This is a genomic window from Kitasatospora sp. MAP5-34, from assembly GCF_029894335.1.
Taxonomy (GTDB): domain Bacteria; phylum Actinomycetota; class Actinomycetes; order Streptomycetales; family Streptomycetaceae; genus Kitasatospora.
The window spans coordinates 57,672-100,256 of the sequence record NZ_JARXZC010000029.1; the positions used below are offsets into that span (position 1 = coordinate 57,672).

At 69.5% G+C, this 42,585-nt stretch carries 30 protein-coding genes and 3 tRNA genes (1 of these 33 cut by a window edge); 17 read left to right on the forward strand and 16 right to left on the reverse strand.

Going from position 1 to position 42,585, the window contains the following annotated elements; translation table 11 throughout:
- The 3 genes from P3T29_RS22415 to P3T29_RS22425 all read right to left on the reverse strand — a co-directional run.
- Positions 1-948: the 5' portion of a helix-turn-helix transcriptional regulator gene (locus tag P3T29_RS22415; RefSeq protein WP_280718360.1), read on the reverse strand. It extends 42 nt beyond the left edge of the window; only the first 948 of its 990 coding nucleotides appear in the window; the start codon lies at positions 946-948; its stop codon lies beyond the left edge, outside the window.
- A 130-nt stretch (positions 949-1,078) separates the two neighbouring features.
- Positions 1,079-2,740: a glucose-6-phosphate isomerase gene (gene pgi / locus P3T29_RS22420; protein ID WP_280718361.1), complete on the reverse strand. Its 1,662-nt coding sequence runs from the start codon at positions 2,738-2,740 to the stop codon at positions 1,079-1,081.
- 28 nt (positions 2,741-2,768) lie between these two features.
- Positions 2,769-3,308: a hypothetical protein gene (locus tag P3T29_RS22425; protein WP_280718362.1), complete on the reverse strand. Its 540-nt coding sequence runs from the start codon at positions 3,306-3,308 to the stop codon at positions 2,769-2,771.
- Positions 3,309-3,475: 167 nt separating this feature from the next.
- Here P3T29_RS22425 and P3T29_RS22430 point away from each other — a divergent pair.
- The 3 genes from P3T29_RS22430 to P3T29_RS22440 all read left to right on the forward strand — a co-directional run bounded on the left by P3T29_RS22430 (position 3,476) and on the right by P3T29_RS22440 (position 7,185).
- Positions 3,476-3,549 (forward strand) — tRNA-Lys (locus P3T29_RS22430).
- A gap of 120 nt (positions 3,550-3,669) precedes the next feature.
- Positions 3,670-6,879, forward strand: a complete 3,210-nt coding sequence (locus P3T29_RS22435; protein ID WP_280718363.1) for a S41 family peptidase — start codon at positions 3,670-3,672, stop codon at positions 6,877-6,879.
- Positions 6,880-6,978: 99 nt separating this feature from the next.
- The gene (locus P3T29_RS22440) at positions 6,979-7,185 is read left to right on the forward strand and encodes a hypothetical protein (protein WP_280718364.1); all 207 of its coding nucleotides are present in this window, start codon (positions 6,979-6,981) and stop codon (positions 7,183-7,185) included.
- 73 nt (positions 7,186-7,258) lie between these two features.
- Here P3T29_RS22440 and P3T29_RS22445 read toward each other — a convergent pair whose 3' ends face one another.
- The 4 genes from P3T29_RS22445 to P3T29_RS22460 all read right to left on the reverse strand — a co-directional run bounded on the left by P3T29_RS22445 (position 7,259) and on the right by P3T29_RS22460 (position 12,487).
- The gene (locus P3T29_RS22445; protein WP_280718365.1) at positions 7,259-9,328 is read right to left on the reverse strand and encodes a phospholipase C, phosphocholine-specific; all 2,070 of its coding nucleotides are present in this window, start codon (positions 9,326-9,328) and stop codon (positions 7,259-7,261) included.
- A gap of 178 nt (positions 9,329-9,506) precedes the next feature.
- Positions 9,507-10,157, reverse strand: coding sequence for a pentapeptide repeat-containing protein (locus P3T29_RS22450; RefSeq protein WP_280718366.1), 651 nt, complete (start codon positions 10,155-10,157; stop codon positions 9,507-9,509).
- A gap of 36 nt (positions 10,158-10,193) precedes the next feature.
- Complete coding sequence (locus P3T29_RS22455; RefSeq protein WP_280718367.1) at positions 10,194-10,436, reverse strand: hypothetical protein; 243 nt, start codon at positions 10,434-10,436, stop codon at positions 10,194-10,196.
- Positions 10,437-10,786: 350 nt separating this feature from the next.
- Entirely contained in the window at positions 10,787-12,487 is a 1,701-nt protein-coding gene (locus P3T29_RS22460; protein ID WP_280718368.1) for an ABC transporter family substrate-binding protein, read from the reverse strand.
- Between the two features lie 369 nt (positions 12,488-12,856).
- Here P3T29_RS22460 and P3T29_RS22465 point away from each other — a divergent pair, with 369 nt between their 5' ends.
- From P3T29_RS22465 to P3T29_RS22490, 6 genes are all read left to right on the forward strand, one after another.
- Complete coding sequence (locus tag P3T29_RS22465; RefSeq protein ID WP_280718369.1) at positions 12,857-13,840, forward strand: ABC transporter permease; 984 nt, start codon at positions 12,857-12,859, stop codon at positions 13,838-13,840.
- A 12-nt stretch (positions 13,841-13,852) separates the two neighbouring features.
- Positions 13,853-14,782: an ABC transporter permease gene (locus tag P3T29_RS22470; protein ID WP_280718370.1), complete on the forward strand. Its 930-nt coding sequence runs from the start codon at positions 13,853-13,855 to the stop codon at positions 14,780-14,782.
- An 11-nt stretch (positions 14,783-14,793) separates the two neighbouring features.
- Positions 14,794-16,830, forward strand: a complete 2,037-nt coding sequence (locus P3T29_RS22475) for an ABC transporter ATP-binding protein (RefSeq protein WP_348532855.1) — start codon at positions 14,794-14,796, stop codon at positions 16,828-16,830.
- A gap of 84 nt (positions 16,831-16,914) precedes the next feature.
- Positions 16,915-16,988, forward strand: a tRNA-Lys gene (locus tag P3T29_RS22480).
- A gap of 321 nt (positions 16,989-17,309) precedes the next feature.
- Complete coding sequence (locus P3T29_RS22485; protein WP_280718372.1) at positions 17,310-18,179, forward strand: methyltransferase domain-containing protein; 870 nt, start codon at positions 17,310-17,312, stop codon at positions 18,177-18,179.
- Position 18,180: 1 nt separating this feature from the next.
- Positions 18,181-19,290: a hypothetical protein gene (locus P3T29_RS22490; protein WP_280718373.1), complete on the forward strand. Its 1,110-nt coding sequence runs from the start codon at positions 18,181-18,183 to the stop codon at positions 19,288-19,290.
- A 47-nt stretch (positions 19,291-19,337) separates the two neighbouring features.
- On the opposite strand, the gene P3T29_RS22495 is transcribed toward P3T29_RS22490, so the two are convergent.
- The 8 genes from P3T29_RS22495 to P3T29_RS22530 form a co-directional block, all read right to left on the reverse strand.
- Positions 19,338-20,789 (reverse strand): cytochrome P450, encoded by a 1,452-nt coding sequence (locus P3T29_RS22495; RefSeq protein WP_280718374.1) that lies wholly within the window; start codon positions 20,787-20,789, stop codon positions 19,338-19,340.
- 13 nt (positions 20,790-20,802) lie between these two features.
- On the reverse strand, positions 20,803-21,417 hold the full coding sequence (locus P3T29_RS22500) for an ATP/GTP-binding protein (protein ID WP_280718375.1): 615 nt from the start codon (positions 21,415-21,417) through the stop codon (positions 20,803-20,805).
- Entirely contained in the window at positions 21,398-21,757 is a 360-nt protein-coding gene (locus tag P3T29_RS22505) for a DUF742 domain-containing protein (RefSeq protein ID WP_280718376.1), read from the reverse strand. The genes P3T29_RS22500 and P3T29_RS22505 overlap by 20 nt, the downstream gene beginning before the upstream one ends.
- Complete coding sequence (locus tag P3T29_RS22510; RefSeq protein ID WP_280718377.1) at positions 21,754-22,161, reverse strand: roadblock/LC7 domain-containing protein; 408 nt, start codon at positions 22,159-22,161, stop codon at positions 21,754-21,756. The genes P3T29_RS22505 and P3T29_RS22510 overlap by 4 nt, the downstream gene beginning before the upstream one ends.
- Positions 22,158-23,816: an ATP-binding protein gene (locus P3T29_RS22515; RefSeq protein ID WP_280718378.1), complete on the reverse strand. Its 1,659-nt coding sequence runs from the start codon at positions 23,814-23,816 to the stop codon at positions 22,158-22,160. The genes P3T29_RS22510 and P3T29_RS22515 overlap by 4 nt, the downstream gene beginning before the upstream one ends.
- A gap of 299 nt (positions 23,817-24,115) precedes the next feature.
- Entirely contained in the window at positions 24,116-25,531 is a 1,416-nt protein-coding gene (locus P3T29_RS22520) for an FAD-dependent monooxygenase (RefSeq protein ID WP_280718380.1), read from the reverse strand.
- A gap of 136 nt (positions 25,532-25,667) precedes the next feature.
- Positions 25,668-26,414, reverse strand: coding sequence for a DedA family protein (locus P3T29_RS22525; RefSeq protein WP_280718381.1), 747 nt, complete (start codon positions 26,412-26,414; stop codon positions 25,668-25,670).
- 83 nt (positions 26,415-26,497) lie between these two features.
- Positions 26,498-27,358 (reverse strand): alpha/beta hydrolase, encoded by an 861-nt coding sequence (locus tag P3T29_RS22530; RefSeq protein ID WP_280718383.1) that lies wholly within the window; start codon positions 27,356-27,358, stop codon positions 26,498-26,500.
- A 119-nt stretch (positions 27,359-27,477) separates the two neighbouring features.
- Here P3T29_RS22530 and P3T29_RS22535 point away from each other — a divergent pair.
- Positions 27,478-27,551, forward strand: a tRNA-Lys gene (locus P3T29_RS22535).
- A gap of 130 nt (positions 27,552-27,681) precedes the next feature.
- Here the strand turns inward: P3T29_RS22535 and rmuC are convergent.
- Complete coding sequence (rmuC, locus tag P3T29_RS22540; RefSeq protein WP_280718384.1) at positions 27,682-29,388, reverse strand: DNA recombination protein RmuC; 1,707 nt, start codon at positions 29,386-29,388, stop codon at positions 27,682-27,684.
- Between the two features lie 248 nt (positions 29,389-29,636).
- Between rmuC and P3T29_RS22545 the strand changes: the two genes are divergently transcribed.
- The 7 genes from P3T29_RS22545 to P3T29_RS22575 all read left to right on the forward strand — a co-directional run bounded on the left by P3T29_RS22545 (position 29,637) and on the right by P3T29_RS22575 (position 42,499).
- Complete coding sequence (locus P3T29_RS22545) at positions 29,637-31,778, forward strand: hypothetical protein (protein ID WP_280718385.1); 2,142 nt, start codon at positions 29,637-29,639, stop codon at positions 31,776-31,778.
- A gap of 50 nt (positions 31,779-31,828) precedes the next feature.
- A complete protein-coding gene (locus P3T29_RS22550; protein WP_280718386.1) occupies positions 31,829-33,457 on the forward strand; it encodes a class I SAM-dependent DNA methyltransferase in 1,629 nt (542 codons plus the stop codon).
- The gene (locus tag P3T29_RS22555; protein ID WP_280718387.1) at positions 33,450-34,718 is read left to right on the forward strand and encodes a restriction endonuclease subunit S; all 1,269 of its coding nucleotides are present in this window, start codon (positions 33,450-33,452) and stop codon (positions 34,716-34,718) included. The genes P3T29_RS22550 and P3T29_RS22555 overlap by 8 nt, the downstream gene beginning before the upstream one ends.
- Positions 34,715-37,918, forward strand: coding sequence for a type I restriction endonuclease subunit R (locus P3T29_RS22560; protein WP_280718388.1), 3,204 nt, complete (start codon positions 34,715-34,717; stop codon positions 37,916-37,918). Before P3T29_RS22555 ends, P3T29_RS22560 begins: the two co-directional genes overlap by 4 nt.
- Before the next feature lie 262 nt (positions 37,919-38,180).
- A complete protein-coding gene (locus P3T29_RS22565) occupies positions 38,181-40,589 on the forward strand; it encodes an AAA family ATPase (RefSeq protein WP_280718389.1) in 2,409 nt (802 codons plus the stop codon).
- Complete coding sequence (locus tag P3T29_RS22570; protein ID WP_280718390.1) at positions 40,586-41,005, forward strand: hypothetical protein; 420 nt, start codon at positions 40,586-40,588, stop codon at positions 41,003-41,005. The genes P3T29_RS22565 and P3T29_RS22570 overlap by 4 nt, the downstream gene beginning before the upstream one ends.
- Before the next feature lie 120 nt (positions 41,006-41,125).
- Complete coding sequence (locus P3T29_RS22575) at positions 41,126-42,499, forward strand: DUF262 domain-containing protein (RefSeq protein WP_348532854.1); 1,374 nt, start codon at positions 41,126-41,128, stop codon at positions 42,497-42,499.
- Positions 42,500-42,585 lie beyond the last annotated feature (86 nt).

The window sequence follows — 42,585 nt, forward strand, 5'->3', positions numbered from 1 at the left end:
ACCCGCCTCGAACCGGCTCCCGGCGCCGAGCACGACCATCAGGTTGGCGACGATGCGCCTGGCGGTGCGGTGGGAGATACCGAGCCGCCGGGCGATCGCGTCGTCGGTGTAACCACAGCCGAGCAGGCGCAAGGTCTCGAGCTCCTGATTGGTGAGGCCGACCTCCGTGCGCGGCTGCCGGGGAGTCCACGGCGTGGCCCGGTTCCAGATCTCGTCGAACAGCGCGTAGAGGGCGGTGATGGTGCTGGTGTCCTGGACCAGCTTCGCCCCCTTCGCGGCGTCACTGGTGTCCGTGGGGAGAACAGCGATCTTCCGATCGAAAATGATCATGCGGATCGGCAGTGACGCCACCGTGCCGACCTTCGCGCCATGGTCCGCCAGCCACTGCACGTGGTTCACGGTGGGCTGGTCGTTGCGAACGCTGTCCTGGTAGACCGTCATCACCTGCACGCCGCGCTCCAGCAGCAGGGCGTTGGGCTCCCGGCTGGCCAGCAGGTCCGCCTCCTTGTGAGCGCCCCCGGGAGCCAGCGTCACGATCTCGTACTCGGCCCGGGCGCTCAACTCGGAGAGCCTGGACCGGATCGCCGCTATCCCGGTCAGTTCCTCCCAGTCCGCCTCGGCGTCACGGCACACCTCGGCGTACTGGGTGAGCAGGAGGGTGGCTGCGGCCTGGGACTCCTCGACCCGCTGACGGAGCATCGCCAGCTCACTCTGCTGATGCGCCAGCAGCACCCCGACACTGCGGATGGGGCTCTGCGCCCAGTACTCACCAGCGTCGGGAGAGCAGTCGACCAGTGCCAGTGCGGTCAGCCGCTCCAGGGACGCCCGCAGCTGATCGTCGTCGATGCCCAGGCGTTCGGCGAGTTGGCCGAGATCGTCCTGCGGATGCGCCAGCATCTCGCGGTAGACGGTCTCCGAGACGCCGTCCAAGCCGATCGCCGACAACATACAGCCTCCTGGGATGTGCGCCGTCCCCATCCTCACGGAGAAGCAGCAGCAGTGTAATCCACCGGGTGACCAGGGCAAACGGGAATTCGACGGGGCGCGGGGCAGGGCCCCGCGCCCTTGTCGGCCGGCGTCAGCGACCGCGCAGCTCGCGGTAGCCGGCCACCAGCGCGGCGGTGGAACTGTCCAGGTGGTCGGCGCCCTCGCCCGTGAGCAGGACCGGCTCGATGCGCTTGGCCAGCACCTTGCCGAGCTCGACGCCCCACTGGTCGAAGGAGTCGATGTTCCAGACCGCACCCTGGACGAACACCTTGTGCTCGTACAGCGCGATCAGCTGGCCCAGCACCGACGGGGTGAGCTCGGCGGCCAGGATGGTGGTGGTCGGGTGGTTGCCCTTGAAGGTCTTGTGCGCGACCAGGCGGGCCGGCACGCCCTCCGCCGCGACCTCCTCCGGGGTCTTGCCGAAGGCGAGCGCCTGGGTCTGGGCGAAGAAGTTGGCCATCAGCAGGTCGTGCTGGGCGACCAGGCCGGGCAGCAGGTCGGCGACCGGCTCGGCGAAGCCGATGAAATCGGCCGGGATCATCTTGGTGCCCTGGTGCAGCAGTTGGTAGTACGCGTGCTGGCCGTTGGTGCCGGGGGTGCCCCAGACGACCGGGCCGGTCTGCCACTGGACGGCGTTGCCGTCCCGGTCCACCGACTTGCCGTTGGACTCCATGTCCAGCTGCTGCAGGTAGGCGGTGAACTTCGAGAGGTAGTGCGAGTACGGCAGCACCGCGTGCGCCTGCGCGTCGAAGAACGCGCCGTACCAGACCCCGAGCAGGCCCAGCAGCAGCGGCACGTTCTGCTCGGCCGGCGCGGTGCGGAAGTGCTCGTCGACCAGGTGGAAGCCGTCCAGCATCTGCCGGAAGTTGTCCGGCCCGATCGCGATCATCAGCGACAGGCCGATCGCCGAGTCGTACGAGTAGCGGCCGCCGACCCAGTCCCAGAACTCGAACATGTTCGCCACGTCGATGCCGAAGTCGGCGACGCCCCCGGCGTTGGTGGAGAGCGCGACGAAGTGCTTGGCCACCGCGCTGGTGTCGGCGCGCAGCTCGGTGAGCAGCCAGTCCCGGGCCGAGGTCGCGTTGGTGATGGTCTCGATGGTGGTGAAGGTCTTCGACGCGACGATGAACAGCGTCTCGGCGGCGTCCAGGTCGCGGACCGCCTCGTGCAGGTCGGCGCCGTCCACGTTGGAGACGAAGCGGACGGCGATGCCCCGGTCGCTGTAGGAGCGGAGCACCTCGTACGCCATCGCCGGGCCGAGGTCCGATCCGCCGATGCCGATGTTGACCACCGTCCTGATCCGCTGGCCGGTGTGCCCGGTCCACTCGCCGCTGCGCACGCGGTCGGCGAAGGCGGCCATCTTGTCCAGCACCGCGTGCACGGCGGGGACGACGTTCTCGCCGTCCAGCTCGATCACCGCGTCGCGCGGGGCGCGCAGCGCGGTGTGCAGGACGGCGCGGTCCTCGGTGATGTTGATCTTCTCGCCACGGAACATCGCGTCCCGCAGCCCGGCCACACCGGTCGCCGTCGCCAGCTCGCGCAGCAGGGCGAGGGTCTCGTCCGTCACCAGCTGCTTCGAGTAGTCGACCAGCAGGTCGCCGACCCGCAGCGCGTAGCGGCTGCCACGCTCCGGGTCCGCCGCGAACAGCTCGCGCAGGTGCTGCTCACCGAACTCCTCGCGGTGCTTGGCCAGCGCCTCCCACTGCGGCAGCCGGTTCAGCGGGGTACGGCCGCCGGTGGCGTGGTCCGACATCGGTTTCTCCTTGTGAGTCATCCGTCAGTCATCCGCGAGTCGTTCGTGACTCGTCCGGATCAGGGGTTACCGGCAGGGCCCGGCGGGAGGGTTTCGCGAGGTCCGGCGGTACGGGGGAGGGTGGGCCGACTCCGTTGACGGCCTGCCCCGGCCAGCCTACGCGCCCTGGCGACGCGTCACGGGTGCGCCGAACGGTGTTCAACCGACCGTCACCGGCGGGTCGGAGCGGCCGGAGGCGAGCCGAGCCGGAACGAAGGTCCGGACCGCGCATCACCTCGTCCGCGATCTCCGGGTCGGCCCCGGTCTCCCCACGGGCCGTCAGGACTTCGCGCCGGGAGGCGGCGATCATCTCGGACGAGCGCCGGGCCACCGCGAAGATCAGCGGTGGCAGCACCAGCGGGAGGATCAGCTCCGGGTCGATCGTCACGTTCGGGATCTGCGGCACGACCGCCATCACCAGCCCGAGCACCGTCATCAGCACGGGCTGCGGCACGCCGGTCCGCCGGGCCGGCGGCATCGTGACGACCGAGGCGAGCAGCACCAGGAAGGGCAGCGACAGCTGGGCCACGAACCGCCGGTTCCTCTCCGACTGCCCCCTTTCCCCCGGAGCAGCGTAAATGTGACAAACCAGCCGTCCGGCGCGGCTCGCCGGACCTTCGCCGGCGCCCTGGGTCGGCGACCGGCCCCGATTGTGAGTTTCGGCCGCTGACCAGGTAATGTTCTCTTCGTCAGCAGGCGCCGCTAGCTCAGTTGGTTAGAGCAGCTGACTCTTAATCAGCGGGTCCGGGGTTCGAGTCCCTGGCGGCGCACAGACGGACTGCAGGGCCTTCTCGCGACGGCGAGGAGGCCCTGCAGTCGTTTCCGGCCCCTCGCGCTGATGCTCCGTGAGCCCGGTTGCGGGCCGCCCGCCCGGACCGAACCATGGAGACGTGACCGCGCCCGGCTATCTGAGGTACCCCCACCTGCGTGGCGGCCTGCTCACCTGCACCGCCGAGGACGACGTCTGGGCGGCCCCGCTGCACGCCGACGGCACGGTCGGCCGCGCCTGGCGGGTCAGCTGCGACCGGACCAGGGCCAGCCACCCACGCCTGTCCCCCGACGGCGCCACCATCGCCTGGACCAGCTGGCAGGCCCTCACTCCCGAGGTCTGGACAGCACCCTCGGCGGGCGGCGAGGCCGTCCGGCTGACGTACTGGGGCAGCCAGGACACCCGGGTGCGCGGCTGGCTGCCGAACGGCGAGGTGCTCGCCGTCACCTCGTACCACGAGCCGTTCGCGCACTACACCTGGGCGTACGCGCTGCCGCCGGACGGCTCGCCCGGCCGCCGGATGCCCTGGGGGCCGGTCGACGACGCCCAGGTCGGCGCCGAGCACACGGTGCTGCTCACCGCCGCCGCCCCGCACGAACCCGCCGCCTGGAAGCGCTACCGGGGCGGTGCCACCGGCCGGCTCTGGCTGGACGCCGACGAGCTGCTGCCCGGCCACCCCGGCCACCTGTCCTCGCCGATGCCCGTCGGCGGCCGGATCGCCTTCCTCTCCGACCACCAGGGCGTCGGCAACCTTTACTCCTGCCGCCCGGACGGCACCGACCTGCGCCGGCACACCGACCACGCCTCCTACTACGCCCGCGAGGCCGCCACCGACGGGACGCGGATCGTCTACCAGCACGCGGGCGACCTCTGGCTGCTGGACAGCCTGGACGCGCCCGCCCCCCGCCGCCTGCACGTCCCGCTCGGCGGCGCGCGGGCCGGGCGCCGCCCGTACCAAGTCACGGCCGCCACCCAGGTCAAGGACCTGATCTGCGACTACACCGGCCGGGCGAGCGCGATCACGGTACGCGGCAGCCTGTACTGGCTCACCCACCGGGACGGCCCGGCCCGGGTGCTCGCCGACACCCCGGGGGTGCGGACCAGGCTGCCCGTACTGCTCGGCCACACCGGCAGCCTCGCCTGGGTCACCGACGCCGAGGGCGAGGACGCGATCGAGCTGGCCCCGCTGCCCGCCCGCGACGGCCCCGACACCCCGACCCGGCGGATCGCCGCCGGGCAGCTGGGCCGGGTGATCGAGATCGCGGCCACCCCGGACGGCCGCACCCTGGCCGTCACCACCTCGGACGGCCGGCTGCTGCTGGTCGACACCGCCGACGGAACGGTCCGCGAGGTCGCCGCCTCCCCGTACGGTCCGGCCACCAGCCCGGGGTTCTCGCCGGACTCGCGCTGGCTGACCTGGTCGCAGCCCGTGGCCGGGCGGTCGCTGCGCAGCATCAAGCTGGCCCGGGTGGACGCGCCCGAACTGCAGATCGACGTGACCGGCGGGCGGTTCGAGGACGAGCACCCGGTCTTCAGCCGGGACGGCCGGTTCCTGGCCTTCCTCTCCTGGCGCGGCTTCGACCCGGTGCACGACGTGCACACCGGCGACCTGTCCTTCCCGCTCGGCTGCCGCCCCTACCTGGTGCCGCTCTCCGCCGACACGCCGTCCCCGTTCGCCTCACCGGCCGAGGGACGGCCGCCGGTCGGCCTGGACCCGCACGAGGCGGGCGGCGACGGCAGCGTCACCGTCGATCCGCAGGGCCTCTCCAGCCGCCTGGTGCCCTTCCCGGTGATCGCCTCCAAGTACTCGGCGACGGCCGCCGTGCGCGGCGGGCTGCTCTGGCTGCGCTGGCCGATCTCCGGCGCGCTGGGCCAGACCTTCGCCAACCCCGCCGACACCTCGGGCCACCCGTCGCTCGAGTACTTCGACCTGGCGCGCGGCACCCGCACCACCTTGGTGGACCGGCTGGACGGCTTCTCGGTCTCCGGCGACGGCAGCGCGGTGGCGGTCTTCTCGGCCGGGGTGCTCAAGCTGTACCAGCTCTCCTCCCCCGGCTCCCCGCTCGCCATCGACCTGCGCCGGATCACCCACACCGTGCACCCGGCCGACGAGTGGCGCCAGTCGTACCGTGAGGCGGCCCGGATCGTCCGGGACCAGTTCTGGGACGCCGGGATGTGCGGCCTGGACTGGCCCGCACTGGTCGAGCAGTACGAGCCGCTGCTGATGCGCATCGCCGGGCCGGACGACTTCGCCGACCTGCTGCGCGAACTCCTCGGCGAGCTGGGCACCTCGCACGCGTACGTCACCCCGGCCCGGCGCGGCGAGGGCCCGGCGGCCGTGCAGCAGCCGTTCGGGCTGCTCGGCGCCAACGTCCACCGGGCCCCGGACGGACGGTGGTTGGTGGACCGCATCCTGCCCGGCGAGTCCTCCGACCCCCGGGCCCGCGCCCCGCTCGCCGGGTACGGGCTGCGCGACGGCGACGAGCTGGTCGCCATCTCCGGCCGCCCGCCCGACCCGGTGCGCGGCCCGTACCCGCTGCTCGCGGGCACCGGCGGCACCACCGTCGAACTCGCCCTCCGCCGTGGGCCGGACGGCCCGGTACGGCGGATCGCGGTGACCCCGCTGACCGACGAACGGCCGATCCGGTACCAGGACTGGGTGGTCAAACGGCGGCGCCTGGTACGGGAGTTCAGCGACGGGCAGTGCGGCTACCTGCACATCCCGGATCTCGGCGGCTCCGGCTGGGCCCAGTTCAACCGCGACCTGCGGCGCGAACTCGACCGCGCCGCACTGGTGTTGGACGTACGCGGGAACGCGGGCGGGAACGTCTCGGAACTGGTGCTGGAGAAGCTCACCCGCCGTGTGCTGGCCTGGGACTTCAGCCGGGGGCGGCGTCCCGTCCGCTACCCGAGGGACGCCCCGCGCGGCCCGGTGGTCGCGCTCGCCGACCACGCCACCAGCTCGGACGGCGACGTGATCATCACCGCCATCAAGCTGCTCGGGCTCGGCCCGGTGGTCGGCACCCGCACCTGGGGCGGCGTGGTCGGCATGACCGGGCGGCACACGCTCGGGGACGGGACGCAGATCTCGGTGCCGAAGAACGCCTCCTGGTTCACCGGCGGGGTCGGCTGGTCGGTCGAGAACCACGGCGTCGAACCGGACGTCCACGTACTGCGCACCCCGCACGACTGGGCCCGGGGCGACCACACCGACCTGGCGGCCGCCGTCCGGCTGGCCCTGGAGCTGGCGGAGGACTCCCCGCCCGCCACTCCCCCGCCACCGGACACTCCGCGCCCGGACCTCCGGCGCCCACCGTTGCCGCCGCGCTGAGGGGCCAACGGGGTGTCCGGGGCGCTCCCGGTGGCGGGTCCGGCGACGTAGTGTGACAGTGAGGGCAGCCCATCGGTCCGACCGACCCGAGGAGGAGACATGGGCATCTTCGACAGGTTCCGGTCCAAGGCCCACGAGCACGAGGACCCCGCCGCACGCGCGGCGCTGGCACACGACGAGGCGGCCGACGCGTTCGCCGTCGATGTCGAGAAGAAGGCCGAGCAGACCCCGATGAAGCCGCAGCTGACGGACGAGGACCGCCTGGCCGCCGAGAACATGACCGCCGAGGGCGACCCCTGGGACTGAGCGCCGGCCGGCAGCAGGGGCGCCGGGTTCTGCTCGTTGATCGAGCGGAACCCGGCGCCCCTGCCGGTCGGTCTCAGCCGCTGATGCTCGCCGCGCCGCACTCCAGGTGGCCGGAGAAGCGCTGGGACCAGGTGGAGTCGGAGTCGACCGTCACCGTGAAGTCGTACCAGCCGTTCTGGTAGGCGACCGCGTTGAAGTAGTCGCTGGTGTGGCCGCCCGCCGGGACGGTGTACTTCCACGGGCCGTCGGTGCGGTACTGGTTGGACGTGATGGTGAACGTCACGGACGTGGTACCGGTGTTGGCCATCGCGAAGTAGATCGCCAGCTGGCCGGTGCCGGGCTCCACCGCGTAGGAGGCGGTGGCGGAGACCAGCTTGCCGGGCTTGGTCGCGTCGCCCTTGAAGCGGCGCAGGAAGCGGTTGGGGCCGGTCACGCTCAGGTCGTACTGGCCGTTGCCGTAGTTGGTGCCGCAGTTGAAGAAGTCGCTGGTGTCGGTACCCGGGTCGACGGTGTACTGCCACGGGCCGCCGCTGCGGTAGGCGTTGGCGTAGGCCGCGAAGTGGGTGGTGTTGACGGCACCCGCACCCTCGTTGGCCATCTTCAGCCAGACCTTCATCACGCCGCTGGAGCCGAACTCCAGGTGGTCGAGGTTGGCGTTCGGCTGGTACGGCAGGGCGCGGGCCGGGCGGGTGCCCGGCTCCTGGGCCGGCAGCGCGTTGTTGGTGGGCGAGGGGTTGCCCAGCGGGCCGCAGGTGGACAGGCCGATGGTCTGCGAGGTGTCGGGCAGGCTCGGCATCCCGTACACCGGGCTGGTGAAGTCGAAGACGCTGGTCAGGTCGCCGCAGACCCTGCGGCGCCAGGCGCTGATGTTCGGGCAGGTGGCCGGGGAGCCGATGGCGGCCGTCCACTGCTCCAGGAAGCGCAGCACCGAGGTGTGGTCGAAGACCTCGGAGTTGACCCAACCGCCTCTGCTCCAGGGTGAGATGGCGATCAGCGGGACGCGGAAGCCGAGGCCGATCGCGGTGTTGCTGTAGAACTCGCCCGCCGTACCGGCCGGGGGCGAGGGCGGCGGGACGTGGTCGAAGAAGCCGTCGTTCTCGTCGTAGTTGAGCAGCATGATGGTGGAGTTGAAGACACCTGCGTCCGCGTTCAGGGCGTCCATCACCATGTGCACGAAGTGCGCGCCGTCCTCGGGCGTCGCGTACGGGTGCTCGGAGGACTGCTGGTCGGCGACGACCCAGGAGACCTGCGGGAGGGTGCCGTTCAGCACGTCGGCGCGGATCGCGGCGGCGATGTCGTCCGGGGTCCGGCCGGTGACCTGCGGGACGGAGCCCATACCCTTGACGGCCAGCGAGCTGCCGGCGGGGGCGCCCGAGAACTGGGTGAAGTAGGCGAGGGCGTTGTCACCGAAGTTGTCGGCGGCGTTCTGGTAGACCTTCCAGCTGACACCGGCGTTCTCCAGCGCCTCGGCGTAGGTCTCCCAGCGCAGGCCCTTCTCGTCGCCGCCGTCGTAGGCGGGGCCGCCCGCCGTGCCGCCCGGGTCGATCATGCCGGACCAGTGGAAGGTGCGGTTCGGGCCGGTCGCGCTCAGGGTGGAGCAGTGGTACGAGTCGCAGATCGTCCAGTTGTCGGCGAGCGCGTAGTGGAAGGGTATGTCGTTCCGCTGCAGGTAGCCGAGGGTGCGGACGGTGCCCTTGGCGGACACCCAGGAGTCCATCTTGCCGCCGTTCCAGGCCTTGTGCTGGTCCGACCAGGCGTGCGAGAGGTCACCGTTGCACTGGGCCGTGGTCTCGGTACTGCCCGACGCGCCGCTGGGGTTGAAGGCCCACGGGTACTGGCGGCTGAACAGGCCGTTCGGCTGGTTGAAGACGCTGTAGCCGTTGGCTATCTGGATCGCGCTGCGGTCAGCGAAGCCCCGGACGCCCTTGAGGGTGCCGAAGTAGTGGTCGAAGCTGCGGTTCTCCTGCATCAGGATCACGATGTGCTGGGCGTCCGCGATGGTGCCGGTCGTGCTCAGCGTCGTGGCCGAGGCCGGGGCGGCCGAGGCCACAGCCGCGCCCCCGACGGTCGAACCGACCGCCGCCACGCCTGCCGCCGCCGTCGCCGACAGCGCCATGAACTTCCTACGACTGAAGTCAGCCATCTGGGCCGCCCGTCCCTTCGCTAGCGATGTTGTGCACACACGTTGTGTTCACGACACCGGTCGCGGAGCATCTTGGCGCAGCCCGGGGCGGTAGGCCATGGTTCCGGCAAGGCTTGTCGGACTGTTCGTCAGCGCTTCGCCGAACGACAGCGAGATGAACGCCGGGGTGGGCCGATACTCAGGAGTCCTTCACACTGATTCCCAGAGCGTGTGCGAACTGCGGTGCCAGCTCGAAGAGTTGGCTGGTGTCGATGATCGCGCCGCGCAGCCCCTGGTGGCCGTCGGGCAGCCCGAGCCGGACGGCACCGCGCAGGTCCACCTTCTTCAGCTCGGCACCGTTCAACCGGACCTCCTCCAAGGTGGAACCCGGCACCGAGACGTCGGTCAGCCTGGCCCCGCCGAAGTCGACGTCGCGCAGCAGGCAGTCCTCGAAGACCACGTCCCGCAGCACCGCACCCCGCAGGTTCACCGACTCCAACTTGCACTGCCGGAACACCACCCGGCGCAGCGCCGACCCGTACGCCGAGATGCCCGCCAGCACGGTGGAGACGAACGCCGCGTCCTGCCACTCGCTCTCGGACAGCTCGGTGGCGACCCAGCGGCTGCCCTGCACCCAGACCTCGTTGAACCGCGCCTGCCGCAGCTTGGCACCGCTCAGCTCGACCCCGGTGAACGCGCACTCCAGGAAGCTCGCGCCGTTCGCCGGACCCTCGTACGGGCCCTCGAAGCGCGCGGTGTCGTAGCGGTCGTCCCGGCGCAGCGGGCCGGTGTGCGGCCGGAGCAGGTGTGCGTACGGCAGATCGGCGAGCTGTTCGGGTGCGGACGGCATGCGCTGCTCCTCAGGCGGTCGGAAGGTCCCCCATCCTCACACGGAGTTCTGACGGGCGTGCAGGACGATGCCGGCGGCGATGGCGGCGGCTGCGACCAGGCCCGCGAGCAGGACGCCGCTCTGCCCGGCGGCCGTGCAGGCCAGGGTCGCGACGGCGGCGACCGGCAGCACCCACTGGGACGCGCCGCTCTTCACGTAGCGGGCGTGCAGCAGCCAGACGGTGAACAGTCGGGTCTCCGTGATCCTGGCACCGGGCAGGCCCCTGCGCACGTACGTCACGCCGGGCGGGCCGACGGGTTGCGTCCGTTCTGAGCCCTCGTCAGCGAGAGTTGACGGCGTAGTGCGCGAACCGGGTGACAGCTCGCCCTCCCCCGGGCGTGCCCGAGGCCAGGTCTGGGGTGCGTACCGTCCGGCCCGCTAGATTCCTCCCCAGTTGGAACGGCGACGCGGGCGGTCTGCGGGCAACGCGGAAGGTCAAGGCCGATGGCCGGACATGGGGGGCGGGTTCGCCGCGCCGCCCATGTCCGCACCACCGGCCTCGTGATCACCGCGCTGCTCACCAGCGCCGCCTGCAGTTCGTCCCGGTCCGTCCTACGGTTCGCCCTGCGCTCGGCAGCCCTGAACAGGCGTTACTTCTGCCAGCCCACCTTGACGATGTCGGTGTCCGCGAGGCTGCTCGCACCGAAGTTGGCGAGCCCCTTGCGCACCGCGACGATGCTCGGGCGCTGGTAGAGCTCGATCGTGTGGCCGAGCGCCCAGATCTGCGCGTCCGCCTGGTTGTAGAGCTTGGCGGCGGCCGTGGGGTCGAGCGTCCCGGCGGCCTGCTTCAGCAGCGAGTCGATCTCCGGGGTGCTCAGCTTGGAGAAGTTGCCGAACACGTTGTCGCCCTGCGGCATCTGGAAGTTGGCGACACCCACCGAGAGCGGGAAGGAGCCGGTGTTCCGCCAGCTGGCCAGGTCGAACTTGCCGACGTTGATGTACTTGGTGAAGTAGTCCTTGCTGGAGACCTTGTCGACGTCGAGCTTGATGCCGATCTGCTGCAGCATGTTCTGCAGGGCCGTGGCCATGTCCAGCTGGGACTGGGCGGAGCCGTCGCTGATCACGAAGTGCAGCTCGAGCGGCGCGCCGTTCTTGGTACGGGTCTGGCCGGCCCCGGGGCTCTGCCAACCCTCCTTGTCCAGCATCTGGTTGGCGACGCCCGGCTCGAACTTGACCCAGTCGCCCGCGTTGTCCTGGTAGCCGGTCTGGTTGGTCATGAAGAGGTGGTTGTCGAGCGGCTTGAACGTCACCGGAACGCCCTGGTTCGCGATCTTGATCAACGCGTCGCGGTCGACCGCGTGACCGATCGCCTGGCGGACGGCCTGGTCGGCCAGCACACCGTTGCCGCCGAAGGAGATGTGCACCTCGTCCCAGGGGGTGCCCGTCCGGATCACGCCGTCCTTGGCGTCCTTGAGCTGCCCGTACGAGGTCGCCGAACCGGCCGAGGCGTAGTCGATCTCGTTGTTCAGGAACGCCTGGGTCATCGCCGAGGCGTCCAGCACCCGGTAGGTGATCTTGTCCAGCTTGGGCTTCGGGCCCCACCAGTTCGGGTCCGGGACGAGGGTGACGGTCTGGGCCGTCTTGTCCATCGTGCCGATCTTGAACGGCCCGCCGGTGATCGGGACCTTCTCGATCCAGCCCTTGTTGAACTCGTCCGGGGTGGACATGCCGGCGGCCGGGAGCAGCGGGTTGAAGAGGTTCTGCCAGTCGGCGTACGGCTTGTCGAAGGTGACCTGCACCTCCTGCGGGTTCGCGCCCTGCTTCACCGAGGAGATCTGCTCGTACCCGGTGGAGGAGTTGAGGTTGTAGGCCGGGTTCTTGCCGTTGGACGCCTGCCAGACCGCCTGGAAGTCCAGGTAGCTGAGCTGCTTGCCGTCGGACCACTTGGCCTTGGGGTTGATCTTGTACGTGATCACCTCGGGCGAGGTCGAGGTGACCTCGGCGGAGGTCAGGTACTCGGGTGCCGGGTGGAAGACGCCCGTCGCGTCGGTGTGGAAGATCTTCGCCTCGACGTAGGTCATGATCTCGACCGCGTCGCCGTAGTTGCCGTCCACCTGGTACGGGTTCCACTGGGTGACCCACTGCTGGAGCGGTGCCCGGAACTCGCCGCCGTCCTTGATGTTGTCCAGCGGCTGCGGGTTGTTGTCCTGGGCGTTCTGGGTCGGCACCACGCTCTTCGCCACATCACCCGAGCCCGACCCGCCGGAGCTGCAGCCCGTCACGGTCAGCACCAGGGCGATGGCGAGAGCAGCGGCCCGACCGAGACCACGGGCTGTGGTGGATGCGTCCATGAGGGGTTCCCCCAAGAGATTTCGAAGAGTGAGTTGCCGCCAGGTGTGGCAGCACTTGAGCATGGGCAGCCAATTCGGTGTCCAGCGAGCAGAACGTAACAGCGCATCAGCAGCTCCACCAGGGGTCTGTGTTCACTTCTGATCGAAACGAAACAGTCGGCAATATTGCGGTAATACTCCGTCAGTAAGTCACTGCAACACTCTGACCAGGCACTTCTCACAGAACGCCAGGTGGCTCGTGCGAGACCCCTGGACGACCGACCGGTCGGTACCGTAGAACTGCTGCGCGAAGGTGCGTCAACCACCCATTGAGCGAAGGCAAATGATCATGTCGACCAGGTCCACGAACCGCCTCCCCGGCGGTGGGCGGTGATCAGATACCTCGCCAAGCGGTTCGGTTACTACGCCGCGCTGCTGCTCGTCGCGGTCTTCCTCGCGTACGCGCTCTCCGCCTCGGCCCTCGGGCCGCGCTCGTACTTCGAGGCCAAGCAGCCCCGGCCGTCCGCCGCCTCGGTGGACCGCCAGCTGACCGCGCTCAACCTCAACGACCACACCCCGGTGGTGGAACGTTTCGGCACCTGGGCCAAGGACCTGGTGCTGCACGGCGACCTCGGCCGGACCATCCACGACACCTCCGTCAACGACGACTTCGGCCGTCGCGTCTGGGTCTCGCTGCGGCTGCTGCTGATCGGCAGCGTGCTCGGGATGGTGCTCGGCGTGGCGGGCGGGGCCTGGAGCGCGGTCAGGCAGTACAAGATCTCCGACCGGGCGCTCACGCTCTTCTCCTTCGTCCTGCTCTCCACCCCGGTCTTCCTGCTGGCACTGCTGCTGAAGAACGGCGCGATCGCCGCCAAGGACGCCACCGGGCAGGAGGTGATCCCCTTCACCGGCTACGAGACCCCGGGGCTGGCCGGCGGGATCGGCGCCCACCTCGCCGACTGGTCGCTGCACCTGCTGCTGCCCACGCTGTCCCTGGCCCTCGGCGGGCTCGCCCTGTACAGCCGCTACCAGCGCGGCACCATGCTGGACGTGCTCGGCTCCGACTACCTGCGCACCGCCGAGGCCAAGGGGCTGACCCGCAATCAGGCGCTGATCAAGCACGGGCTGCGGACGGCGATCATCCCGATGTCGACGATGTTCGCCTACAGCTTCCTCGGGATCTTCACCGGCGCGGCCTTCACCGAGACCATCTTCGGCTGGCACGGCATGGGCGAGTGGTTCATCCAGGCGATCAACGAGCAGGACGTCAACTCGGTGGTCGCGGTCAACCTGTTCGCCGCGGTGGTGGTGCTGGCCTCGGGCTTCCTGGCCGACGTACTGACCGCCGCGCTGGACCCGCGAGTCCGGACCTGAGGGGCGACGACCATGACCACGTTGATCACCGAAGCCACCCTTCCCGCCGCCGAAGCCCCCGCACCCGGCGGGCGGTTGAGGCTGGTGCTGTCCCGCCTGACGGCGGCGAAGGGCGTGCTGGTCGGCGGCACGATCGTGCTGCTGCTCTTCCTGCTCGCCTTCGGCGGCCCGTTCATCACCCACTGGGACTACGCCACCCCCGACTACAGCGCGCTGCGCCAACCCCCGTCCGGCACGCACTGGTTCGGCACCAACGGGCTCGGCCAGGACGTCTTCGCCCAGACCGTGCGCGGGCTGCAGAAGTCGCTGATCATCGGCCTGTTGGTCGCGCTGTTCTCCACCGTGGTCGCCTCGCTGGTCGGCGCCTGCGCCGGGTACTTCGGCGGCTGGATCGACCGGGGGCTGACCTTCCTGGTCGACCTGCTGCTGGTCTTCCCCAGCTTCCTGATCATCACGATCATCTCGCCCAAGCTGAAGGGCGCCGGCTGGATCGCCTTCGTCGTGCTGCTGGCCGCGTTCAACTGGATGATCACCGCCCGGGTGATCCGCTCGATGACCCGCTCACTGCGGGAGCGCGAATTCGTCCGCGCCGCGCAGTTCATGGGTGTCCACCCGTTGCGCATCATCGTCCGGCACATCCTGCCGAACGTCGCGTCCTTCCTGATCACCGACGCCACCGTCGCGGTCGGCGGCGCCGTGATGAGCGAGACCGCGCTCTCGTACTTCGGCTTCGGCGTCCGCGCACCGGACGTCTCGCTCGGCACCCTGCTCGCCGCCGGTACGGACCAGGCCCCCGTCTTCCCCTGGCTGTTCTACTTCGCCGCCGGGCTGCTGGTGCTCTTCGTGCTGGCCATCAACCTGATCGGGGACGGGCTGCGCGACGCCCTCGACCCCACGACCGAGGCGGCCCGCCCCGCCCGTACCTCCCGGAGCAGCAAGTGATCACGGATCTGATCGAGTCCCGGGATCTGCTCGAAGTCAAGGAGCTGGCCGTCGACTTCGGCGCCGCACCGGCGGTGCGCGGGGTCGACCTGCGGCTGAAGCGCGGCGAGACGCTGGGCATCGTCGGCGAGTCCGGCTCCGGCAAGTCGGTGACGGCGCTCGCCGTACTCGGGCTGCTGCCCGGGTCGGCCTCGGTACGCGGCTCGGTGCGGCTGGAGGGCCGGGAGCTGGTCGGACTGCCGAACCGGGAACTGGCCAAGATCCGGGGCAACAAGATCGCGATGGTCTTCCAGGACCCGCTGTCCGCCTTCACCCCCGTCTACCGGATCGGCGACCAGATCGTCGAGGCGCTGCGGATCCACCAGTCGCTGGACCGGGCCGCCGCCCGCAAGCGCGCGGCCGAACTACTGGACCTGGTGGGCATCCCCGAGCCGGAGCGGGCGCTGGACAACTTCCCGCACGAGTTCTCCGGCGGCATGCGCCAGCGCGCGATGATCGCGATGGCGATCGCCAACGACCCGGACATCCTGCTCGCCGACGAGCCGACCACCGCCCTCGACGTCACCATCCAGGCCCAGGTGCTGGACGTGCTGCGCAAGGCCCAGCGGGAGACCGGCGCGGCGCTCGTCCTCGTCTCGCACGACCTCGGCGTGATCGCCGGGATGGCAGACCGGGTCGCGGTGATGTACGCCGGGCGCGTGGTCGAGACGGCGGGCGTGGACGAGCTGTTCGCGCGCCCCCGGCACCCGTACACCCTCGGACTGATCGGTGCCGTCCCCCGGCTGGACACCGGCGGCGGCCCGCTCGTCCCGATCCCCGGCAACCCGGCCGCGCTGGGCGACCTGCCGCCCGGCTGCCCGTTCGCCGCCCGCTGCCCACTGGTGCAGGACCGCTGCCGGACGGCGGAGCCCCCGCTCGCCGGTACCGACGGCCACCTCGCCGCCTGCGTACGGGCGGACGAGCTGGCCGAGCGCCGGCCGGCCCCGAGCGAGGTCTACCCGGTGCCGACCGTGCCGCCGCCCGCCGTCTCGGTGCCGCGCGAGGAGCGCGAGCAGGTGCTGCGGGTGACCGGCCTGACCAAGACCTTCCCGGTGCTCAAGGGGACGGTCTTCAAGCGCCGGGTCGGCGACGTGTACGCCGTCGACGGGGTCGAGCTGGACATCCGGCACGGCGAGACGCTCGGCCTGGTCGGCGAGTCCGGCTCCGGCAAGTCGACCACCCTGTTCGAGCTGCTGCGGCTGGGCAGACCCGAGTCCGGCCGGATCGAACTGCTCGGGCAGGACACCGCCGGGCTCGACCGCGCGGGCGCGCACAAGCTCCGCGCCGACATCCAGATCGTCTTCCAGGACCCGATGGCCAGCCTGGACCCCCGGCTGCCGATCGGCGACGTGATCGCCGAACCACTGCTCGCCCAGCACGCCCCGCGCGAGCTGATCGCCCGCCGGGTGCCCGAGCTGCTGCGGCAGGTCGGGCTCGAACCCGCCCACGCGGAGCGCTACCCGCACCAGTTCTCGGGCGGCCAGCGGCAGCGCATCTCGATCGCCCGCGCACTCGCCGTCCAGCCCCGGCTGCTGGTGCTGGACGAGCCGGTCTCCGCGCTGGACGTCTCCGTCCAGGCCGGGGTGCTCAACCTGCTCCAGCAGCTCAAGGCCGAGCTGGGGCTCGCGTACCTCTTCGTCTCGCACGACCTCTCGGTGATCCGGCACCTCTCGGACCGGGTGAGCGTGATGTACCTGGGCCGTACGGTCGAGTCCGGCTCGGTCGAGGCGGTCTTCGAGCAGCCCCGGCACCCCTACACCCGGGCCCTGCTGTCGGCCGTCCCACTGCCCGACCCGCCCGCCGAGCGGGCCCGGACCCGCGTCCTGCTGGCGGGCGACCCGCCCTCGCCGACCGAACGCCAGACCGGCTGCCGCTTCCGCACCCGCTGCCAGGTCTACGCGGCCCTGGACGCCGACCGGCGCGGCCGCTGCGAACAGCAGGCCCCACCGCTCGCCCAGGCCGCCCCGGGCCGGGACCACGCGGCGGCCTGCCACTACCCGGAGGCGTGACCGCCGCCGGGGCCACGGAGGGTGCTCAAACCGTCACGATTCGGCGATCCGGCCCGAGTCGCGTACAGTTTCCCGAGTCAGCACGCGCCGCTAGCTCAGTTGGTTAGAGCAGCTGACTCTTAATCAGCGGGTCCGGGGTTCGAGTCCCTGGCGGCGCACAGACGGACCGAGGGCCTTCTCACGACGGTGAGGAGGCCCTCGGTCTTTTCTGCTTTCCACGCTGCTTTCCACCCCGCCTCGCCCGCCCCGCCTCGCCCACCCCTCTCGAACCATTCTGCCGTGGCCCTGTCAAGGGTCTCCCCCATGCCAACTTTGGTGCAGATCAAGCCAGTCTTCTCTCGAAACTGTCCCAAACACACCGCAGATGTGATTGAAATCGATCATGCGGGGGACAGCCGGAGCGTTGCATTCCGGAAATCGACATCGAGAGGAGCCCGGTGGACCAGCACCTTGCAGTAAGACCCGCCGTCGCGGACGACATGGGATTCGACGAGAAGCAAGTACCGCTCTACTACTCGAGGAAGACCCTCGACATCCTGCACAAGTACGGCCCCGGTCCCCGAGTCCACTACCACCTCGGCCTGTTCGAGCCGGGGGACACCCCCAACACGACGGTCTCACAGGACGTCATACGCCGGCGGCTGGTCGCCGCACAGGAGGCCATGGTCGAGCGTGCGGCCACGCTCTGGAACGTGGCCGCCAACCCGCCCGCACACCTGCTGGACGTGGGCTGCGGGCTCGGCGGCGGGTCCATCTACTGGGCGCAGCGGCACCGGTCCTCGGTGACGGCGCTGACGGTCGCCGGTGACCACGTCCCGGTCATCGCGGACTTCGCCCGGCAGGCCGGTGTGGCGGACCTGGTGTCCCCGGTGCTGGGCGACGTGCACCACCTGCGGGACGAGAACCGGTACGACGCGGCGGTGGCCTTCGAGAGTTCCGGTTACATGGACCGCGAGGTGCTCTTCGAGAACATGGCCCAGGCCATCAGGCCCGGCGGCTGGTTCGGCATACAGGAGCACTTCGTGCGCCGCCCCGAGTGGACCTCGTTCATCGACGGCTACTACAAGACCCGGCTGGGCACGCTGACCGAGTACATCTCGGCCGCCCGGAAGGCCGGGTTCGTGTTGGAGGACGACGAGGACATCACCGACCGGGTGACGGAGTTCTGGGTCCAGAGCATGGCGTGGACGGCCCTGGAGCTCGACCGCATCGAGCAGGCCGGCGAGTCCTCCCCGATCGCCCGCGAGCGGCTCGCCGAGTCGGCTCTCACCCACGGCAGGTTCTTCCGGGTCTGGCGCGACCGCTCGATCGAGACCCGGATCCTGCTCTTCCGTCTGCGGAGCAACTGAGATGGCGCCTCCCGTCGAGCTGACCACTCGGCCGCCCGCCATCGGCTGGCAACTCCCCGCCTTCTACTGCCCGATCACCCCCGCCATCCACCCGGACGCCGCCCGGCTGGAGCAGCGGGCCATCGCCTGGGTGGACGCCTTCGGCCTGTACGAGAACGAGACCGACCGGGCCTGGGGCATCGCCACCCACAGCACCGACTTCAGCTGCCGCCTCATCCCGGACGGGGACGAGGAGAAGCTGCTGCTCTTCATCCTCTGGAACCACTGGGCGTTCGCACTCGACGACACCGTGCACGACACCGGCTCGGTCTCGGCGACCACGGCCCGCGTCGTCGACTTCAACTCCCGGGTGGCCCGCTGCCTGGAGACGCCGGGAGCCGCGCTGCTGGGCCCCGGCCCGCTGACGACCGCCCTCGACGACCTGGTGACCCGCACCCGGGCGGCCACCACGCCCGTCGAACTGCGGCTCGTCGCCGACGGGTTGCGCGACTGGCTGTTCGGCGCCGCCTGGCAGTCCGGCAACACCGAGCGCGGCATCATGCCCGGCCTGGCCGACTACGTCGCCATGCGGCCATCCATCAACGGGACGCGGTTCTCGCTCGCCTGGAGCATGCTCGCCCGGGGCATCGAGGTGCCCCCCGAGGAGCTGTACTCCGACGGCGTCCAGGCCCTCACCGACGTCGCGGGGTTCGTGGTCAGCTGCGACAACGACCTGTTCTCGTACGCGAAGGAGGACGACCAGGAGGCGCTGGAGCAGAACCTCGTCAACGTCCTAGCGCACGAACGTGGTTGCTCCCCGCAGGAGGCACTCGCGGACGCGGTGGCCGTGCGGGACCGCACGATGGGGCTCTTCCTGCGGCTGCGTGAGCAGCTCGCCGCGAGCGCCGGCCCGGAGCTGCTCCGCTACCTCGAGGCCCTGGGCCACTACATCGTGGGCTGCGTCCAGTGGATGAACACCGCGCCGCGCTACGCCAGCCCGCGCAACCGGCACCCTCTCCCCGTGCCGGGGGCGACCTGGGGCATCACCTGGCGCGACACCCCGACCGACCCGAGCACCGACCCCCTTCCGGTGCCGGCGGCGGCCTGGTGGTGGCAACAGCTCGACGGATAGCCACCTGAGGGGCGCGGGGCTCTGCCCCGCGCCCCTCAGGCGCAGTGTCAGCGCCGCCGCAGCAGCCAGTCCAGGAACGAACGCCGCCGCTGCGGCACCTGGACCTGAACCGGCTCGGCGGCCACGGCCGCAGGGGCCTGGACGGGCTCCGGGACCGGGGTGGAGACGGTGGTCGCCCGGGTCTCCTCATCCGGCCGCTTGGGACGGCGCGGGGTGAACTCCACTGGCAGCTCGACCAGGTGACGAGACATCAGCGAGGAGGTCCAGCGCAGCTCGTGCTCCGGGACGGCGAGCCGCAGGTCGGGCAGGCGGGTCAGCAGGATGTCGATGCCGGTGTCGGCGATGGCGCGGCCGACGTCCTGGCCGGGGCACTCGTGCGGCCCGCCGCCGAAGGCCAGGTGGGAGCGGTTGCCGAGGACGGGCTCGGTCGGGTCGGGCCGGATGGCCGGGTCGACGTTCCCGGCGGCCAGGCCGAGCAGGAGCATGTCGCCGGTCCTGATCTGGTGACCGGCCAGCTCGGTGTCACCCGTCGCCCAGCGGCCGAGGATGGTGGTGAACGGCGGCTCGTCCCAGAGCACCTGCTCCAGCGCGTCCGGCAGGGTCATGTGACCGCCGGTCAGGTGCGCGCGGAAGCGGCGGTCGGTGAGGATCATGCGCACCGCGTTGGCGATCAGGTTCGAGGTGGTCTCGAACGCGGCGATCAGGACCAGCCGCAGGTGCTCCATCACCTCGTCGTCCGCGAGTTCGGCCGGGTGGCTGATCAGCCAGGACGCGAAGTCGGGGCCGGGCGTGGCGCGCTTGCGGTCCACCAGCTGCCGCAGGGCCGCCACGACGTAATCGTTGCTGGCGAGGGCGGTCTCGGTGCCCTTGATCATGTCGCGGGCGGCCGTCACCAGCCGGGGGCCGTACTCCTCGGGCATGCCGAGCAGCTGCGTCATGACGAGCATCGGCAGGTGCTCCGCGAACTGGGTCACCAGCTCGGCCCGGCCGTCCTCGGCGAAGCCGTCCACCAGCTGGTTGGCGAAGCGGGTGACGTACCGGCGGATGCCCCGGCGGTCGAACCGCGCGAGGCTCTCGGTGACGGCGCCGCGCAGCCGCTCGTGCTCCTCGCCGTCGGCGAAGTTGCAGAGCGGCTGCCACCCGGCTATCGGCGCGAGCGGGTGGTCCACCCCGAGCTTTCCCTCCTGCATCGCGTGCCAGCGGCGGGAGTCCCGGGAGAACCGGGAGGGGGTGCGGGCGACGTCCAGGTTCTCCCGGTGGCCGAGTATCAGCCAGGCCGGGAGGTCGCCCTGCACCAGGACGGGCGCGACCGCGCCGTGCTCAGCCCGGAGCTTCTCGTACAGGCCCATCGGGTCGGCCTCGGCCTCCGGCCCGTACAGCCGCCGGAGGCCACCGGCACCGAGGCTGTCGGCACCGAGCCCGAGCCCGTGCGCCGGGCACCCCGGCGGCGGGGCGAGGGCGGAGTCGGCGGGGGACTGGTCTGGTGCCGGCGTGGTCACGGTCTCTCCGGGGTCAGGGTGTTGGAGTGGTCAGGGAGTAGAGGTAACGCATCAGCGCCATCAGGACGTCACGGCTGGACTCCCGGGTGCGGGCGTCGCACTCGACGATCGGCACCTCGGGCGGCAGGTCCAGCGCCGCCCGCAGCTCCTCCGTCGGGTAGGACGGGGACTCGGGGAAGCTGTTGAGCGCGACCACGAACGGCACGCCGCGCTCCTCCAGCCGCCCGATCACGTCGAAGCTGACCTCGAGGCGTCGGGTGTCGACCAGGACGACGGCGCCGAGCGCGCCCTCGAACAGGCCGTTCCAGAGGAACCAGAACCGCTGCTGCCCGGGTGTGCCGAACAGGTAGAGCACCAGCTCGTCGTTGATGCTGATCCGGCCGAAGTCCATCGCCACGGTGGTCGCGGTCTTGCGCTCGACCCCCGCGATGTCGTCGACGTCGGCACCGGCCTGCGTCATCGTCTCTTCGGTGGTCAGCGGCCGGATCTCGCTCACGGCACCGACCAGGGTCGTCTTTCCGACCCCGAATCCGCCGACGATCACCACCTTGACCGCGGTGGCGGCCGAGGACGGCAGAGTGTCCTCGCTCCGTGGCCCCACTACCGTCTCAGAGCTTCTGAAGTCCATGCATCACCGCCTCAATCAGGGCACGGTCAGGGAGTTGTGCCAGCGGGACGGGCGCCCGCGCCTCGACCCGCTTGTCCGCCAGCAGGTCCGCGAGCAGCACGGTGGTCACGCTCATCGGCAGCCGCAGGTACGCGGAGATCTCCGCCACCGAGAGCGGCGAGTGGCAGAGCCGCAGGATCGCGGCGTGCTCCGGCTGCATCGTCGGTTGCGGCTTCGAGCGGGAGACGATCAGCGTGACCAGGTCGAGGACGGTCCGTTCGGCTAAGCCGCTGCGTCCACGAGTGATCACGTAGAGCCGCTCGGGGTTGCCCTCGTCCCACTCGTGGTCCGTTCCACTCATGCGACCTGCTCGCCGCTGCGCGGCGGGGTACTGAGGTGCTCACCGATCCGGGCCACCAGATCCCGCATCCGCTGGCCCATCAGCCCGGCGTCGACCCCTTCGTCCGCGAGCACCGCGAGGTACGCCCGAGCGCCGGCCGCCATCAGGTAGAAGAACCCGCCACCCATCTCGATGACCACCAGCCGCATCCGCCCGTCACCGTGCGGGAACTCGGTGGCGACGGCGCCCGCCAGGCTCTGCAGTCCCGCGCAGGCCGCCGCGAGGCGGTCGGCCGTGTCGGTGTCCGTACCGTACTGGGCCATCCGCAGCCCGTCGGAGGACAGCACGACCACGTGACGCGTCTGCGGGACGCTGTCCGCCAGATCCTTGAGCATCCAGTCCATGTTGGCCCGCTGCTGAATCACTGCTCACCCTTACCTGATGACGACTCGTCACTGTTGTGGCCGACCGAAGCGGTGGCCGGCGGCTGGCCCGGCTGGGCGGTCTGGCCGTTGGGGGCCTGGCCGGCCGGAGCCTGGCCGGCCGGAGCCTGGCCGTTGGAGGCCTGGCCGTTCACCCCGCCCTGGAACGCGGCCAGCCACATACCGGGCTGCACCGGTGCGTCGGCCGGCCGGGCGGCCGTCGGCTCGGCGGCCTGGTACTCGGCGGCCCGGTGCGCGGCGACCCTGGGCTCCGGAAGGTTCGGTACGGCGGCCCGGAGCGCCGGGGCCTGGCTCTCGGCGGCCGAGGGGGCCGCGTGGCGGCGGCGCCGCTGCGGCAGCCCGTTCGGCGTCCGCTCGCTCACCATCGGCGCCTCGTCCTCCCCCACCGTCACTGTCTGCTGACCGGCGAGCGAGCGGCCGGCCACCGGAGCGGGCGAGCCCGCCGGGCGGGGCCCGGAGGAGGCGCCGATACCGTGCGCCCGGCCGGTGGCGGGTGCCGTGGTGATCAGCTCCTGCGGCACGATCAGCACCGCGCGCACGCCGCCGTACGCGGAGGGCCGCAGCGAGACCTGGAAGCCGTACGCCTGCGAGAGCCGCCCGACCACGGCCAGGCCGAGCCGGGGCGTCTCACCGAGGTCGTTGAGGTCGATCCCGGCCTGCGCCTCCTTGAGCATCCGCTCGGCGCGGGCCCGGCCCTCCTCGCTCAGGCTCAGGCCGCCGTCCTCGATCTCGATGGCGATGCCGGTCTGCACCTCGACGGCGGTCAGATGGACCCTGGTCTGCGGCGGGGAGTAGCGGGTGGCGTTGTCCAGCAGCTCGGCCAGCGCGTGGATCAGCGGCTCGACCGCCGAGCCGATGACGGCGACCTCGGACACCGGGTGCAGTTCCACCCGCTGGTAGTCGAGGATCCGCGAGACGGCGCCGCGCAGCACGCTGTACAGCGGCACCGCCCGGCTCCACTGGCGGCCGGGGCGGGCGCCACCGAGGACGGCGATGCTGTCCGCGAGGCGCCCGACCAGCGCGTTTCCGTGGTCCAGGCGCAGCAGGTCGTCGAAGACGGCCGGGTCGTTGCCGTGCCGGTCCTCCATCTCCCGCAGGTCCTGGGCCTGCCGGTGGACGATCGCCTGCACCCGGCGGGCGATGTTCACGAACGCGCGCTGCGCGGACTCGCGCAGGCCCTCCTCCGCGTCGACCGCCTCCAGCACCGAACGCAGCACCGCCTGCCGGGCGGCCTGGAACTCGGCGGTGACGGCGCCCTCGTGGGAGTCGGCGTCGCGCAGCACGTCCTCGACGAAGTCGCCCTGCTGGAGCCTGGCCACGGCCTGCGGCAGCAGCCGCTCGGCCAGCCGCACCGTCTGGGTCTGCTGCTCGGCCAGCTGGTTCCGCAGCTCCGCCTCGAGCCGGCCGTGCTGCTCACGCAGCACCGCGAGCGCGCGCCCGCGCCGTACCGCCTCGACCGCGACGGCGGCCACGGCCAGGGTCGCGACCACGCCGCACGCCCCGACTCCCACCCGCGCGCCCGACGAGACCACCGAAACGGCGACGGCAGCGGCTGCCGCCATCACCACCGTGGGCAGGAGCCACGCGAGAACAGGAGCGGAGCGCCGGCCTCCGGGTGACGATCCAGCACGAAGCATCAGTGTCCTCAACGATCGAAAGGGTCAGGGAGCGACGAGTGGGACTCGACGCCTGCGGTGCGGCGCGCAGACGGTATACGCGGCCCGTAGAACGACAGGGCCGATATGGCGTAACTGATCCAGCACGCTGAGCCGCAAAGTAGCATAGCCGGTTTTTCGAATCACTCTGACTGATCATCAACAAGCAGACCGCATACCACTCTTGATGGTGGCTGGAATCGGTTTTGCAAATTATTAACGCCGCGTTTGCTCAATGGCATGCTTGCTCAACGCCTGCTCAACTCCTGCTCACCGCCTGCTCAACGCCGCGCCTGCCGGGCGTCCGGGCCGGCCGATACCCGCGCCGCCTGCGGCTTCTTCGGACTCACCCCACGGAACAGCGCCTTGGCCAGGATGCGTGGAGCCGCCATCGCGGTGGGCGGGGTGAGCATGTGGTAGACCCGCAGGAAGGTGCGGAAGACCTGCGGGTCGTGCACGACCAGGTGGACCAGCCGCTGCTTGTACCAGTTGCTCGCCCCGAGCAGCAGCGGCAGGCGGGTCCGGCCCTCCCGGTAGTGGTGCCAGACCAGGTCCTCGCTGATGGACATCAGCCACGGGAGGCGCACGATGCCCGCCACCTTGCGCTGGAACCGGCGGGCCAGCCCGCCCAGTTCGCCGCCCCGTTCGCCGCACCGGGAGCGGCGTCGCGTCAACGCCTCCCCCAGTGCGAGCGCCTCCAGGACGGCGACGGTCATCCCCTGGCCGAAGACCGGGTTGAAGGCGCAGGCGGAGTCACCGAGCGCGATCAGCCGGTCCGGCCAGCGCGCAAGCTTGGCGTACTCGGTCCGGCGGTTCTCGGTACGGCTGAAGTGGTGCACCCCGGAGAAGGCCGAACCCGAGGCGATCAGCCCGTCGAGATCCGGGTTCCCCAGGCCCTTGGCGAACTCCAGCCAACCGTCGGAGTCCTTCGGCGGGTGATCGCCGCCGGCGCCGAAGAGCGTCACCACCCAGCGGTCCCCCTCGACCCGCGCGACGAAGGTGCCCCGGGGGTTGTGCGGCGCGCTGTTCATCTGCTGCAGACCCAGGAAGGACTGCGGCGGCGCCTCGAACACCTGGGTCGAGTAGGCGAGTCCCGCATCCACCACGGTCGTGCGGGGCCTGGGGTAGCCCGCCTTCTCCAGCCAGTCCGGCAGCGCGGAGAACCGGCCGGAGGCGTCCACCACCAGATCCGCCGGCAGCACCTCCGTCCCGGTGGCGGCCCGGTTGAGCACGACGCCGTCGACGCGGGTGGCCGTGGCATCCCACTGCAACCCCTCCACCGGCGTGGCGTCCCGGACCGCCACCTGCGGCAGGGCCGCCACCCGTCGGCGCAGGGTGGACTCCAGCAGGTCCCGGCTGAACGCGTGCGCCGGTACGCCCACCTTCGTCCGGGGGACGGTACCGGCCCACACCGTCGTCGAGGCCATGTCCCCGTGGTCGAAGAGCGGCGCCCCCGCCGCCAGCAGCTCGTCCCGCAGCCCGGGGAAGAGCTCCTCCAGGTGGCCGCTGCCGCGAGCCAGCAGGCCGTGCACGTGCCGCGCCTGCGGTACGCCCTTTCGCGGTTCGGCCCCCTCCGGCAGCGCGTCCCGCTCCAGCAGGACGACCTCCTCGAAGTGGTCCGCCAGCACCCGGGCCGCCACCAGGCCGCAGATCCCGCCCCCGACGACCGCCGCGCGCCGCCACCGTCTGTCTGTCATGTACCCCTCCATCGACTCGGGCCCATTATGACCACCGAAGATTTGTGATCTTCCCCGACCCGGTGGACACGACACCACGGCCCGGCCGCTGTCTCTTCCTCCATACTCCCGGCGGCGCGCGGAAGGTGATGCCAGCTCAGCTCAGCTGCCGCACTCCCCCGAGCGGTAATCGCGGCCGCCCGACCTCGCCCACCCCACCTGCCTCCGCCGCACCGTCGCTTTCGTCGTTCTCGGCAGGCTCCGCCGCTGCCGCCGCCGCGTCCGCCTCGGCCTCCCGGCGGCGGCGCGCGCGGCGGCGGCGCATGTGCCAGACCACGGCGACGGCCAGCAGGACGGCGACGAAGGCGCCGGCGATGAACCGGCCGAGCACCTGCTCGATCTGGGTGTAGGCGTCACCCGCGTAGTAACCGAGCATGGTGAAACCGACACCCCAGAGCAGCGCGCCGAGGGCGTTGTAGCGGACGAAACGGCGGTATGGCATCCGCGACAGGCCGGCCAGTCCGGGGACCATGGTGCGGACGAAGGCTATGAACCGGCCGAAGAAGACCGCCCCCGCACCCCGCCGGTTCATCATCTCCCGGGCGGCGTCCACGCGTTCGGAGCGGCCACGGAGAAACCGCGAGTTGGCGATCCTCGGGCCGCTGCGGCGGCCGATCTCGTACCCGATGAAGTCGCCCGCGATCGCGGCGACCACGACCAGCGCGCACAGCCAGTAGACGGAGACCGCTCCCTGGCGGGCGATGACCCCGCCGACCACCACCGCACTCTCCCCCGGCAGGACCACACCGACGAGGAACCCGTCCTCGACGAAGACCAGGCCGGCCACGACCGCGTAGACGACCGGACCGGACAGACCTGCCAGCCAGTGGGTGATGGAGTTCATGCGTCCTCCTCCCACCCATTCTCACCCCTCGCCGCACGGGACGGGCTGGGCGCACGGCGAGGGCGGCCGGACGGGCCCGGCGATCAGGAACTGTCCAGTACGGCCTGCGCCACCACGTCCGGCCGGTCGGCCATCAGCAGGTGACCGGCCGGGACCGCGACCCGGAACCGGGCACCGAGCAGCTCGGCCAGCGCCTGCTGGCGAGCGAGCCACCGGCGGGACGCCGGGGTGCCGCAGCCCGGATCCGCCGCGAGCACGGTGACCGGCACCTCGGGCAGCGGCGCCCGGGCGCGCAGCTCGGCGAGCTCCGCCGCGACGTCCAGGTAGCAGGCGTTCTCCCGCAGCGCGGCCCGCAGCGCCCGGCCGGGCCGGTAGCAGCGCCGGACCAGCCCGGCCGGGGCGGGATCCGTACCTCGTACGGTGTTCAGCCGCGCCGCAAGCCGCCGCCCGGCCGGTCCGAACAGGTACGGCACGGCGAGCGCGGTGGCCGTACCCGCCACCGCACGCGCGCCCAGATCACGCAGCCCGGGGGCCGGGAGGGGGTGCGGCGCGGGCTCGACGCCGGCGTCCAGCAGGACCAGCCCGGCGGTACGCCCGGGGTGGAGGCGGGCGAACGCCTCGACGTGGAAACCCGCCAGCGAGTGCCCGGCGACCGTGCAGGGCCCGGGCAGCCCGAGGGCGTCGAGGACGGTACGAATCCGCTCGACCTCACCGACGGCGGTCGGACGGCCGCGCTCGGGCTCGCTCAGGCCGTACCCAGGACGGTCGAAACGGACCACCGTCCGGCACGGCGCGAGCAGCGGGACCACCGGATCCCAGTCGAACCAGCTGCACCCGAGCCCCCCACTGAGCACACAGACCGGCCCCCACCCCTCCCGCCGGACGTGCACCGCCGTACCGCCGACCCGCACGAAGCCGTCACTCACCGTCTCACCGTCGCTCACGGTCTCGGGCCTGGGCACCAGCCCACCCCAATCACCACAATCAGAATATTCCGGACACTCGCCCGAACAGTCTGCACGGCCCACCCCTCCGGACCGTGTATTGTTCTCGGAGTCAGCACGCGCCGCTAGCTCAGTTGGTTAGAGCAGCTGACTCTTAATCAGCGGGTCCGGGGTTCGAGTCCCTGGCGGCGCACAGCAGATGGGCAGTACGACCTGGGTCTTCTCGCTTCGGCGAGGAGACCCAGTGTCGTTTTCGGGCGCAACTGGGCCAGTAGTGAGTCAGCAGCGAGAGGCTGGCCGACTTGGAATCAGTTGGTGCACGCTCAGGCGGAGTCCGATGCGTCTGCGTCGGGCGACGGCCGCTTCGGCTGGCTCGGCACCCACAGAGCCCCGGTCCCAGCTGATCCCTGGCCACTCGCCGCCGTCTCGCGGGCGGTCAGTTCGGGTGCCGCCAGGGCACGCACCGCGCTCACCAGAGGCTTGGGAGATGCAAGATCACTCTCGACGACCTTCATGCCCTGGAACTTCCGGGCGGTGACCAGCACTCTACCCTCTAGCGACGCCACAGTGTCGTTGTACGCCTTCACCGAGGAGTCCATCGCACGGCCCAGCTTCTCCAGGTGCTTCCCCATCGCAGCGAGCCGCTCGTACAGTGTGCGGCCCAGGTCCGACACCTCCCGCATGCTGTCCGCCAGCGCCGCCTGGCTCCAGGCAAATGCGACTGCCCGCAGCATTCCGGACAGGATGGTCGGGGTGGCGACGAGCACGCGCTTGCCGGCCGCGTACTCCATCAGCTGCGGATCAGCCTCCAGCGCCCGCTCCAGGAAGCCCTCCCCGGGAAGGTAGAGCGCCACGAACTCCGGTGTGCACGGCAGCTTGCGGTGGTACTCCTTGCCGCTGAGCGCGTCCACGTGCTGGCGAACGAGCTTGGCATGCCGCTTGTAGCAAGCCCGCTGCGCCTCCTCGTTGGGGGCGCCCATCGCGTCCATGAACGCGGTGAGCGGCACCTTCGCGTCCACCACCACCTGCTTGCCGCCCGCCAGGTGCACCACCAGGTCGGGGCGCGACGTCCCGTCGTCGTCCGTGACCGAGACCTGCGTCTCGAAGTCGCAGTGTTCCACAAGCCCGGCCAGCTCCACCGTCCGCTGGAGGTGCTGCTCGCCCCACGCCCCGCGCACCTGCGGCTTGCGCAGCGCGTACGAGAGGGACTGCGTCTCCTTGCGTACGCCCTCGCTCATGCTGTTCATCTGCACGATCTGCTCACTGATCCTGGACTCCGCCGCCGCCCGCTTACCCTCCAGGTCGCGCAGGTGCTGGTCCATCCGCTGCAGCTGCTCCTGCACCGGCTGGTTGATCGCGCTGAGCTGCTGCTCAGCGGCGCTGAGCAGCTGGGCACTGCCCTGGTCGACCACCGCCTGTGAGAGTGTCTGCATCTTCTCCGCGAGCAGCCGCTGCTGGTCCTCCTGCATCTTCACCAGCTGCTGGCGAGCCGCCGTGATCTCGGCGCCGGCCACCTCAACCGCGCGCTGGCGCTCGCGCATGACGTCAAGGTCCTGCTCACGCTGGAGCAAGTCGTCGCGGAGACGGGCGTTCGTTGTCTCCAGACCGGCGTACTTCTCGCGGAGCTCCTGGTGGCCACGGACGAGCTTGGCGGCCCGAGCGTCCTGCTGCTCGCCGTCGGCCTCAGCACGGGACCGCTGCTCGCGCAGCTCGCTGACCTTCTCCTGCGCGGTACTGAGTTCCGCGGTCAGGCGTCCGAGCTGCTCGTCGCGGCTGCGGTGATCAGCGAGAGCAGCTGCGTGGGTGCGCTCCGCCGTATCGGCACGGGCGCGCTCGCGGTCCCGCTCGTTCTGAAGGACCTGAGCGTTCTGCTGGTGCCGCTCGGCGCGGTCCTCGGCAGCCCGCAGGTCGGTGGTAAGGGAACTCTGAGCGGCAGCAGTCCGCAGGTGCGCCAAGACGAAGCCAACGAGGGAGCCGAGCAAGGCGGCCAGAAGACCGACAGCAGCTGGGGTGAGGACGGACTGATTCACGGGTTAGCTCCCTGTCATTGATGAGGACCGCGTCAAGCTGGGCACGACCTGGTGCAGGACGGGCCACTCACTGGTGCCTCGCCAAGGTAGGCCCTGGCAACTTAAAACCGCCACGAATTTTCGATAACCCTTCTTATCAAGAGACCTAGTGACTCGCAGGCACCTAATCCCCTACAGTGCAGGAGTGGCACAGGAGCCAACGAGCGGCGCTTGGACGAAGCCGAGATGAGCGGAAGAGGTGGGCTGCGATGGAGCTGGCGGCAACGTCTGAACTGCACAATCCCCAGCCTGGCCCCTACGCCCCTCTCATCTCGATGCCCGAGATCGCCGCCCTGGCACAGGTCAAGCGCCCGGTGGTCTCCACCTGGCGCCGCCGTTACCCGGACTTCCCAGCCCCCCTCGCCGGGAGCGCCGACCGACTGCTGTTCCACGGCGGCGCTGTCACCGACTGGCTACTCAGCTCCGGCCTGGGCAACGCCGATCCCTCCGAGTTGCGGGCGGAACTCGCCCTCCACGCCATCGCCGCGCACGCCAACCAGTTCGGCGCCCGACGCCTGGTCGAGCTGCTCGGCAGCCTGCTGTGCCTGCGCTATCTCGACGACAGGCCGCTACTCCCGAGCGGAGCGGACGACGCGAGCTTCGACGTGGTGGCGGCCTGGTCCGCGCTGCGACGCCGCGCCGAGCGGATGGACGCCGAGGACCAGTTCGTGCTGCGCGAGATCCAGACTGCCGACAGCCGCGCGATCGTGCTCGCCAGACTGGCTGAGGATCTGATCGAGGCCGCCTACAGCCCCGGTGGCGCCTACGAATGGCTACTGTCCTCTCGTCGCCGCCTAGGACTGGCCGAACTCACCAGTCGCGCCCTCACCTCCGAACTGCTTCACCTCCTCGCCGACCTCTCCGACGTCAGCGCCCGCGTCGAGCGTGACGGCAGCGTCACCCTCGCCGACCCCCACGCCGGCTCCGGGGACCTCCTCGTGGCTCTCGCCGACAAAACGGACGACTCGGCCGAACTCCAGGCCCTCGCCGCCGAACCGCAGAGTTGGCTCGCCCGGCTCACCCGGCGCAGGCTGTTGTTGCGCGGCTTCCCCGAATACTCCCTCGATGTCCAAATCGGGGCCGAGCTGGAGGAAGGAATCGCGGATCCAGACATCATCGTGACTCAACTTCCCTACCAGGCGGCGGAGGAACGCTCGAAGCTCAGCGCGTTGGAGGAGGTCGAGCGCGTCAGCGATCTGCTAGGTCCTGGCAGCACTGCCCTCGTCGTCGGCCCCGCCGCCGCCCTCGTTGACGCGCTTCAAGACGTGGACGAAGCCAAGCTGCGTGGCAGCCTGCTGCGCCGTGGCGTCGTCGAAGCGGTCATCACCCTGCCCGGCGGAGTAACCCCTTATCGACCCGGGTATCGCAGTGCTCTCTGGATTCTCACCCGCGACCCGATCCTGGCCGCACGCGGCTATGTGCTTCTCGCCGACCTCGGCGCGGAGGCGCTGGACGAGCGCGTCCGTACGGAGCTGAGTGAGGATGTCCTCCTCTGGCGAACCGAGGGACGACGCAAGGACGGCCACGACCCGCGCTTCGGCTGCGTCGAGCCAATCGCGCGGCTAGACGCCGCGTTCGGCAGCGCGCTCACCCCACCACGACCGCCGGTTTCCGAGGTTCTCGCGCGCACAGTCGACGAGCGGCCCGCGCTCATCGTCGAGGCGGAGCGCCGACTGGAGCGCGCCGCCGAGCGCGCGCAGCGCTACGTTGCGACCCACGGCCCGCTGCGGGGCCAGGTGGTCCGGCGTGAAGGGGCGCGGCCCAGGCGGACTACAGTCGGCACACTGATCGCCGAGAAGACAGTGATCAAGCTCAAAGGTCACCGAATCGATCCCCGGTACATCCTGCCCACCGGCCACCACGACGTGCTGGGACCTGAGGAGGTCTGCGGAAGTAGCCCGGTCGGCGGTCGACGGATCGACCGTCTGACCCTCGCTGCCGAGTACGAGCACGCCGCACTGACGGAGCCTGGCGACGTCGTCTACACCACCGCACCCCGACTTGGACTGGCGGTCGATCACAATGGCTTCTCCGTAGCACTGTTCCCCGCCAGGGTTCTACGGATCAACTCCGACGCCGAGTCGCTGATGACCCCGCGCGTGTTGGCCGCACTGCTCGCTGCGGCCAAGAACACCGAACGCAGCCCGAGCGCGGTGCGAGCGGTCCGCCGGATCGAGGACTTCATGATCCCGGATCTCGACACGGCTGACGTCGAACGGTTTGACGCACTGCTCGCCGACGTTGACCGCAGGCAGGCGCTGCTGCGCGAGCAGAACACAGCCCTTGAGGAAGCCCGTCGCCTCACCCTGGCCGGCTTCGCCGACGGATCGCTGACGATCGACCATGACTGACACAGCCGCCAACCCTTGTTCATGAACGCCCCGACGAAGGAAGAGGAACGATGCCTCCCCGCAAGCGATCGAGCGCTGGCCAGGGCGAACTGCCCGGCGTTTCCAGCACCAAGGAGATCCAGGACATCCTCTGGAGGGCTGCAGACAAGCTGCGCGGCTCGATGGACGCCGCCCAGTACAAGGAGTTCGTGCTGGGCCTGGTATTCCTGAAGTACGTCTCCGACGCCTTCGAGGAGCGGCGGTCGCAGATCGGGAAGACCTTGGAGGGCATCTCGGAGCAGCGCAAGGCCGCGTTCCTGGACGAGAAGGACGAGTACACAGGCGAGAACGTCTTCTGGGTGCCCCCGATCGCGCGCTGGGACCACCTCTCCGAGAACGCGCAGAGCGTGCAGGGCGGCGTCGGCAAGCTGCTGGACGACGCGATGGACGCGGTGATGAAGGAGAACCCGGTGCTCACCGGCGTCCTCCCGAAGATCTTCAACCGCGACAACGTGGACCAGATGCGGCTGAAGGAACTGGTCGATCTGATCAGCGACGCCCGTTTCACCGGACACGGCGATCGCCCGGCACAGGACGTGCTCGGCGAGGTCTACGAGTATTTTTTGGAGCGCTTCGCCCGCGCTGAGGGCAAGCGCGCCGGGGAGTTCTACACCCCCGCGAGCGTGGTCCGCCTGCTGGTGGAGGTGCTGGAGCCGTACGAGGGACGGGTATACGACCCGGCCTGCGGCTCGGGCGGAATGTTCGTCCAGGCCGCCAAGTTCGTCACCGCGCACGCCGGCCGCGACCACAGCCACGACATCGCCGTGTACGGGCAAGAGGCGAACGAGCGCACCTGGCGGCTGGCGAAGATGAACCTCGCTGTCCACGGCATGGACTCCAAGGGCATCGGCGACCGCTGGGCCGACACCTTCGTGACGGACAAGCACCCAGACCGCCAGGCCGACTTCATCATGGCCAACCCGCCGTTCAACATGTCGGACTGGGCACGGAAGACGGACGACCCGCGCTGGCGCTACGGCGTCCCGCCGCAGAGCAACGCCAACTACGCCTGGCTGCAACACATCGTCTCCAAGCTGGGCGCGCGTGGCAGCGCCGGTGTGGTGCTGTCGAACGGGTCGATGTCGTCGAAGCAGTCGGGAGAGGGTGAGATCCGCGCGGCACTGGTCGAGGCTGACCTGGTTGCCTGCATGGTCGCGCTGCCGACGAACCTGTTCCGGACAACGGCGATCCCGGCGTGTCTGTGGTTCCTGGCGAAGGACAAGACCCCGCAGGGCGCCAAGGCACTGGCGGACCGCCGAGGGGAGGTCCTGTTCATCGACGCACGCGCGATGGGCACGATGGTGGACCGCACGGAGCGCGTCCTGACAGACGACGACCTCGCCAAGATCGCCGACACCTACCACGCCTGGCGCGGCACCAAGTCCGCGAAGGCTAAGGGCATGGCTTACGACGACGTGGCAGGCTTCTGCTACTCAGCGAGACTCCAGGAAATCGCGAGGCACGACCACATCCTCACCCCAGGCCGATACGTCGGCGCTGCGGAGGTCGAACACGATGCAGATGCGGAGTCGGTACAGGAGCGAATCGCGCGCCTGACAAAGGAGCTCTTCTCCGACTTCGACGAGTCGGAGCGCCTCCAGGCGGTCGTGCGCGAGCAGCTTGGGAGGATCCGTGGCTAGGGTCAAGACTGAAACAGGAGGTCGTGCGGCGACAACGGGAGTCATCCCGGGCCGCTGGGCACTGAGCGTTGGCGACCCCAAAACGCCCACTGCACCAGGATTTGAATGGGTCGAGCTCTCAGGTATTGCAAGGCTCGAAAGCGGCCATACGCCGAGCCGCGGAAAAACCGAATACTGGAACGGTGAAATCCCCTGGGTCGGCATCCGGGATGCGACAGGAAACCATGGACGCACGATCACCTCAACGCTTCAGTCGATCACGGAAGAGGGCCTTTCGAATTCTTCCGCGAGGCTGCTGCCCGCCGGAACAGTTTGCTTGTCTCGCACCGCGTCGGTCGGGTACGTCATCACGATGGGCGTTCCAATGGCAACAAGTCAGGATTTCATTAATTGGGTGTGCAGTCCAGCACTGTCATCCAAGTACCTGCACTACATCCTTGTAGCCGAGCAGGAATCCGTTCGACGTTTCGCCCATGGAACTACTCACCAGACTGTCTACTACCCAGAAGCTAAGGCATTCCACGTCTGCATCCCTCAGCGGCCGGAACAGGACGCAATCGCCGCAGTGCTCGGGGCACTGGATGACAAAATTGCCATTAATGAACGCATCGCGGCCACAGCCGATGAGCTTCGGTCGGCGATCTTCGCCAATGCGCTTTCCGACTCTTCCTCGGAATTCACCTACACACCTCTGTCACAAACCGCCGATTTCATCAACGGGCGCGCTTTCACCAAGGATGCCAGCGGAGATGGCCGCATGGTCATCCGCATTGCCGAGATCAACTCGGGACCAGGCGCCTCGACGGTCTACAATGACATCGACGTGCCGGACAAACATCTGGCCCGCCCGGGGGACGTGCTGTTTTCCTGGTCGGGATCGCTCACGGTATGCCGCTGGTTCCGGCCTGAGGGAATTATCAACCAGCACATTTTCAAGGTCGTTCCAAGCAACGACAGGCCATTGTGGCTCGCCTCTGAGTTGGTTGGGCTGAAGCTCGCAGAGTTCCGTGGGATCGCCGCAGACAAGGCGACAACGATGGGACATATCCAGCGTCGCCACCTTGACGAGTCCGTACCGGCTCCAACAAGCGCTCTCTTGGCTCGACTTGACGCACAGATTGGTCCGCTCTGGGAGCGTGCTCTCGCAGCGGAGCAAGAGTCGCTTGATCTCGCTTCCCTGCGCGACACCCTCCTCCCCCAGCTCATGTCCGGCCAGCTCCGCGTCCGTGACGCCGAGCGGATTGTCGAGGAGGTCGTATGACACAGAACCACGGCAAGATGAACGAGGCCGCCTGGGAGGCCCTCGCCATGGACGAGCTCGCCGAGCTCGCCTGGGAGGTGAAGGAGGGCAAGAACGTCGCACCCAGCTCCGGAAGCCGGGCGACCTGGGACGACCTGATCCTCTACGACCAGCTCCACGCCGCCATCGCGCGCCTCAACCCCGCCCTCCCCCCCACCGCCGTGCGCGACGCACTCCGCGCTGCCACCGACCCCAAGTCCCGCGAGGCGCTGCCCGAAAACCGCCTCGCCCACGAGTACCTCACCGCCGGCGTCCGCATCACCTACACCGACGAGTTCGGCGCCGAGCACGCTCCCACCGTCCAGCTCATCGACCTACGCGAACCGGACGCGAACACCTACCACGCCGTCAACCAAGTCACCGTCGTCGATGGCGAGATGAAGCGCCGCTTCGACATCGTCCTCTACGTCAACGGTCTGCCCCTCGCTGTCGTCGAGCTGAAGAGCGCCAGCGACCCGCACGCGACGCTCAAGGACGCGCACGCCCAGCTCCAGACCTACGTCCACGAGTTCCCGATCGCCTTCCGCTACAACGTGCTCTGCCTGGTCGCCGACGGGATAACCGCCAAGTACGGCACCCCCTTCACCCCCTACGAGCACTTCGCCCCGTGGAACGTGGACGACGACGGCGACCGCGTCGACACCAACGCACCGGACTACGACGGTCCAGAGGCGCTGAGCCTGGCCCTGCACGGCCTGTTCACCCAACGCCGCTTTCTCTCCCTCGCCGAAGGCTTCGTCAACTTCACCCCCACCGGCAAGCGCATCGCCAAGCCGCACCAGTACCACGCCGTCACCAAGGCCGTCACCGCCATCGTCGAGGCGTCCCGCAGAAACGGCCAAGCCGGTGTGGTCTGGCACACCCAGGGCTCGGGCAAGTCCGAGGAGATGGTGTGTACCGCAGCTCTGACTGCCCGTCACCCCGCTCTGAACAACCCGACCATTGTCGTCGTCACCGACCGCACCGACCTCGACGACCAGCTGTTCACCACCTTCCAGGACAGCCAGGTTCTCCTCGGGCAGATCCCGATCCAGGCCGGCACCCGCGACGAGCTGCGCACCGAACTGACCAACCGCCGCACCGGCGGAATCATCTTCACCACTCTCCAGAAGTTCGGCCGCACCAATGCAGAGAAGGAGTCCGGCGCGGACCACCCCCTCCTCTCCGACCGGCGCAACATCCTGGTCATCGTCGACGAGGCGCACCGCAGCCACTACGACAAGCTCGACGGCTATGCCCGCCACCTGCGCGACGCGCTGCCGTACGCCACCCTCATCGCCTTCACCGGCACGCCCATCTCCACGGCCGAAGTGAACACCCGCGAGGTCTTCGGCGACTACATCGACATCTACGACCTCAAGCGCGCCGTGGACGACGAGGCAACCGTCCGCGTGTACCACGAGCCACGTCTGATCCCCGTCTCCCTCCCCAAGGACGTCGATCCGGCCTCGATCGACGAGGAAGCCGACTCGCTCACCGCCGGGATGGACGATGCGGAGCGCCGCCGCGCCGAGCAACTGGCCGCCACCATGAACAACGTCTACGGCGCGCCGGACCGGATAAGGGCCCTCGCCGAGGACCTCGTCGTGCACTGGAAGCAGCGCTCCACGCAGATGCGTCCACAACTCGGCGGCCCGGGCAAGGCGATGATCGTCTGCGCCACCCGCGAGATCTGCGTCAAGGTCTTCGACGCCCTTGCCGAACTGCGTCCCGACTGGGTCGACCCGGCCGTCGACAAGGGCAAGATGAAGATCGTGTTCCACAGCGAGCGCACCGACCCCGCCCGCCTGCACGCGCACGCCCTTCGCCCCTCCCAGCACAAGACCGTCCAAGCCCGCGCCAAGGACGCAGACGACGAGCTCGAGTTGCTGATCGTCCACTCCATGTTGCTCACTGGCTACGACGCCCCGCCGGTCCACACCCTGTACATGGACCGCCCGATGCAGGGTGCGAACCTGATGCAGGCCCTGGCGCGGGTGAACCGGCGCTTCCGCAACAAGCAGGATGGCTTGCTGGTCGGCTACGCGCCCTTGACCGACAGCCTGAAGAAGGCCCTGGCCGAGTACAGTCCGGGCGATCGTCAGGACCAGACGCTCGGCCGGGACATCGAGCGCGCCATCAGCGAGGTCCGCAACGAGCACGGCATCATCTGCGGCCTGCTCGCTGGGATCGACTGGCGGGGCCTGCTCGCGGATACCTCCCACCCGCAGCCCCGCGTCCACGCCCTACGTCTGACGACCAACCACCTGCGCGCACCCGAAACCTCTGGTAACAAGGTCGAACCGGGTGCGAAAACCCTCGCAACCCGCTTCCGGGAGAGCGCAACCCGCCTGGAGCGCTTCTATGCCCTCTGCTCCACAGCCACCGGACTCTCCGAGCGGAACCAGGACCTGGAATCCCTTCGCCGCGACGTCGCGTTCTTCGTCGAGGTCCGCGGGTGGATGGTCAAGCGCGACGCTGCAGACCGCGAGGCGAGCGGCCTCCCGGTGGCGGCCGAGGTCAACCTCTACCTCTCCCAGCTGGTGTCCTCGGTTGTCGATGCCGAGGAGATCACCGATCTCTATGCCGAGGCCGGCATCGGGCACCTCGACCTGTCCCAGCTCAACGGAGCCCAGCTACGCGGGCTTCAGGAGTCCGAGACCCCGCACCTCGCAGCAGAGGCCCTGCGCCGCCTGATCGAGCAGAAGATGCGCGAGGTGACCCGGCACAACATCGTTCGCCAGGAGAACTTCTCGGACCGCCTCCAGAGGCTGATGATGCGGTACATGCTGCAGCAGCTGACCAGCGCCGAGGTCATCGCCGAGCTCGTCGCGCTGGCCAAGGAGGTCTCCGCTGACGCCCGGCGCGGAGAGCAATTCGAGCCGAGGCTCGACCACGCCGAGCTCGCCTTCTACGACGCCGTCGCCACGCACGGCATGGCGCGCGCGCTGATGGGTGACGACACGCTCGCGGAGATCGCCCGCACCCTGGTGAAAACCATCCACAAGGAGCTGAAACCCGACTGGCTCTCCCGTGAGCCGGTCCGTGCCAAGCTGCGCTCGGTGATCCGCCGGGTGCTGGCGCGGTTCGAGTACCCGCCGGACGACGAACGCGAGGCAGTCGACCTGATTCTCAGGCAGATGGAGACATTCGCCAACGAGTGGGCACCGAAGGCCCCGTAGCCCGGTTTCCAACACAATCAGCTTTTCCCGGTGGGCCGCACACTTCCAAGGTGCGGCCCACCGGCGCATCTCCACTCGGCCAGGCTGGTGCTTTTTGCTTCCTTGATCGAGATTCGAGATTTGATAACCATGGTTATCAATAATTTCTTATCCAAACGCATCTGCTTGCTTCTAGCTTGGTGTCAGTTGCCCAGAGTGCCCACCGTGACAGGCGGTACTGCTCTGCCGTGCATCCCACACACCTACTTCAACGGAGGCACCCATGTCCCGCGAGAGCGAGCCGATCCCCGCCCCTTCCCCGGCTCTTGACCTGACTGCCGAGGTCACCACGCGGCTGAAGGCGTCCGTTCTTTCCGCAGCGGCACGGGAGTTGGTCACCAGCGCCCTCGGCGCAACCCGTACGCACACCGGCGCAGTCACCGGCGGCGTATACCTCGAGTCCATCACCGTCAAGGGTTTCCGCGGCATCGGCCCCGCAACAACGATCCAGCTGAAGCCCGGCCCTGGTCTCACCGTCGTCGCCGGTCGGAACGGCACCGGGAAGTCCAGCTTCGCCGAGGGTATCGAGGTTGCTCTCACTGGCCAGAATGCCCGCTGGCCGAACGAGGGGGCCGAGGCCCAGAAGCGCGGCTGGCGCAACCTGCACCACCCGGAGAGCCCCAGGCTCGACCTCGGACTGCGCATCAGCGGCCACCCGAGCACGGTGACTCTCACCCGCACTTGGCCGGGTGCCAGCTTCAACCTGTCCCATGCAGAGGTCACCGGCTTCGGACCGACTCCCACCCCCGTTCCGTTCGCCTCACTCGGCTGGGATGCCGCCCTGTGCTCCTACCGACCGATCCTGTCCTACAGCGAGCTCGGCCAGATGGTCACCTCACGGCCGAGCCAGCTGCACGACGCCCTCGCAAGCATCCTTGGCCTGGGCGCCCTGACCGAAGCTCTGTCCCTTCTCCACGCCCGCGAGAAGGAGCTCACCACTGCCTCCAAGCAGGCCAACGCGGCACTGCCCGACCTGCGCTCCGCCCTTGCGGACGTCGATGACCCGCGCACCCAGGCCGCTACTGCCGCGCTGGCTGGACGCACTCCGGACCTCGATACGCTGCATGCCCTGGTCGCAGGCTCCCCCACCACCAAGGCCGAGGAACTCGCTCAGCTCCACCGCCTCACCGAACTTACTGCGCCCGACATGGATGCTGTGGCCGAAACCGTCAGCCGGCTGCGGACCGCCGCCGCAGCCGCCGAGGACGCCCGGTTCAGCACGGCCGGGGATGCCCACAGGCTCGCCGACCTGCTGGACCGCGCGGTCGACCACCGGCGCCGCCATCCCGAGTCGGAAGCCTGCCCGGTCTGTGGCAGCGAGGATCGTCTCGACACCGCGTGGGCGGCCCAGGCCGTCGAGCAGATCGTGCGGCTGCGCGATCAGGCGCACGAAGCTGAGACCGCCCATCGCGAGTTGAACCTCGCCACGGGGAATCTGCTGGCCCTCATCGACAGCCCCCCGGCCTTCCTCCCTGCCCACCTCCTCCCTGTCTGGCGGGACTGGACGCAGTGCCGGGACATCCCCCTCGCTACCGAGCTCGCGGCCATGGCGGAGAAGAGCGCCGCCATCCTCGCCGAGGCGTGCCGCCAGGTACGCGAGGACGCCGTCCGTCGGCTCGCCCAGCAGGATCAGCGCTGGCAGGGAGTGGTGGCTCGACTCGCCGTGTGGATCGCGCTGGCCGACGAGGCAGCTGCGGCAGAGCCGCTGCTTACCCAGGTCAAGGCCGCCCGGACCTGGCTGAAGGGGGCCCACGCCGCCATCCGGGACGAGCGGATGCTCGGCATCGTGGAGACGTCGCAGCAGATCTGGGCCTACCTGCGCCAGGAGAGCAGCATCACCCTGGGCTCCGTCCAGCTCACCGGCTCGGCCAACCGGCGGAGCGTCACACTCGACGTCACTGTTGACGATATGGAGGCCCCCGCGCTCACCGTCGTGAGTCAGGGAGAAATGTTCGCTCTGGCGCTCTCCCTCTTCCTGCCCCGGGCCACCACACCGCAGAGCCCGTTCCAGTTCATCGTCATCGACGACCCGGTCCAGTCGATGGACCCACGAAAGGTCGAAGGGCTTGCCCGCGCGCTGCACGCTGTCGCCGCGACCCGACAGGTCATCGTGTTCACCCACGACACCCGCCTCCAGGACGCCCTGCGCTTCCTGAGCCTGAAGGCCACTGTCCTGAACGTCGCCCGTCAACCCGGGTCTGTCATCGAGGTCACCGTCGCAGACGACCCGGTCAAGCGGGAGCTGACGGCTGCTCGGGCCATCAGCAACGACAGGCACGTGACTCCAGAGATCCTCGCCGAAGTACTGCCGGGGCTTTGCAGAGCCGCTCTGGAAGCCGCTCTGCACGAGTCAGCCTGGAGGAACCTGCTCGACGGAGGAATCGAGCACCACGTGGCGGAGGAGAAGATCCGCACCGCCGGCCCCCTCGTCAACCTCGCCTCACTCGCCCTGTTCCGGAAGCGCGAGTCGCCGGGGCGGGTCTACACCGAGATCACCGCACGCCTCGGGAAGGACACGAGCGACCTGATCTCCCTCTGCAACGAGGGCTCCCACTCCACCGCGGACATCACCGATCCCAAGAGCCTGATCGACCGGACCGCTGCTGTAGCGAAGGAGCTGCGCTGCCTGTGACCGCCACGACTACCACCCCGCTCGACCACCTCACCGCCGCCGACGCCCTGCTTGGACTCACGACGACGGCCGACGCCCCCGGCATCCACCCTCGTGCGGCGGCCTTCCTGCTGCGACGCGCGGTCGAGGACCGTATCGCCGGCTACATCAAGCACCACTGCCCCCATCTTGCCCCGTGCAAGGCCCGCACCAAGGCCCTCTGGCTCGCTGGGCACCTCCATCCGGAAGTCGCGGGTCGCTACGCCTCGGTCTGGTCGACGCTCAGTCAGGCATGCCACTTTCACACTTACGCCCTCGCCCCCACGCTCACCGAGCTGCGCAGCTGGCGCGACGACGTCGCCTTCGTCCTGGACTCCATCCCGCTGCCGGATGTGCCATACCATGTTTCAACTTCGGTTCCATACATGGTCAGTTGATAGATTCGCTGAGCACCTGACCGAAACGGGCAGAACCTCAACCCCATCTGTGAGTCGGGTACCCATAGATCCATCCGCCACACTACTCCACCGCTCAATCCGCGAAAGGTAATTGCCCGCGTGCGCGCACAGGAGATCACGTTCATCAAGCTCGTCCAAGGCGAAAAGCAGTTCCAGGTGCCGCTATATCAGCGCACCTACAGCTGGACGCATGCCGAGCTCCAGCAATTGTGGGAGGACGTCTCGGACCTGGTCGAGCAGCAGCTCGACGGCGTGGTCCCCTCAGCGCACTTTCTCGGCTCGGTGGTACTCGCGCCGGGACAACTGCAGGCGGGAGGAGTGCAGCACTGGCTGGTGGTCGACGGGCAGCAGCGCCTCACGACGATCATGTTGGCGTTCACGGCGCTTCGCGACCACATCCGCGAGAGCGGGGCAGAGGGAGCTGCCCGCAATGCGGACCGCATCAACAAGCAGTACCTGGTGAACGAGTATCTGGATGGAAACCAGCACTTCCGGCTGCTGCCTACCCAGGCCGACCGCAGCGCTTTCGGCGCCTGCGTTCTCAGCACCCCGCAAGCTGGTGGAAGCGACAACGTCGGTGCCGCCTACCGCTTCTTCCGTGGCGTCCTCAACTCGGGCCAGATAGAACACGGCGACGGATGGTCCACAGCAGTGGAGACAGCGCTGCGCGACCTGCTCTCCATCGTAGAGATCACCGCCGACCGCGGCGACAACGTCTACCGCATCTTCGAGTCGATCAACAACACCGGCGTCGGCCTCAGCCAGAGCGACCTGCTGCGCAACTACGTCTTCATGCTCCTGCCGACCCGCGGTGAACAGGTCTACCAACACCTTTGGCTACCGATGCAGCAGCAGCTCGGCCCAAAGAACCTGGAGCTGTTGGTCTGGCTCGACCTGGTGATCCGGGGCAACGCCAAGGCGAAGCAGACTGACATCTACCGTGCGCAACAGCAGCGCCTCGAACCTCTGGCGGGCAATGAGGAAGCGTTGGAGAAGGAGATCGCCGAGCTCGCCCGCCGCGCGGTCTTGCTTCACCGCATCCTGGAACCGTCCGTGGAACAAGACCCGCTGCTGCGGCGGCAGCTTCAGCGACTGGCGGAGTGGGGTGGTCGAACGCACTACCCGGTCGCGCTCTACCTCCTTGACCTCGTCGATGCCCACCGTGCGACTGCTGCGGAGGCAGCCGAGGCGCTCCAGTTCATTGAGAGCTTCATGGTGCGGCGGCTCTTGTGCCAGTCCGCAACCAACGGCCTCAGCCGCCTGTTCACGACCCTGGCTGCGGACATGAACCCCGAGATGCCGCCGGCAGAAGCCGTCCGCGACTACTTGTCAGGCAGACGCCGTGGCTGGCCAAGTGATGAAGAAGTCAGCGCGTCTGTACAGGCCAAGCCCTTCTACTGGGCTGGGCAACCCCAGCAACGCTCCTACATCCTGCGTCGACTCGAGGAGAGCTACGGCTCGGCCGTGAGGTGACCCCCGGATTGTGGACACAGGGGTTCATGCTGCGAGTGAGAGTTTAGCTGCTGCGTGGTGCTGCTGTTCGAACTCCATCGGGGAGA

Excerpts from the sequence above, each read along its gene's own strand:
- pgi (WP_280718361.1), bottom strand. The coding sequence starts at position 2,740 with ATGTCGGACCACGCCACCGGCGGCCGTACCCCGCTGAACCGGCTGCCG.
- P3T29_RS22450 (WP_280718366.1), bottom strand. The coding sequence starts at position 10,157 with ATGCCGTCCGCACCCGAACAGCTCGCCGATCTGCCGTACGCACACCTG.
- P3T29_RS22490 (WP_280718373.1), top strand. The coding sequence starts at position 18,181 with ATGGCGCCTCCCGTCGAGCTGACCACTCGGCCGCCCGCCATCGGCTGG.
- P3T29_RS22460 (WP_280718368.1), bottom strand. The coding sequence starts at position 12,487 with ATGGACGCATCCACCACAGCCCGTGGTCTCGGTCGGGCCGCTGCTCTC.
- P3T29_RS22520 (WP_280718380.1), bottom strand. The coding sequence starts at position 25,531 with ATGACAGACAGACGGTGGCGGCGCGCGGCGGTCGTCGGGGGCGGGATC.
- P3T29_RS22545 (WP_280718385.1), top strand. The coding sequence starts at position 29,637 with ATGGAGCTGGCGGCAACGTCTGAACTGCACAATCCCCAGCCTGGCCCC.
- P3T29_RS22445 (WP_280718365.1), bottom strand. The coding sequence starts at position 9,328 with ATGGCTGACTTCAGTCGTAGGAAGTTCATGGCGCTGTCGGCGACGGCG.
- P3T29_RS22525 (WP_280718381.1), bottom strand. The coding sequence starts at position 26,414 with ATGAACTCCATCACCCACTGGCTGGCAGGTCTGTCCGGTCCGGTCGTC.
- P3T29_RS22565 (WP_280718389.1), top strand. The coding sequence starts at position 38,181 with ATGTCCCGCGAGAGCGAGCCGATCCCCGCCCCTTCCCCGGCTCTTGAC.
- P3T29_RS22470 (WP_280718370.1), top strand. The coding sequence starts at position 13,853 with ATGACCACGTTGATCACCGAAGCCACCCTTCCCGCCGCCGAAGCCCCC.
- P3T29_RS22505 (WP_280718376.1), bottom strand. The coding sequence starts at position 21,757 with ATGAGTGGAACGGACCACGAGTGGGACGAGGGCAACCCCGAGCGGCTC.
- P3T29_RS22440 (WP_280718364.1), top strand. The coding sequence starts at position 6,979 with ATGGGCATCTTCGACAGGTTCCGGTCCAAGGCCCACGAGCACGAGGAC.
- P3T29_RS22500 (WP_280718375.1), bottom strand. The coding sequence starts at position 21,417 with ATGGACTTCAGAAGCTCTGAGACGGTAGTGGGGCCACGGAGCGAGGAC.
- P3T29_RS22485 (WP_280718372.1), top strand. The coding sequence starts at position 17,310 with ATGGGATTCGACGAGAAGCAAGTACCGCTCTACTACTCGAGGAAGACC.
- P3T29_RS22550 (WP_280718386.1), top strand. The coding sequence starts at position 31,829 with ATGCCTCCCCGCAAGCGATCGAGCGCTGGCCAGGGCGAACTGCCCGGC.
- P3T29_RS22515 (WP_280718378.1), bottom strand. The coding sequence starts at position 23,816 with ATGCTTCGTGCTGGATCGTCACCCGGAGGCCGGCGCTCCGCTCCTGTT.
- P3T29_RS22560 (WP_280718388.1), top strand. The coding sequence starts at position 34,715 with ATGACACAGAACCACGGCAAGATGAACGAGGCCGCCTGGGAGGCCCTC.